A 57,671-nucleotide genomic window follows, 5' to 3' on the forward strand; every position below is an offset into this window, starting at 1 on the left:
GCGACCCGCTCGATCCGGCGACCAAGCTTGGCGCCCTTGTCGAAAGCAGTCATCGCGACCGTGTTGAAAGCTACATCGAAAAGGGCAAGGCGGAAGGCGCGCGGCTGGTGCTCGGCGGTGACCGTCCGACCGACACGCCGGACGGCTATTACGTCAATCCGACGATCTTTGCGGATGTTCGCAATGACATGACAATCGCGCGGGAAGAGATTTTCGGCCCCGTATTGTCGACCATTACGGTTGAGGATGACGAGGAGGCCGTCCGCGTCGCCAATGACAGTCCCTATGGGCTGGCTGCAGCCGTCTGGACGCGCGATCTTTCCCGCGCTCATCGCATGGCCCGCAAACTTCGGGCAGGCACGGTCTGGGTCAATTGCTATGATCACGGTGATACGACGGTGCCGTTTGGCGGGTTCAAGCAATCCGGCAATGGCCGCGACAAGTCGCTGCACGCAATCGACAAATATACTGAGCTGAAAACGACGTGGATAGAGCTTTGAAAGATCAGGGGGCGGCTTCGGCCGCCCCCTTCGCTTCCAGCCATTCGACCATTACGACGCCAACGCCGATATCGGCCTGGATCGCCTTTCGGCATCCTTCGGGGTCGCGGAGGGTAAGGGCACGCAGCACATCATAGTGGCCGTGGTCGCCACTCGCCAGGATACGGGTTGGTGTGTTGAGATGGTAAAGGTGGATGAGCGGTCCCATCTGCGCCCACATGCCCTCGATCGTTGCATAAAGCATTGGCATTTGTGCTGCTTCAGCAAGCTTGAAATGGAACTCGCGGTTGACGCGGGAGGCTTCCAGCGGATCGCTGGCTGCCGCCCTGGTAAAATCTCCCTGCAGAGCTTCGAGAGCCGCCAGTTCTTTTTTCGAAATCTTGACGGCCGCCTGGGCGGCCGCCTCGCCTTCGAGATGATGGCGTATGAGTTGTATCTCACGCAATTCCGAGGGCGTCAGGCTTCTCACCTGGATCGAGGTTGCCGCCCTCATCTCCAGCGCGCGCTCGGTCACGAGCCGGAAGATCGCCTCGCGGACCGGCGTTATCGATACACCGAGCTGCTCGGCCAGGCTTGCGATTGTCAGCCGTTCACCCGGCTCGTAACGCCCATCCATGAGCGAGGAACGGATCGTGCCGTAAACCTGCTCGGAAAGGTTGCCTTTGTTGATTTTTTGCAGCTGGTTCATCTAAGGGCCCGTGGCGTTTCTTTGATCATGAGATTCGACAAGTCAACGCATAATGCGCATCACGCGTTTGAGGGTGCAAGTGGCGTGAGGCCGCGTATCATATCTGACGCTTTCTCGCCGATCATTATAGCCGTTGCGTTGGTATTGCCCGAAATGAGTGTCGGCATGACGGAGTTGTCCACAATGCGCAGATTGCGAAGGCCGTGAACGCGTAGTTGCGGATCGACCACCGCCATCTCGTCATTGCCCATGCGGCAGGTGCCGACGGGATGGTAGACCGTCTTGCCTTTCGAGCGGATATAGGTTTCGAGCGCCGCTTCGTCCGCGACCGTATGTCCGGGATAGGCCTCTGTTTTCTCGACATAACCTGCGAAGGAAGGCTGCGCCAGGATTTCCCGGGCGAGCTTCAGTGACTTTACGGAGAGACGCATATCCTCCGGGGCTGTCAGGTAACGCGGGTCGACGATGGGATGGTCTGCCGGGTTGGTGGATTTCAGGCGGATTTCACCACGGCTTTCAGGACGCAGCACGCAGGGGTTCACCGTTGCGCCGGCGCGCTTGATCGGTTGCTGGTCGCTGTCCATGAAGACAATCGGTACGAAATGCATCTGGACGTTCGGCTCGGCCTCCATGTCGTCCACATTAACGAAGGCGCAGGCCTCCGTAACGTTCGACATGACCGGGCCGGACTTGAAGAGCAAATATTGCAAACCGTTGCGGATGGAGCGCAGGAAACTATCCTCTCCGTAGTAGCCATAGCGGCCGGTACAAAAGCGGATGGCGGGGAATTCGAGATGATCCTGGAGGTTCTGGCCGACCCCTTCCAGCCGGCGCCGGACGGTGATGCCATGCTGGCGAAGCTCCGCCTCGGGGCCGATCCCTGACAACATCAGAAGCTTTGGCGTCTGCACCGCGCCGCCCGACAGGATGACTTCCTTGTCGGCCCGGACAGTTTCCAATTTACCGTTGCGAACATATTCGACGCCTGTTGCGCGGTCCCCTTCAAAGAGAATGCGCGTCACAAGGCAACCGGTGCGGATCTCCAGATTGCCGGATTTCATGGCGGGACGAAGATAACCGACAGCCGCGCTGCAGCGTCGCCCGTTGCGCGTTGTGGTCTGGTTGAAGCCGACGCCACGCTGTCGCAGGCCGTTGAAATCCGGGGTGAAGGGGATGCCCGCCTCTTGCGCGCTGCGCACGAAGGCACGCGTTAGGTCATTCACCTGCCTGAGGTCGGAGACGCCAAGCGGGCCGCCGGTTCCGTGATAGGCGTCGGAGAGCCTGTCATTGTCTTCGGCGCGGCGGAAATAGGGGAGCACGTCACCATAGCTCCATCCGTCAGCGCCAAGACGCGCCCAGTCGTCATAGTCGCGGCGTTGGCCGCGGACATAGATGGCGGCGTTGACCGACCCGCCGCCGCCGAGGACAGCACCCTGCGGCATGACCGGCGCACGGCCGTTCAAGGCTGCCTGCTGCACCGTCTTGTAGTGATAGAGCAGATCGCTATCCAGCAGCTTCACAAAGCCGGCGGGGATGTGAATGAGCGGATTGCTGTCGCGCGGACCGGCCTCGATTACAAGCACCTTTCCGGCATCGGCCATTGCCAGCCGGCCTGCCAGAGCACTCCCTGCGGACCCACCTCCCACAACAATATAATTGACCATTCGCTTCTTCCTCCAATAAAAATATATCATATATCTTATTTTGGACGTAAGCCTGCGTCAATCGGGAGAATGGGCGAGCGGATCAGGAAAATTATTGGATGGCTGGTCTCCACGGCGACGGGCGCGGATCACGTGTTGGGGGATGAGCCCAACTCCTCATGCGGAGACTAAGCGCCTTGCGCCCTTGTCCTCAGTGTCTTCGGGCGCAACAGAAGCAGGAAAACCGGTGCGCCGATGACTGCGGTGACGATGCCCGCCGGTAGTTCAAGAGGAGCGATGATGCTGCGTCCTGCAAGATCTGCGAAAACCAGCAGCAGCGCACCGAGCGCCATCGCTACTGGCAGGCTGCGTGCATGTCGCGACCCGACCAGGAGCCTTGCGGCGTGAGGGGAGAGAAGGCCGACGAAGCTGACAGCGCCGATGGAGGAAACGGCAATCGCCACAACGCAGGCGGAATAGAGAATGGCCAATGTTCTCGCCCTGCCGGTCACCATGCCGAGCGAGCGCGATTTTTCATCCCCCAGCGAGAGCGTATCCAGATGGCGGCTGCACAGGATGCCGATCGCCATCAAAATAATCACCCACGGAAAAAGGATAAGAACGTCAGCATAACCGCGCCCATGGGTCGAGCCTGTCAGCCAGGACAGGGCCTGTGCCGTCTGCAGCCGGGCTTCGACAACGACGATGGTGCCGGCTGCACCGAAACTCGCGGCGATGGCAACGCCTGCCAGAATGAGTCTTTCCGGCGCATTTTTGGGTCCGAAAAATCGCAGAAGGAGAACGGCGGCTAGAGCGCCTATAAAGGTCACCGCCTGGAAAATCAGCGTTCCGGGTATGAGGCCGGATAAAAGCCCGACAAGGCTGAACAAGGCGGCCCCCTGCGTGAGGCCGAGTGTTTCGGGGCTGCAAAGCGGATTGCGCGTGACGGCCTGTAAGACCGTACCGGCTGCTGCCAGCAGGGCGCCGCAACCAAGCGCCACAAGTAAACGCGGTGCGCGAATATCGAGGTTCGCGGCAATGTCCGTCATTGAGAGGGATACGCCATCGCCAATCGCCAGCGCAGCGCCGATACCTGCCAGCGAAATTACCGTCAAAACCGTGACCAGCAGGGGAATGGAAGGCAGCCGTAGCGCCGAAGGCGAGCCGATACGGCGCTCCGCCCCCAATCTCGAAGTCCGCAGCAGAAGCAGCATGACCGGCGCGCCCAGGCAGGCGACGACAATGCCTGTCGGAACAATGGTGCCGTTGGTGCCGAAAAGCTGCGCAATGACATCGGCAAGGAGCAGGGTATTGGCCCCCCAGATCAGCGATAGAGGCAGATGAAAGCGGTGCCTGATGATGCCAAGCGCGCGAAGAATGTTCGGGATCGCGAGCCCTATGAAACCAATCGGGCCTGCGAGTGTAACCGCAGCGCCGGACAACAGGATGCCGGCAAAAATGCCAGACATTGTCACGCTTCGCGTCAGGCCGAGACTGGCTGATGCCTGATCGCCGAGGCCGAGCAGGTCGAGCGGCCGCGCGATCAGCATCAGCGCCAGAAACGATAATAGAATGGCCGGACCGGCGACCAAGACTTTCGACCATCCGGTCTGGTCGAGAATACCGGAAGACCAGAGCACCAGACCGGAAGCCCTGTCGTCGGCGAGAAGGACGATTGCGGAAGAGACTGCGGCAAAGCAGAGGGAAATCGCAACGCCCGCCAGAGCCAGCCGCCCCGGCGGAGCGCGGAACCCGCCGGCGAGCGCGATGCAGGCCGCGGCTCCTGCCAGACCGCCCAATGTCGTTGCCATGATCGGCGGCATGGCTATCGGCAACAACAATGTGGATATGACCAAAACGAGCTGGGCGCCGCTGGTGACGGACAGAATATCCGGCGCCGCCAGAGGATTTCTGAGCACGCTTTGCAAAACCGAGCCTGCCACAGCCAGAGCGGCTCCCGTCAGGATCGCCGCTATCACTCTTGGGGCGCGGCTCGTTTCCAGAATGGCCTGGGCGAGCGTGGTAGGGCGTGTCGGGAAGGCAAATATGTCGTGCCAGCCAATCAGCTTGCTTCCCAGCCGCATATCAAGTGCTGCCAGTACGAACAGAAGCAGAAGGCCAAGGGGTAAAAGGAGCGCCGAGGTGAGACGGTTCGAGCCGATGGACGGCAGCGGCATTTTCATTCGGAGACCTGATAGTCGCGTGGCCTGCCGGCTGCGCCGATCCAGTCGATCAGGCAATAGGCACGGTCGGCGCCGCCGGGATGCGCCACCAGGTCGACCTTGCAGCTAAAGGCCGCTTCCAGCAGGTCGGCTGTCAGCACCTGCCTTGCGGGACCCGTCGCCAGCACTTCACCCTTGCGCATCAATATCACGTCATCTGCGATATCCATGACCTGATTGAGATCATGAAGCACGGCGATGATCGTCAGGCCCTCCGTCCGGTTGAGCTGTCTCAGCAATGTCAGCAGTTCGGCCTGATGGCGAATGTCGAGAAAACTGGTCGGTTCGTCGAGAAAAAGAACGCTCGGTTGCTGGGCCAGCGCCATGGCGACCCAGGCACGCTGCCTTTCGCCTCCAGACAATGTTGCGAGCTGACGTGCGCGCAGGTGCTGCAGGTCGACCCTCTGGATGGCGCTGTCGATGATGTCGCGGTCAGTGGCTGAAAGGCGCCCAAGCCAGGGGCGGTGTGGATACCGACCCTGCTCGACCAGTTCTTCGACCGTGAGACCGACCGGAATTTCGGGCGATTGCCCCATGACGGCGACCCGTCGGGCAATATCACGGCGGCGCAATTCCGATAGCTCCCGCCCCAGAAGCAGCACCTTGCCGTCCGTCGGCACTTCCAGCCCGGCGAGGCATTTGAGAAGCGTACTTTTTCCGGAACCGTTCGCCCCGCAAATGACGGTGACGCGCCCCGTCTGCGCCTGAATGTCGACGTTGCGTAGAGCATAGGCCTGATCGTAGGCGACACTCAAACCGCGCGCTTGCGCAGCGGGCATATCAGTTCGGGTCCTGTTCAAACCGCAACCTCGCGCATGGCCTTTCGCAGCGATGACAGGCTGCGATAACCGACATCCGCTGCCGCTTCCTCCAGCCGTGCGCCTTCCGCCTGCCTGCGCATCACATGCGCCATGCGCAGCCGGCGGCGCCACTCGGCAAAACTCATGCCGGTCTGAGTGCGGAATTTTCGGGTCATGGTCCTGCGGCTCATGCCGAGATTGTCTGCCCAGTGGTCGATATCGAGGTCGATCGCCGGCGTTTCGGACAGGTCCCGGCACAGGCGCTGCAGGCGTTTGTCGCTCGGCATGGGAAGTGCAAAAGGACCCTCCTGCGCATCGGCAATCTCTTCGAGGATCAGGGCGGCCAGATGCCCGCCGCGACCATTTTCATCATAAAGCGTCGGTTGTTCGAGAAAGGATCCAACCGCTGCGGACAGGAGAACGGATGTGGAGATGACGCGGGTCGGCTCCCAGCGCAATGTCAGGCCGGGTTCGGGCTCGATATAAAGCGACTGCATGGAGACGCGTCCGTGGGACCTCACCGCATGGGGAATGTCGGGGGTAATGAGCAGGCCATATCCACTCGGAATGATGAATGAGGTATCGGGGGTGCGAGCGGTCATGAAACCGTCGACAATTTGCAGCAGTTGGCCGCGCCGATGGCTGTGCCAGCCGAAATCGACGCTCTTTTCATATATGCGCGCCATTGCCGCGACGGGCCTCGGCACGTTTTGAAGGTCCACGGCCTTTTGCGGCTGTTTCATCGTATCTCCCAATGCAGCCGGACCAGAAACCTGGTGGGCATTGTCATGAACGGAGCAATAGCCGCACGCATCTGTTTTTTCAAAAGGAAAAGATGGCCCGGTTATGGGTTTATTTGCGTATTTCGCTCATTCGGGCCATTTAATGGCCCGTTTGCGATCAAGTTTGACCTGACAATGATGATAAAAAAAGTCTAGTTAAGCGGCCGAATGCGGCGGGATAGAGCTTTATGGCGGAAACTCCGAGGTCTTTACCCGCCCCGGCAGTCCTCACATCACAGGTTCCCCATAATGCAAAATTCCCGCCTCACAACGCGCAAGCCATCTGATTTCCTGCCCAGACGCGCGCGGTTTCTGATTTTGACGTCGGGCGTTGCATTGGGCGTGATCGCAGGCCAGAGAGTGGCGATTGCGCAGGAGGCCAACGGCTCCACGCAACTTGAAACCATCGTGCTACAGGGAAAAGCCGCTGCCAAGGGGGCACGTGTCGAGCAGCGCGGCTATGTCGCCCGGGATTCCGCTTCCGCCACGAAAACCTCCACGCCCGTCGCCGAAACGCCGCAGTCCGTCTCCGTCATTACGCGTGGTGCCATGACCGATCGTGCCGTGCAGACCGTGGCGGACAGCCTGCTCTACAGTTCTAACGTCAACGGTCAGCGTTACGGCAATGATCCGCGCTCTGACTATTTTACCATTCGCGGTTTTGCCGCCGATCTTTACCTCGATGGGCTGAGAGTGCCGCAGATCGCCAACCAGACCGGCGGTTATGCGGGCTTTCGTGTGGAGCCGTATTTTCTGAACCGTGTGGAGGTCCTGCGCGGACCGAGTTCGGCGCTATTCGGCCAGACAAATGTTGGCGGCGTCGTCAACATGATCAGCAAGGACCCGAAAGACGTTGCCGGCGGCGAACTCTACACGCGTTTCGGCAGCTATAATCAGAAAGAGATCGGTTTTGACGCGACCGGTCCTATCGGTACTGGTTCCGGGCTCAGCTACCGGTTGGAGGGTGTTCTGCGTGACAGCGACGCCATGAACGATTTCGGCAAGAACGACCGTGTCGCCATCAGCCCCACCGTAAAGTGGTCGCCGGATGAGGATACCAGCCTGACGGTATATGGCGCCTATATGAAGGATGATGCCGGCCAGGTGCCGTCGCTCATTCCGGCTGCAGGCAGTGTCTATCCGAACAGGCTTGGACTGACGATACCCCGCAATTTCTCCGATGGTGATCCTTCGCTTGCGATCTACGACAAGGAAACGGCCTATGTCGGCTATCGTTTCGAACATGCTTTCAGCGATGATCTCGTGCTGCGGCAGAATTTCCGTTATTCCTATCTCGACGTGAACTACCAGAACCTGTTCGGCAACGGTCTCGCCGCCAATCAGCGCACGCTTTCCCGCCTGGTTTACAATGCGCAACCGACACTCAATGCTGCCGCACTCGATACCAATCTCGAATATAAGTTCGATACCGGCGCGGTCAGCCACACCCTGCTTGGCGGTGTCGACCTGCAATGGCAGAACCTGGTCAACGACACCGGTTCCCGGGCGGGTCCGACACTTGATCTTTTCAACCCGACCTACAATATCGGCGTCACCCCGGCGACATTGACGACGCGCCTCGACCAGACACAGCGTCAGATCGGCATCTATCTTCAGGATCAGATCGAGATCGGCGGCTTCAGGCTGACAGCCGGCGGACGTCAGGATTACGTGGACAACGATTCCGACAGCACGGCGCTCTCCAGCGGCATCACCACACAGTACAGGCGAAATCACAGCGCCTTTACCGGCAGGGTAGGGGCTGCCTATGTCTTCGACAATGGCATCATTCCCTACGCCGTCTATTCCACCTCATTTGCCCCTGTTCTGACACTCGCAGCGGATCCGCTCAAGCCGACGACCGGAGAGTTGAAGGAAGTGGGCGTCAAATACGCGCCTGAGGGCGAAGACTTCAGCCTCACGCTTTCCGGTTTCGAGGCAACCCAGCAAAATGTGGTGAACCGCATTGCGGGCGTTTATTACCAGACCGACGAAGTACGTGTCCGCGGCATTGAGCTCGAGGCAAACGCGACGCTCTGGGATCGTATCAATCTGACGGCTGCGGCCAGCTGGCAGGACCCGGAAGTTACCCGGAGCGAGACTGCAACCCAGGTCGGCAAGATGCCATATACGGTTCCAAAGCAGCAGCAGTCGCTTTTCGTCAGCTATGATGTCCCTATGCCGGATGCCTGGGACGGGAAGCTGACCCTGGGCGTCGGTGCACGTCACGTCGGCAAGACGGCCGGGGATACGGCGAATTCATTCTTCGTGCCGGGCTACACATTGGTGGATGCGTTTGCCCGTTATGATCATGATCGCTATTCTTTCCAGCTCAATGGTTATAATCTTGGCGACAAGACCTATGTCGCCGGCTGCAACACGACCACGCAGTGCTATTACGGTCAGGGGTTGACCGTGGTCGGCACGGTGAGTGTGAAATGGTGACAGCAATTCGAAGACGATCTTTCGTAACCGGCGTGGTGGCTCTGGCCACCACGCCGAAATCGTTTGCGGCGCCTGCGCCCAAACGTGTCGTTACGCTTGAATGGACTTCGACCGAAATTGCGCTCTCCCTAGGAATTTCGCCGGTTGGATGTGCAGAACCTTCCGGTTATCGCACCTGGGTGGATGTCGATAACGACCGGCTTGGTGATGTTGTCGATGTCGGACGGCGGCAGCAGCCGAGCCTTGAAGCCATTCGCAAGCTGCAGCCCGATCTCATCCTGTCTTCCCGTTTCCGCCACGCATCACTCGCTTCAGCGCTTGGCGATATCGCGCCGACCCATCTGATCGACGATCAGGCTGCCGATGGCGACATGCTGGCGGGCGTCTATCGCAGCGTCACTCAGGCTGGCGCTGCACTTGCGCGGGAGAGTGAAGCTGCAGCACTGCTGGCGCGGCTGGACGAGAGCATGGAGATTTTGAAGGCCCGGTTCCACGGAAAGGTTTCGGGGCGCAAGCTGATCGTGGCTCAGCCCCTGCCGGGCGTGCCGCGGCTGCGGATATTCGCGCCCAACTCGGCCATCGCGGGATTGCTGCACAGGATAGGGTTTGCCCCCGCCATGGACCTGCCGCCGCAACCATTCGGCTTCACGACGATCGACCTTGAAGGGCTCGCCGCCCTTGACGGTCAGGGCACCCTGTTCCTCCTATCGGAGTCGGTACCGGATGACCTTCGCAATGCCGCGCTCTGGCCGGTTCTCCCGATCGTTGCGCAAGGCAATGTCATGGTGACAGGTGCCACGACCTGGCCATTCGGCTCAACGGCATCATTGCAGAAGCTGGTCGGTGAGATTACCAGCCAGTTCGATTGACATTGCTGGACGGCTGATGCTGCGAACAGAAATACTGAGCTGCCTTTTTGAACAATCGACACCCGTCGGTTCCCGTTCATTTTTTCAACGAAAACGGCGCGGCGATCTTCTCCTTGCCGAGCTTCTGGAGCCGCGCCGCATCGAGAGGGTACTGAGGAATTATGGTCGTAGACATGGGCGCGAGCCGCTCCGTGAAGCAGTCGCAAGTGAATGGTCCAAACGGTACTTCGCTTCGATTGTGAAGCCAGCGGTCGCTGCAGCGATCCTGGTCGACTGGCGGCCGCCGCTCACGCCGGAGAAGATCGGCCTTGATGTGAATGATGATGGTGACATCGTTTCGGTGCGCCTCTCGTCTTTTGGCCGGCCTGTTGCTGCAGCGTCGGCGGAAGAGCGCTTCGATTTTCTGATCAGGGACAATCTGGCCGTGGTCGTGAATGCGATCGCCAATGCAAGCGGCCTTTCACGGAACGTCCTGTGGAGCAATGCCGGCAACATGTTCGAGGGAACCACACGCAGTTGCGAAGCGCTTTTGCAGTTGAGAACAAGCGGCCTCGATCACGCCTTCGAAATTCTCAAGACAGAGCTTTTGTCTGACGGCGCGCGTAACCCGCTCTTTCGGCCTATTATCTATCCCGTGGAAGGCGGCCAGCCCAAACGCAGGCGCCGGGTATGCTGTGTGCGCTATCTTCTGGATGCGCTGGATTATTGCGCTACATGCCCCGTTCCAGAGAGATGTAAATCCAGTCAGAACTGACGCTTGAAGCCCGTGCGACCGCTTGCTTGCCGAGGGATGGCGGCAGGATATGCGGCGCTCATTTTTTAACCGATGGGCGCTCAATCCGATCTACCACTTTTTTACTGAAATACGGTATCTTGTCATCCGGCCTCGGTTGGCGTACTCGAAACCGATAAAAGACCCTGTGCCTATTAACAATACGGTGCGGTGGCGCTGCGTTTCGGCGCCATACACCTCATGACGTTGGGATTGCGATGAACCTTTACTTGGATTACCTGGCTGAGATCAAAAGCAGAGAAAATCAAGGGCTAGCTCCCAAACCGATCGATGACGGCGGACTGACCGGCGAAATCATTGAACTGATCAAGGATGCCGGTAACGAGCATCGGGCGGATGCCCTCAAATTCTTCATTTACAACACCTTGCCCGGCACCACGAGCGCCGCGGGTGTCAAGGCTGCCTTCCTGAAACAGATTATTCTGGGTGAAGTTGTGGTCCCCGAGATCACGCCGACTTTCGCCCTCGAATTGCTGTCGCATATGAAGGGCGGCCCGTCCGTCGAAGTGCTGCTGGACGTTGCCCTTGGCAATGACGCTGCGCTCGCCACGCAGGCGGGTGACGTGCTGAAGACGCAGGTCTTCCTTTATGACGCCGACATGTTCCGGCTGCGTGATGCCTTCAAGGCCGGCAATGCCGTCGCGAAGGGCGTTCTGGAAAGCTATGCGAAGGCCGAGTTCTTCACCAAGCTTCCGGATGTCGAAGACGAGATCAAGGTCGTGACCTTCATCGCCGCCGAAGGCGATATCTCGACCGACCTTCTCTCCCCCGGCAACCAGGCGCATTCCCGTTCGGACCGCGAATTGCACGGCCAGTGTATGATCACGCCTGAAGCGCAGGCGGAAATCGTTGCGCTGCAAAAGCAGCACCCGGACAAGCGGGTGATGATGATCGCCGAAAAGGGCACGATGGGCGTCGGCTCGTCGCGCATGTCCGGCGTGAACAACGTGGCGCTGTGGACCGGCAAGCAGGCCAGCCCCTATGTGCCTTTCGTCAACTTCGCCCCCGTCGTCGCCGGCACCAACGGCATCTCGCCGATCTTCGCAACCACCGTCGACGTGACGGGCGGCATCGGCATCAACCTGAAGAACTGGGTGAAGAAGACCGGTGAAGACGGCAAGCCGATCCTCAACAATGATGGTAACCCGATCCTCGAGCAGAAATATTCGGTCGAGACCGGCACCGTCCTCAAGATCGACGCGAAGAACAAGAAGCTGTGCGACGAGAACGGCAAGGAACTGGTCGATGTCGCCGCCGCCTTCACGCCCCAGAAGATGGAGTTCATGAAGGCCGGCAGCTCCTACGCCATCGTCTTCGGCAAGAAGCTCCAGACATTTGCCGCCCAGACCCTCGGTGTCGAGCCGACCCCAGTCTTTGCTCCGAACAAGGAAATTTCGATCGAAGGTCAGGGCCTGACCGCGGTCGAGAAGATCTTCAACCGCAATGCCGTCGGCGTGACCCCCGGCAAGGTGCTGCATGCGGGCTCGGACGTTCGCGTGACGGTCAACATCGTCGGTTCGCAGGACACCACCGGCCTGATGACCGCCCAGGAACTTGAGGCGATGGCGGCCACCGTCATCTCGCCGCTCGTGGATGGCGCCTACCAGTCGGGCTGCCACACCGCATCCGTCTGGGACAAGAAGGCCCAGGTGAACATTCCGAAACTCATGTCCTTCATGAACAATTTCGGCGTTATCACCGCCCGCGACCCGAAGGGCGTCTATCATTCGATGACGGACGTGATCCACAAGGTGCTGAACGACATCACCGTGGATGACTGGGCGATCATCATCGGCGGCGACAGCCATACCCGCATGTCCAAGGGTGTGGCCTTCGGTGCCGACTCCGGCACCGTGGCGCTGGCGCTCGCCACCGGCGAGGCAACGATGCCGATCCCGCAATCGGTCAAGGTTACCTTCAAGGGCACGATGCGCCCGCACATGGACTTCCGCGACGTGGTCCACGCTACTCAGGCGCAGATGCTCAAGCAATGTGGCGACAACGTCTTCCAGGGACGTATCATCGAAGTCCACATCGGCACCCTGCTCGCCGACCAGGCCTTCACCTTTACCGACTGGACGGCTGAGATGAAGGCCAAGGCTTCGATCTGCATTTCGCAGGACGACACGCTGATCGAGTCTCTGGAAATCGCCAAGGCGCGCATCCAGATCATGATCGACAAGGGCATGGACAATGCCGTCGGGACGCTGAAGGGCCTGATCGCCAAGGCGGATGCGCGCATCGCCGAAATCCGCTCGGGCGAAAAACCCGCTTTGACGCCCGATGCCAACGCGAAATATTTCGCCGAGGTTGTGGTGGATCTGGACGTGATCGACGAACCGATGATCGCCGACCCCGACGTGAACAATGCCGATGTATCGCGGCGCTATACCCATGACACGATCCGCCCGGTTTCGTATTATGGTGGCACCAAGAAAGTCGACCTCGGCTTCGTTGGCTCGTGCATGGTGCATAAGGGCGACATGAAGATCGTCGCGCAAATGCTCAAGAACATCGAGAAGAGCGAAGGCAAGGTCGAGTTCAAGGCGCCGCTGGTCGTCGCTGCCCCGACCTATAACATCATCGATGAGCTGAAGGCCGAAGGTGATTGGGAAATCCTGCAGAAATATTCGGGCTTCGAGTTCGATGATCTGAAGCCCAAGACCACCAATCGTACCGAGTATGAGAATATCCTCTATCTCGAGCGCCCGGGCTGCAACCTTTGCATGGGTAACCAGGAAAAGGCGGAGAAGGGCGACACGGTTCTCGCCACCTCCACCCGCCTGTTCCAGGGTCGCGTTGTTGAAGACACCGCCGAGAAGAAGGGTGAATCGCTGCTGGCCTCCACACCGGTGGTCGTGCTTTCGGCGATCCTTGGCCGCACCCCCAGCATGGACGAGTACTTGAACGCCGTCGACGGAATAGACCTGACAAAGTTCGCGCCGCCGAAAACTACTCCGATCGATTCCCTGTCCGTCCATTACTAAAGGTCTGACCTTTGAATATTGTGCACCGCGAAGGCCTCGCCTTCGCGGTGCACTGTAAAGTCATCTCAATCCTTCCCATTCATTGCCTTGAAGGGTTCTGATTACTGTCAAATATTTGCAAAACGCCCTGATCAACGAGAAATTGCACCGACACATAACTTCTGATTAATACGCCTGCGGCAGAATAGCAGTGATATTACTATTCTCGATTAAACGCCTGTCCGGCAAGAAGCGTCGATCATGCCTCAGATACGTTCATTTATTGCGGACGATCTTGTGTCCGTGGCCGACATGTTTCACCGTGTTTTACGGAAGAAGGATGGCGCCGCGACGGGTGATCTGACCTCATATCTGCGCGCGCTTTTCCTCGACGGTTCAAACACAAATCCGGATATCTGCTCCAAGGTCCATGTGCTCGATGACGGGCGCGTGTCCGGATTTCTGGGCGTATTGCCCATGATGATGGAACTCGGCGACCGGAACATTCAGGCTGTCGTCTGCTCCTCCTTTGTCGCCGAGGATCGCGAGACTGATCCTTTTGCCGGCGCGCGTTTGCTGCGCGAGGTTCTGGCGGGCCCGCAGGAGCTGACCTTCGGTGAGACGATCAATGACGTTTCCACCGAAATGTGGAAGACGATGCGTGGCCACCTGCTTTCCACCTACAGTCTTGACTGGTTGCGGATATTGCGGCCGGCTTCATTCGCAACAGAACTTTCTGCGACGCGTATTTCAGGCGCTTTCCGCGCGCTGGCGCCCATCAGCACGATGATCGACCGGACCATTTCGGCGCGTGGCCACGGGCGCGCCTTGTCCTATTATGCATCACATCCGGACAAGGTGGACAGTTTTACCGATGAAGAGGCAAGCGATGCCGAATTCGCCCATCTGGCTCTCGAACTCATCCGGCACTTCTCGCTCCGTCCGGTATGGAGCGAGGAAGGCCTGCTGACCATGCTCCAGCATGCCAGACGCAAACGTCTGCATGGTGAGCCGGTGCAGCGGATCGTGCGGGCCCGAGGCGGCAGGGCGGTGGGTCTTTTCCTCTACCACGGCAATCCGAAGGGAATTGGCCGGACCTTGCAGATCATGGCCCTGCCGGGGCAGGAGCAGATCGTTATCGACCGGCTGATCCGCAACGCCTATGAGCGTGGCCTCGTCGCGATCAGGGGACGCACCCAGCCGGCAATTCTGCAGGCGATGATCGGCAGGAAATGTTCGTTTCTCCACGCGGCGTCGACCATCGTGCATTCCCGCGATGCGGAACTCATCAAAGCCGCGACGGATGGAAAAGCGTTCTTCAACGGTTTTTCCGGTGAAAGCTGGACACGTCTTATCGGCGACAGTTTCGGACAGGCGGGCGAGTAATGTGCGGAATTGCCGGGTTTTATAAACATAACATGCCGGCCGATCGCGCAAACGAGCGCCTTGCGCTGATGGCGTCTTGCCTCAGGCATCGCGGTCCAGATGCGCATGGAACCCTGCTGCGCGGGGATGTCGGACTTGCCCATGCCCGGCTGGCCATTGTCGGCATCGCCGATGGCGCGCAACCCATGCGTACGGTGGAAGATGATCTCGCCGTCTCCTTTAACGGTGAAATCTTCAACCATGTCGAATTGCGCGAAACGCTGTCCGCGCGCGGCCATGCCTTCCGCACACATTCCGACACCGAAGTCATCCTGCATCTTTATCGCGAGAAGGGCCTGGATTGCCTTACCGAATTCAACGGTGATTTCGCCTTCGCCCTTCATGATGCCCGCAGCGACACGCTGGTGCTTGCCCGCGACCGGATGGGTGTGCGGCCGCTTTATTATACATGGCACCAGGGCACGTTCTATTTCGCATCCGAGATCGGGGCGCTTCTGGCTCTGCCGGGAATGACGGCCGAAATCGATCCGGTGGCGCTGGATCAGATTTTCACCTTCTGGTTTCCGGTGCCGCCGCGCACCGCCTTTCGCGGTATCCACGAGTTGCCGCCCGGCCATATGATGGTTCTCCGCGACGGCGTGTCCACCGAGCGGCGCTGGTGGCAGCTTTCCTATCCTGACGCCAAGGATACGGCGCCGGCCGCAGAGTTTGAAACCCAGGTGGAGGAATTGACGGCGCTGCTGGCCGACGCGACGCGGATCCGGCTACGCGCCGACGTGCCGGTCGGCTCCTATCTGTCGGGCGGGCTGGACTCTTCCCTTGTTTCGGCCCTCGCCGCAAAAAATGTCCGCCAGGGCTTGCGCACCTTTTCTCTTGCGTTCGAAAGCGCGGAGCACGACGAACGTGTCTGGCAGAAAGCGATGAGCCAGCATCTCGGCGTCGCATCCGAGACGACGGAATGCTCGACTGAGGACATAGCGCAATACATGCCGCAGGTCATGGACCATGTGCAGACGCCTGTTCTTCGCACCGCGCCGGTGCCGCTTTACCTGCTTTCCCGGCTTGTGCGCGAACGCGGCATGAAGGTGGTGCTGACGGGCGAGGGCGCCGACGAGCTGTTCGCCGGCTACGACATTTTCCGCGAGGCGCGGGTAAGGCGGTTTTGCAGCCGTCAGCCGCAATCCTCCCGCCGCCCGAAACTGTTTCAGCGGCTATATCCCTATCTGCCGGGGCTGAAACAGCAGACGCCGGATTATCTGGCCCGCTTCTTCTCCTTCGGCGCTGAAGCCTCCGACGAACCGCTGTTTTCCCACAGGCCCCGCCTGCGCTCGACAGCGGCGGCGAAAATCTTCTTTTCCGCCGAATTGAGGGATGCGTTGGGTGATTATGATGCGGCGGCTGACCTTGCCGGGCAATTGCCGGAAGATTTCCGCCGCTGGCATCCGCTGCACCAGGCGCAATATCTCGAAACCGCATTTCTTTTGCCCGGCTATATTCTTTCCAGCCAGGGTGACCGGGTGATGATGGCCAACGGGGTGGAGGGCCGGTTTCCGTTCCTTGATCCCCGTGTGGTGGACTTTGCCGCCGCGCTCCCGCCCGAAGCGAAACTGCGCGGTCTCAAGGAAAAATACATCCTCAAACGGGCAGCAGCCGAATTGGTGCCCGATGCGATCCTCAATCGGCCCAAGCAGCCCTATCGCGCGCCGGACGCGGAGGCCTTTGCGGATGCCGGCTATCTCGACACCGTGCTTTCTGCCGATAAACTCAAAGCAGCCGGCCTGTTCAACGCCCAGGCCGTCGAAAAACTTAAAGGCAAGGTACGTCAAAAACAGGCGACCGGCTTTCGCGACAACGCCGCCTTCGTCGGAATATTATCAACACAGCTCATACATGCCGCCACGGCTTCGAATTCATCAACACCATCGCAAAATATTGAAGGAAGCTCCAAATGACCACTGAAAGCACCGGCACGAAAGCCGAAATTCGCGGTTTCATTATCGAAAACTTTCTGTTCGGTGACGATAGCCGGCCGTTTGGCGACGATCTTTCGCTGATCGACAATGACATGGTCGATTCCACCGGGATTCTGGAATTGGTGAGCTTCATCGAGGAACGTTATGGCATCCGTGTTGCCGATGCGGATCTCGTGCCGGCCAATCTCGACACGATCGATAACATCGCCGCCTTCATCGGTCGCAAGCAGACCGTCTGAGAATTTCGGGAAGCGCCCATTGCGTATTGACCACTACCTGCATCGAAGTGCGGAGCGACACCCCGGCAAGACGGCGGTGGTGGCTGGTGAAACGCGCCTGAGTTACGGCGAACTCAAGACGATGAGCGAGGCTTTTGCCGCTGCCCTGATCTTTCGTGGTGTGACCCCGGGAGACCGTGTCGTCCTTGTGCTGGACAATGGCTGGCGCATGGCGGTGGCGATTTTCGGCTGCTGGATGGCGGGCGCTGTCGTCTGCCCGGTCAATCCATCGACGAAGGAAGCCCGCCTTTCGCAAATTCTGGACAGTTCCACGCCCTTTGCCGTGGTTGCGGAGGCGCGGCTGGAGAAAGTGGTTTCAGATGCCGCCGGTTCTTCCGCGCTGTTGCGTATCGTTTCCGGCGCTTCGAACGCATCCGGCGATAGTGTCGATTTCGACGCGCTGCTCGAGGAACGGCCCGACGTGCTGCCGCAGAACCTGCCCGACATGGATCTGGCGGTGATCATCTATACGTCGGGTTCCACCGGCGAGCCGAAGGGTGTGATGCTGGCGCATGATAATCTCGATGCGGCCGTCCGTTCGATTACATCCTATCTCGGCAACACCGCCGACGATATCCTTCTTGGCGTATTGCCGCTTTCATTCGGGTATGGCCTCAACCAGTTGCTTTCCAGCGTCTTTGTCGCCGGCACGCTGGTGATCGAGAAATCCTTCGCCTATCCGCATCTGATTTTCGAGCGTATTCGCGAAGAGCGGATTACCGGCTTCGCGCTGGTGCCGACCATGCTTTCCATCATGATGCAGACGCGCGATCTGTCGCCAACGCTGTTCGAAAGCCTGCGTTACGCCACCGCCGCCGCCGCACCTTTGCCGACCGTCCACGCCGACTGGCTGCGCAGCTTTCTGCCGCATCTCCGGCTGTTTTGCATGTATGGTCAGACGGAATGCACCCGCATCAGCTTTCTGCCGCCGGAAGACCTCGACAGGAAGCGCGGCTCGGTCGGGATCGCCATTCCCGGCACGTCCATCGAGGTGGTCAACGAGGCGGGTGGCAGCGTATCGCCCGGTGTTGCGGGCGAACTCGTCGTCAGCGGGCCGCATGTGATGCGCGGCTATTGGAGAAACGAGGCGGCAACGGCCCGTGCATTGCGCATTGACGCCGCAACCGGCAGGATGCGTCTCCACACCGGCGATCTCTTTACCTGCGATGCAGAAGGTTATCTGACCTTCGTCGCCCGCAAGGACGATATCATCAAGTCACGCGGTGAAAAGGTTGCGCCGCAGGCGGTCGAGGCCGTGCTGCAAGCCATGCCAGGCGTATCGGACGCTCTGGTTGTCGGCGTCGCACATGAGGTTTTCGGTCAGGCGATCAAGGCGATCGTCATCGCTCCCGATGCGGCGATTACCGAAAAAGACGTCATGCGCCACTGTGCCCGGTATCTGGAAGTCCATATGGTGCCGACACTGGTTGAATTTCGCGATTTCCTGCCGACGACGGATACCGGCAAGGTCAGCCGTCGTCTCGCTGCTCAAGATACGGAGAACAATCGATGACGAATAACGCACACAGCATGCCTTTCTCGCCGCTTGAACTCGATGCGGCGGCGGAGGTTGAACGTATCGCCGAAAAAATCCGCCAGTCCCTTCGGTTCGACCTGCGCAAGCGCGGCCTGGTGCTTGGCCTTTCCGGCGGCATCGATTCCAGCGTCAGCGCCGCACTCGCCGTTCATGCGCTCGGGGCTGCGAATGTCTTTGGCCTGTTCATGCCGGAAAACGATTCCGACCCGGAAAGCCTGCGGCTTGGAAAGGCGGTAGCGACAATGCTCGGCATGGATTGTGTGCTGGAGGATATCGGGCCCTCGCTTGCCGCCATGGGTTGTTATGAAAGGCGCGACGGTTTTATCCGCGAGGTCGTTCCGGAATATGGTCCGGGCTGGACCTCCAAGATCGTTTTCGACAATGCCATGAGCACCGGCGCTTATAATATCTCTTCGCTGGTCGTGCGTTCGCCATCAGGTGAAACACGCAAGATTCGTCTCACGGCAAAAGCCTATCTCGGCATCGTCGCGGCAACGAACATGAAGCAGCGCACCCGCAAGCAGTTCGAATATTATCACGCCGACCGTCTGAATTTCGCGGTGCTGGGAACCCCGAACCGGCTGGAATATGACCAGGGCTTCTTCGTCAAGAATGGCGACGGCGCAGCCGACATCAAGCCGATCGCCCATCTTTACAAGTCGCAGGTCTACCAGATCGCGGCCCATCTCGGCATTCCGCAGGAAATCCGCGCCCGCCCACCGACCACCGATACCTATTCCATGCCGCAGACGCAGGAAGAATTCTATTTCGCCCTGCCTTACGACAAGATGGATATCTGCCTCTATGGTCTCGAAAACAACAGGCCTACGGCCGAGATTGCAACGGCGGCCGGGTTGAGCGAGGACAATGTCCGCTTCGTCTGGACCGATATCGCCGCCAAGCGCAAGGTGGCGCATTACCTGCACCATGCGCCTATCCATCTTCATGAGGGGGTTCAGGGCAAGTCCTGAGACGTTTCATCCGGCTGAGCGCTGTATCGCGCGGCGCACAGCTTCAATAACTCACCGTCACAACGACAGTGTCGGAGTAATTCCCCGGTGCCGGCGTATTCTGCGCCGGCACGCGTCCATAGACGGTCAGCGTCTGCAGGCTGCCTGTTCCGGTGCCGGTGGCCATCTGCCCGGCGGCATTTCCCCAGACATTCGTGCGGCTGATGTCACGGTAAAGACCGTAGGTGATCGACGCGCCGCCAAGCACCATTCGCCGCGAAGCCGGCGGGCTGTTGCTCAGGCCGCCATTGAGAGCAACGCTATAGGCGAGGTTCGCCGTGCAGGTCAGCGCAATCGAGCCGGTCGCATCGACGGCGGCGCTGAGAACGCCGTGATTGCCGAAATTGATGGGTTGGGCTGTGACAAGACAGGTGGGCTCCACCGCGGCCGTGACGTTGAAGGGTACTTGAGTGGGGTTTTGGGTTACAGTCGAGCAACTCGGCGCAAGTAGAAGATACGAGGCATAGGTGAAGTTGGTCTCGGCGCCAGCAAAGCTGGAGAGGTATGGTCCCCGCGCCGCAGAGGCCTGATTAGCGGCAATCCTGCCGTAAACGACACGGCTTGTACTGTTCAACAAGAGCGGTAGCGCCAGATCGATCGGTGGAGGTGATCCGAGCGCAGGTTGAGCGAGGGATCCCCAGGACGTCGTCCGCCCGGAATTTTGATATAGTTGATAATTGAGCACGTTGCTGCCCTGCAGCATCCTGCGAATCCCGCCCGACTGGCCTCCACTGCCCGCATTGATGTTCGGGCAGATGCGAATAGAAAGGCCCAGCGTCAACAATGGGTTGGAACAGGTTATGTTCAGTGTCGCGGTACTGTCCACCGCACTGCCGCTTGTGAGATTGACGAAACCGAAATTCATATCCGACATGCTGAAACTGCAGCTTTGCGCCAGCACGGGAGAGGCAAAAAGAAAAGCGGAGAGGGCAAGGCCCGCACGGGTCAGCATCATCATTGAACGCTCCTGCAGATGGCTTCAACAGTTGTGCGTGTTTCGGAAGCGGCGCCAAGAACGATCTGCGCTTCACAGTCTCCTCTCATCGGCTGCGTGATGAGGAGCCGGTGCTTCTCGGAAACATTGTCGAGATAGGCCTGCCCATCATAACCAACCACGAAATCGCCGCTGCCATCGATGGTGCCGGTCGATCCCGCCTCGATGAAGTCGCCACTTTCGTTCTTCAAGGTTACCAGCGCCACACGTCCGCCGGTCTCCACCTTGAAATCGACAACCGCCCCGCCACCTTCCGCCGGAATGACGGTCTGCTTCGTCCTGTCGATACGTGCATCGACAGGAAGATTGCTCGGGTCGAGGGTAATCGTGTTGACGTCGTAGGAATGCAGGTTTGGAAGCAATATCTTGCCACGGCGGTTGGTCTGGCCGATGGGGCGGTTTTCAAGTGAAATCTCAACGCCCGGCGCACCCGCGTCGACAACGGCAAAGGCATCATCGATACGGTTGCCAAGGAAAACATCCCCGCCGGCAATCGCGATCGATCCATCCACCTGCGCATAGGCCTGGGTGGTTCCATTGAACTGATCAACACCCGCCGCCACACGCGCCACGCTGCCGCGATAACTGCCCGAAGCGGAGACGATATTGCTGTTGCCCATGGAGCCACGCAAACGCCAGCCATAACTGCCTTCGGTCTGCTGTTCGGATTTTGCTATGTCGGCTGTCGCTGAATATCCGTCGGCATTGGAAGACAAACCGACAGAACTGGAAATGCCGCCCCCGAATGTCCAGGAAAGACCGGCATAGACGCCATAGGAACCATCGTCTTCAAGGTCCTTGTAGGCGGTGATGAAGATATTGCCGTTTTCGCCAAACCGGCGCGTTGCGGAAAGACCCAGCAGCCGGGATTTCCTCTCATCGAAGGTCTCAAGCTGCGTGTAGGAGAAGTTCAGGCTCGTCTCATCGAAAGCCAGCTGGGTGGAGGCGGATATCTGATCGAGGGAACGCGGCGCACGGGCGCTGAGCAGGCCTGAGATTTTTCTGTTTTCCGAGGTGTTTGCGGAAACGGATGCGATATCGTGATAGTCACCAAACGTGCGTTGCGAGCGGGCAACGAACTGAACGCCGAGCAATTCCGCCTCGACGCTTGCGGAAAGCTGATAGCCGCTTTCCTCCCGGAAATGGCTGGTTGCGCCGGAAACCGTGCCCAATCCGAAATCGCCGAGCGTAAAGACACCGCCAACCCCGACATTATAAAAATCCTCGCCGCCTTCCGCATGGCCTTCCAGTGTCAGCTTATCTGAAAATCCGTAGCGCACCGTTGCTGACCCCAACAGCCTTTCATCGTAGTCGAAAGACGAGGTGCCGTAGTCGCGCCGGGCAAAGCCGAGTTCGGCGGAAAAATCGATCAGTCCTTTCGCCAACAAGTCCGCCGAGGCGAAAAACGGCGTTTCCGACACCGTCTCGCGACCGAGGGCATCGCGCACCACCAGCCGCGCATTGCCCGCACCGCTGACGACGGGAAGATTGGTGATGGAAAAGGGCCCTTCCGGAACGTCCTGTGATATGCGGCGAATATTGTCGACATAGACATCGACGGTGGATGGCACCGCCGCGGAGCCGGCAAATGCCGGCATCGGCATCGTGACCATGTCTGGCCGAAGATCGAAATTTCTTCGTATCTGTAGACCACCCAGCCGCGTCGGGCGCGTCCAGGCAAGCCCGCCTGTAATCAGATCGCCTGCCCGATAGGTCGTCAGCGTGTCTTCATCGGAATAGCTCCAGGTGGTGTCGAGCCGTCTCGTATCAAACTGGTCGAGTTGCGATGTGCTGAGAACCTGAGACGAAGACAATACCCCGAGCGGGCCGAAAACGCGACCTTCCAGCAAGGCGGAAACGCCGTTGAAGTCGGCAATATCCGACCATCTTTCGCCACCGGATGATCCGTAAATCGTGTAATTCACCAGACCTCCCCAATTGCTTAGCGCCCTGTCCTGCACCTCTTCGTCCTCGTTCCGGTCATTTTTGCCGGATGCGTCGATAACCTTGCTGGCCCGCGCCCCGGTCGGGAGCGTGAAATAGACGGACTGACTGCTCTCGTCGTAACGTGCCGTTACATCGGGCAGTCTGGAAATGTCGACCCAGCCATCACCGCCAACGGCACTGTCAACGGGTGTAATTCCGACATTTCTCAGCTGGACCGGCTCTATGAAAAGCGTACCGGTGTCGTCTTGACGAAATGTGGCGATCAGTTCTGTCGAAACATCGTTGATGTAGACTTCGAGCTGCAATTGTCTCGGCTCTTCTGCGGCAAAAGAGGCCTGTGATGCCGCAGGGGGTAAATCCTGCGCCATGGAAAAACTGCTCGATGAAATGATCGTCAAACCTGCAATCGTCAAAACGGCGAGGCTATCCGCCGGTGACGCGCGCCGTCGCATTGACAGGGCCGCCTTCGCTGTCCGCTGAAATCTTCACCGTGCCGCCGGCTCTCTTGCCATTCGGTGCCGGAACGACCCAGCTCGTGCCCGACTGGCCGAGCACATAACCCACCAGCCCCTGTTGCTGGGCGACTGGCTGCCCGTTACCACCGAGCAGTTTGAGATTGGCGATCCGCAGCCGCTTCAGGCCCCTGTTGGAAACCGTTACCCGATAACCATTGGCCTGCGGTGTCACTGACCACGTTGCCTCGGCATCACCTGCGGCCGCATTCGAGAAGAAAACGGGTATGGAGTGACGCACGACAAGATTGATGGTGCCGGATGGGGATTTGGTCCTTGACGGCAGTTCATCGACGATGACGCGGTAGCTCTCTTCCGCCTTGATCGGCGTTTTCGAGAGTCGGACGATGCGGACAAGGTTTTCCGCCCCCGGCTTCAATTGGGTCATGGGCGGGCTGGCAACCACATCCTGTGCGGCGGTCAGGACATCCTCTCCGTTTTGCTGGGTCCAGCGGAAAATTCTGACCTGAACGTTGATGGGCGTTTTGGCATCATTCCATATTCGAAGACTGGATGCCGCGGTTGGCGCCCTGAGATCCAGGATAACGGGTGAGACCCGCAACGATGTAGCGTATGAAGGTGAAACAGACAGACCGGCAATAAACGCAGCCGCTAAGGTAAAAAGACGCATGCGCGATCCTCCCTCTGGCGATCAATAGGTAAGCGTGGCCCTCACGGTGTCCGTATAGACGCCCGGCACGGGTGTCGTCTGGGCCGGCACCCGCCCATAAACGGTAAATGTCTGTGCCGCGCCCGTTCCCGTTCCCGTCTGCCTGTCCGTGCCGATGGTATTTCCCCACAGCTGCGTGTGCCCGGAATCCCGGTAAAGCGAATAGGAAACGGTTGCGCCGCTCGGGCCGGTCATCAAACGGCTTGCAACCGTCGCGCCGGTTCCCGCGCCGGCGCTCAGCCCCAGCGAGTATGGTGTGCTTGACGTGCATTGAACGACAATCTGGCTGGTGGCATCCACGTTACCCGTGATGAAGCCACTATTGCCGAAATTGAGCAAACCGGCGGAGTTGATCTGGCATGCCGCCTGAATGGTTATCTGTACGGTAAAGTCTGCCGTCGTGGATGTCTGCGCGAGGCTTGACGCTGGCGCGGAGATCAGTGCTGCAAGCAATGCGATATGGCGTGATTTCACGAACCTCATGCTCTCTCCCCATGCTGTCGCACCGTTGAATTCGCTGGCGGTACGCAACAAATTATCACCCGAATAGCGAGTAATAAGAATATGCTAATGTTCGCTTCGATTGAGTTAATAAATCCTTAACGCAGCGGCCTGAAAAACTACCGGGCGAAATGCAATAGGAAGCACAACCTGATGTGGTTTGGCTGAAAGTCCGGGTATTTATAAAAATTATTATAAATCAAAATCTTGATTGCAGTTTGCAGGCGCAGGCCTTTTGCAAGGGGAAAGCGGGCTCTTTGGGGAGCGGGCCAAACGCTTGGCTACTCCGTGTTGTTTGGAGCAAGTGATTCGGTATCCTGTGCGCGGATGCGCCTGACCACATCGATTGCGATCAGAAGGATGTGGGAGGCCATGTTAATCCACCCGCTATCGTGTAAATCAACAATGGCGAGAGAATTGGGCGAAACCAGATATGTCGCCCAGGCATCGGGGGGATGGCGAAGGTGGGCAAGGCGAACTACAGGGACATTGCACGTCTTGCCGGGGTGGGGACCGCAACTGTGGAGCGGGTTCTGAACGGAAGGGGTGGCGTTCGGCCCGAACTGGTCGAGAAAGTCGTCATCGCTGCACGCAACCTTGATTACCCACGCACGCTGCCGGATGCGCATCGCGGGCTGCTGCGCATAGACGTCTTGATGGTTCGCCCCGAAACGACATTTTATCGGCGGCTTTCCAAAGCCTTTGAGAGGATTGCCCAGACGCTTGATCCTCTCCTTATCGTTCAGCGCAGCTTTGTTGAGGAAATGAAGCCCGAGGAGATTGCGAAGCGTATCCTGTCGACGGATGTAGCGCGCGCCGGCCTGATCCTGGCGGTTCCCAGCAGCCCTTTGGTTGGCGCAGCGGTGGAGGCGGTTATGAAGCGGGGTCTTCCGGTCGTCCATGTGGTCACCCGTGCCTCCGAGGATCGGGGAGATTTCGTCGGTATCGACAACTATGCCGCCGGGCGGACGGCGGCACATTTCATCGCCCGGATGAGCCGCAGGCAAGGCCCGATCGTTGCGCTGTGCCATCCCATCTACCAGGTGCACCGCGAACGCATTCGCGGTTTCTCCGATTATTTTCTCGAACACCCTGGCCCTGTCGCCTTTAAATGGCTTGGTTTTACGCGTGACGACGAACTCTACAGCGCAGAATATCTAAGTTCGGCGCTCGAAATCTATCCGGATCTTGTCGGCCTTTATAATGCAGGCGGCGCGAATTCCGCCCTGATCGACGTCCTGCGCCGTCAGCGTCCCGCGCGAGACCTGATGTTCGTCGGGCATGAGTTGACGGACTATACGCGGGCGGCCCTGCGTGATGGCTTCATGGACGTGGTGCTGGATCAGGCGCCCGAGGCGCAGGCCCAGCGGGCGCTCGATCTTGTCCTGCGTCGTCTTGGACTGACCACCATCGAACCGGATTCAGCTCCCATACGCTTCATCACCATTACCCCTGAAGGGCTTTGATCTGATTTGATCAAACCATGCTTCGCCGCCCGTCTCACCTCCTGATAGATTTTTGTCATGGAGGAGGCGGAGTTCCGGGGAAACCCGATCTGATCACCGTGCCGAATGCGCGCTCCTCCCATCGTGACATCACGCGGCCGCAGACAGATGCGATCCGCCGGGAGGAGAGCTATGGACGATCTAAAATATGGAACGCGAAACAAGCGCGGCGACTGGGCTCCCAACGAGCCGATTGAAACGGCGCCGCTTTTTGCCTTTCCGCCAAAGCTGGTTGCGCTGCTGAAATGGCTGCCCCATTATTTTTTCCCATGGAACGCGATCTTTGCGGCGTCTGCCGTCGCCTATTGGGCCTGGGTCATTCCGCCGATGGAGACCATGCAGGTTTTCGGGATCGGCTGGATTGCCTGGCTTTACGCCGTCAACGCGATCTGCGTCCTGCTTTTCTACGGCGCTTTCGAGCTTCACCTCTATGTTCTGAAGCGGCAGGAAAACCGCTTCAAATATAACGGCAAGTTCCCGGCCGATAACAAGAGCAATGCCTTCTGGTTCGAAAGCCAGAACCTCGACAATATTTTGCGCACCTTCCTGTCGGGTGTCACCATCTGGACCGCCATAGAGGTTGTCATGCTGTGGGCCTATGCCAATGGTTATGCGCCGTGGCTGAGCTTTACGGAGAACCCCTGGACACTCGCCGTTGTCGCACTCGTGGTCCCGATCATTCACGAGTTCCATTTCTTCTGCATTCACCGGCTCATTCACACGCCGCTTCTTTATAAATGGGTGCATTCCGTTCACCACAATTCGGTGAATCCGTCGCCGTGGTCGTCGCTGTCGATGCACCCCATCGAGCACCTTCTCTATTTCGGGACCGCCTTCTATCACCTGATCGTGCCGTCAAACCCCATCCTGATGCTGTATCAGCTCCATTATGCGGGTTTCGGCGCCATTCCCGGCCATGTCGGCTTCGACAAGGTGGAAGTCGGGGAGAACGGGCTGGTCGATAGCCATGCCTATGCACATTACCTGCACCACAAATATTTCGAGGTGAATTACGGCGATGCGCTGATCCCGCTCGATCGCTGGTTCGGCACCTGGCACGACGGCTCTCCCGAGGGCGAGGCGCGGATGCAGGAGCGTTATCGCAAACGGAAGGAAAAAAACGCAGCCCGCAAGGCGCGCAACACAATCGGGGAGGCAGCCGAATGAGCAATCTGTTGACCTGGGTTTCGGCCTGCAAACTTGACGATATCGAACAGGAAGGAGCCATCCGCTTCGATCACGGCGGTCGCACCTACGCGATCTACCGCGGCCCGGACGATAGCGTTTATTGCACCGCCGGCCTTTGCACCCACGAGGCGATCCATCTTGCAGACGGGCTCGTCATGGATTTCGAGGTGGAATGTCCCAAGCATTCCGGCGCCTTCGACTATCGCACCGGCGAGGCCCTCAGGCTTCCCGCCTGCGAAAACCTGAAAACCTATCCGACGGAAGTGGTCGATGGGGAAGTCCGCATAACCATCGGATAGGCGATATCAAGCGGGCGTCTCGTGCCCCCGGAATGCGATCGGGCGGCCCGGCGCCTATTGGGAGGATGACATATGAGATCAATCTGTACGGTCGCCGTTCTGGCGGCTCTCATGGCAGGTGGGGCATCGGCCGAAACGATCGGTGTTTCGATGCAAAGCTTCGACAACAACTTTCAGACGCTTCTGCGGGAGGGGCTTAGCGCAAGAGCGTCCAAAATGGATGGCGTCAAACTGCAGGTCGAGGATGCGCAGACGGATGTCTCCAAACAGCGCAGCCAGGTGGACAATTTCATCGCTTCCAAGGTGGACGCGATCATCGTGACCTTGACGGATACGTCCGCCGCACCCGGTATAAGCGAAGCAGCGCAGAAGGCCGGCATCCCGCTCGTCTATCTTAATATCGCACCCGAAAATATCGGTCGGCTACCGGAAAAGCAGGCCTATGTCGGCTCGAAGGAGACCGATGCGGGAAGGCTCGGCGCCGAGGCGGCCTGTGATCTCTTGAAAAAGAAGAACAAGGCAGGTGATGCGCAGGCCTTTATTTTGATGGGTGATCTGGCGCATCAGGCCTCGCGCGATCGCACCTCGTCGGTCAAGGAAACGCTGGCGGCGGGTGATTGCAAGGGAGCAACCATCGCCGACGAGCAGTCCGCGGCCTGGACGCGAACGAATGCCATGGACCTGACGACAAACTGGATTACCGCCGGACGGCCGATCGATGTGGTTTTCGCCAATAATGATGAAATGGCAATCGGTGCAATCCAGGCCTTCAAGGCGGCGGGCGTGCCGATGGATGATGTGATCGTCGTCGGCATCGATGCCACGCAGGATGCTCTTGCCGCAATGGCGGCGGGTGATCTGGACGTGACCGTATTCCAGAACGCCGGCGGACAGTCGGCGAGCGCAGTCGACGCCGCCATTGGGCTGGCCCGTGCAAAGAGCGTCGACAAGGAGGTCTGGGTGCCGTTTGAACTGGTGACGCCAGGCAACATGGGCGAGTACAGCCGAAAGAACTGATCCTCCCGGCCGGCGCCTCGATCCCGAGGTGCCGGTCCATCTCAACACGGAGAGAATTATGGACCGTATCGTCATTGTCGGTGCCGGCGAATGCGGCACCCGGGCGGCATTTGCGTTGCGCGAGGCGGGTTACTCCGGTTCCGTCACGCTGGTCGGGGCCGAACCGCATCTGCCCTATGAGCGCCCGCCGCTTTCCAAACCGCTCAACGGTGCGGTGCACATGCAACAGATCTGCGCGCCCGAGGCGTTCGAGGCCGCTCGAATTTGCTATCTGCAGGGCGTCACGGCGCAGCGTATCGACGCAAATATGCGAACCGTAGCGCTAGGCGATGGCCGGGTGCTGGACTATGACAGGCTGCTTCTGGCAACGGGAGCGAGCCCCAGAAAGCTGACATGTCCGGGTGCGGAGCAGGCTCTGGACTTCCGGACCTATGCGGATGCGGCAGCGATATTCTCCCGCGCCGAAGCTGATAGTCGCGTCGCCATTATCGGCGGCGGTCTGATCGGCATGGAGCTTGCGGCAGTGCTGCGCAGCAAGGGTGTCGCCGTCAGCATTGTCGAGGCCGCGCCAAAGCCGCTCGGACGCGCCGTTCCGTCGCATTTTGCGGCAAAGATACATGCACGGCATATTGACGAAGGGGTGCAGTTTTACCTGGGGCAGGGCGTTGCCGAGATCGCGCCTGACGCCATTGTGCTCATGGACGGCGGCCGGGTGCCCGCAAATCTCGTCGTTTCGGCAATCGGCGTCCTGCCTGAAACAGGATTGGCCGAAACGGCCGGTCTGGCGGTGGGTAACGGCATTCTGACCGATCGCCACCTGCGGACCAGCGATCCGCATATATTCGCGGCGGGCGATTGCGCGGCTGTATCCCAGCCCGGTGGGGGCCATATCCGTTTCGAAAGCTGGCGCAATGCCCGCAACCAGGCGGAAACGGCCGCCCGCAACGCTCTCGGCGCCGCCGAGGTTTTTGCCGCTATTCCATGGTTCTGGTCGGATCAATATGATCTCGGCCTGCAGGTTGCCGGGTTGCCGCAGCCGGATCACTACAGCGTCATTCGCCCGCTCGCAGGCGGGGAGCTGGCGTTTTTTCTGGATGACGGAAGGCTCGTGGCCGCCGCCGGTCTTGGAACAGGAAACGCGGTTGCGAAAGACATCAAGCTCGCCGAAATGCTGATCGCTGCGGGCATCAGCCCCGATCCATCGGTGCTGGCCGACCCGATGGTAAACCTCAAGGCACTTCTGAAAAGCGCGCGGGCAGCCTGATGCAGAAGCTCCTTGTTTTTCAGTCGCTCTGGGCCATGGAACGTCGTCACACGGATGGTCTGGAACGCAGTCTAGATGAAAATATCGAGATGATCGTGGCGGCCGGTTTCGATGGCGTCAGCGCGCATTACACCAATCGGGAGGATGTTGTTCGCCTGAACGAGGCGATCCGCGGCACTGGCCTCAAGATCGAGGGTGTGTGCTTTCCGCGCACTGTTGAGGATTTGCGTCTGTCGCTGGACTTGGCGATGGAATTTCCGGTCAGCCACATTGATCTGCAGGCGGATGTCCGCCCGCGCCGGGTCGAGGATTGCCTGCCGCTTCTAGACGGGTGGATGCGGCTGGCCGAAGACGCTGGCGTTGCCGTATTCGTCGAGACGCATCGCCACCGCATCACCAGCGACCTGCTGCTGACGCTGGATTTTCTCGACCAGCGCCCCGCATTGCCCCTGTTGGCGGACCTGTCGCATTATCTGGTTGCCCGCGAATTCGCTTTCCCGGTCGAGGACGAGAGCCAGGCGCAGATCCGCCGTATCCTTCAAAATGCGCAGGCTTTTCATGGCCGTATCGGTTCGTGTGAACAGGTTCAGATCGAGATTTCCTTCCCGCACCATCGCCCCTGGGTCGATCTCTTTCTTGAGTGGTGGGACTATGGTTTCCGGCACTGGCGCTCCCGCGCCGCGCCGGACGCTGAACTGGTCTTCACCTGCGAACTGGGTCCGCAACCCTATGCGATTAGGGGGCGGGACGGCAACGATTCGACCGACAGGTGGACGGAGTCCCTGCTTCTTCAAGCGATGGCGCGCGAGCTCTGGGCCGGGATCGCATCTGATCCGGACGCAGAAAAAAGGTAACTCCCGGTACTCTCGTTTTATGGCGGCAGATGCGCCATCACGATTGGCGCAAGGTTGCCGCGCATCCGGGAAGCCGGCGGCACTGCCGTTTGTCAGCCTGCGAGCATCTCCGTCAGGCAGAGTGTAACCAGCTTGTGGTCTTCCACGTCAGGCAGTCCGCTGACGCCCACCGACCCGATCAGCGTGCCTCCACGGATGGTGAGCGGAAACGCGCCGCCGCTCGCGACGTAATCGCTCGTCGGCAGGCCAAATCGGGTGTTGAAGTCATACCCCTTCAATTCGGATTCGAGCCGGACCTGAAGCGAGCTGCGATGAAAGCGATGAACGACGGCACATTTGCGCCGTGTCCACCCAAAGTTGTCGATGGTCGCGCCGGGCAGGAGAGTGGCAAAGACCACGTCTGTGCCGTGCCTTATCTCGATTGCGACGGGAAGCTCCTGTGATGCCGCGCGCTGTCTTATCAGGCTGCCCAGTTTCCATGCGAAATCGTAATTGAATGTGGTGAGCTGGAGCGCTGCGAGTTCTGCCCGCAAGGCGTCAAGTGAAGGCGTTTCTATTGTCATTCATTGCTCCGGAATGAGGGTAGATCGCTCATCAGGCTGAGCGCTTGACGGTAAACTACTGTCCATAGTGACTGAAGGGCAAGCATTGTCGCTTGGGCTCGGTCTTGCATTGCTGAACGTCGCGTTCGCCCGGCATTGCAGGCCTGATAAACATTGCTCCTGTTGGGAAGAAACATTAGCGTATTTTGGAACGTTCCATTTTTCAAGCGCATGCCGTCGCAAATTTCGAAGAGTTCACGGAAATTACAAGAATCAAAAATTTCCTATAATGCATTGAAATAAATAAATTATTTGATGATTTTTATTCTCTGTCCCGTTGTTTTCATTTTTGGTTCGGCAATGTCGCTTGACAAAATTGGAACGTTCCAATTAATTAGCCTCAATTTCGAGGAGAGGCATGGGAGGGCTTCAATGACTGGCGGACGGGTAACCGTTATAGATATCGCGCAGGCTGCGGGCGTGTCGAAATCGACCGTCTCGCTGGTCCTGCGGGGGTCTCCGCTCGTCAATGAGGGAACGCGGGCCAAGGTCAATGCGGCAATGCGCGAACTTGGTTATGTCTATAATCGCGGCGCTGCGAACCTGCGCCAGACCAGCGCGAAATCGAAAATCATCGGGGTCGTCGTCAATGATCTGACGAACAGCTTTTTTGCGGAACTTGCCGTCGGCGTTGACACGGTCGTGCAATCGGCCGGCTATGTGCAATTTCTCGCCAATACCAGTGAAAGCATCGACCGGCAGCGCGAGGTGATTGCCTCGATGCGCGAGCATGGCATTTCCGGGCTGATCGTGTCGCCCGCCCGTGCGACCGATCCGCTCGATTTCAAGCCGCTGACAGCCGCCGGCATTCCCGTCGTGGTTGTTGTTCGCAGCCTGCCCGGAGCGAAAGTCTCGTCAGTGGCATCGGATAATCAGTCTGGTATGGCGCAGGCGGTGGCCCATCTCGCCTCGCTCGGCCACACCCGCATCGCCTTCATGGGTGGCTTTCCCGATACGGCGGTTTTTCACGAACGGGTCAGCGGCTTTCGGGATGCCCTGGCTGTCGCCGGTCTGACTTTTCAGGAAACGGCGGTTGTTCCCTGCGCGCCCTCGCGTGCCGGCGGTGTAGAGGCGATCGGACGCGTGCTCGAAGCAAGCGATCCGGTCACGGCCGCCGTCTGCTTCAACGACGCCGTGGCTTTTGGTGTTTGCGACGGGCTGCGCGCCCGGCAGATGGAGGCGGGGCGGGATTTCGCGGTTGTCGGCTTTGACGATGTCATTGAAGCCAAGACGACGGTGCCGGCCCTGACCACGATTGCCGTCGACCCCCAGGGGATTGGCAGGCGGGCAGCACAGCTGCTTCTCAAGCAGATCAATTCGGAGAAGGCCGATGCGGAGGCGGTGACAACGGCGGTTCGGCTCGTTGTGCGGGAGAGCTGCGGGGCAGGGCGGAATGAAGTCGGGAGGACGTTGGCATGACGGTGCGTTGGGGATTGATCGGTGCAAGCACGATCGCCCGTGAGTGGGTGATCGGCGCAATTAGAAAAAGCGGCGGTGAGGTTGTTTCCGTTCTGAGTTCCAACCCTGCTCGCGGGGCGGAATATGCGGCGGAAAACGGCATTCCGAATGTTGCCTCGGATCTGGCGTCGCTTCTTACCGATCCGGCCATCGATGCGGTTTATATTTCGACGACGAATGATCTGCATTACGAGCAGGCGCTTGCCGCCGCCCGTGCGGGGAAACATATCCTTTGTGAAAAGCCTCTGGCCATGTCGCTTGAAGAGGCGCACGCAATGGCGGAGGCGGCGCGCAAGGCAAATGTCGTTCTGGCGACAAATCATCATCTGCGTAATGCGCCAACCCACCGTGTGATGCGCGATGCGATAGCGGCCGGCAGAATCGGAAAACCGCTGAGCGCGCGCGTTTTTCATGCGGTTTACCTGCCCCCGCATCTGCAGGGCTGGCGGCTGGACAAGCCGTCTGCGGGCGGTGGTGTCATCCTCGACATCACCGTGCACGACGTCGACACGCTTCGCTTCGTGCTGGGTGCCGATCCGGTCGAAGTCATCGCATTTTCTCAAGCCGGCGGCATGAGCCGGGAGGGACTTGAAGACGCCGTCATGGGTGTCATTCGTTTCGAAAACGGTCTTATCGCGCAGTTCCATGATGGCTTCACGACCAGATATGCCGAGACCGGTTTCGAGGTTCATGGCACCGAAGGCTCCCTGATCGCCAGAAATGTGATGACCCAGAAGTCGGTCGGCACCGTGGTGCTGCGCACCGAGGCTGGCGAGGAGGAAATCCAGGCGGGTTCCGACAATCTCTATGAGGTCGCGCTCAAAGCTTTCCACACGGCCATCACCGGCGGCAAACCTTCAGCGACTGCTGAAGACGGCATCTGGTCGCTGGCGACCGGGCTTGCCGTCGTCGAAGCGTCAAAAAGCGGGGCCGCTGTTCGGGTCAAAACGGGAATCGAGAGCCGGTCATGAAAAAACACATTACTCCAGCACAGGCAGCGGATCTCATTCCAGATGGCGCAATCGTGTCCGTTTCGTCGTCAAGCGGTCTGGGTTGCCCCGATCTGATGTTGAAGGCGATTGGTGACCGCTTCGATGCGACCGGACATCCGAAGAACATCACGACACTTCATCCGATTGCCGCCGGTGACATGAGCGGCATCAAGGGTGTCGATCACATCGCAAAAAAAGGCCTATTGAAGCGGATCATTGGTGGTTCATACCCGTCCGGTCCTTCCAGCGCCGAGCCGCCGCTGATCTGGCAGATGGTTACCGGAGATGAAATCCCGGCCTATAACATTCCATCCGGCATCATGTTCGACATGCATCGCGAGGCGGCTGCAAAGCGCCCGGGCGTCTTGACCAAAATCGGCCTCGATACCTTTGTCGATCCGGCCCGTCAGGGCTGTGCGATGAATGCATCGGCTGCGGCCGAGCCTGTCGTCAAACGGGTGACTTTCGAGGGCGAGGACTGGCTCTATTTCCCCTCGATCATTCCGCAGGTGACGATCATCCGCGCGACGACCGCCGATGAGCGCGGCAATCTCTCCTACGAACATGAGGGCGCGTATCTCGGGGGTCTCGATCAGGCGCTGGCCGCCCGCAACAATGGCGGCATCATCATTGCGCAGGTGAAGCGCATCACCAAGGAAGGCTCGCTCAAGCCGCACGATGTGCGGGTGCCCGGCATGCTGGTGGATTATGTGGTGGTCGATCCCGATCAGAAGCAGACGACCCAGACAGCCTATGATCCGGCGATTTCGGGAGAGGTTTTCCATCCGCTCGATTCATTCGAGGTGCCGGAATTCAACATCCAGAAAGTGATCGCCCGGCGTGTGGCGCAGGAACTTGAGGCTGGAAGCTGCGTCAATCTCGGTTTTGGCATTTCCGCCAATGTGCCGAGAATTCTGCTGGAAGAAGGGCTGCATGGCGCCGTGACCTGGGTGATCGAGCAGGGGGCGGTCGGCGGGGTTCCGCTGCTGGATTTCGCCTTTGGCTGCGCCTCGAATGCCGACGCCTATATGCCGTCGCCCTATCAGTTCACCTATTTCCAGGGGGCCGGCTTCGACGCCTCGCTTTTGTCCTTCCTCGAAATCGGCCGGGACGGTTCCGTCAATGTCTCGAAGCTTTCCTTTCGTCCGCATGTGACCGCCGGCGCGGGCGGCTTCGTCGACATCACGGCGCGGGCGAGAAAAATCGTCTTTTCCGGCATGTTCAATGCGGGGGCAAAGCTGTCGATCAATGATGGCAAGCTGATTGTCGAAAAAGAAGGAAAGCTGAAGAAGCTCGTCAATGAAGTCGAACACGTGACCTTCTCCGGCCGCAGGGCAATCGAACAGGGTCAGGACATCACCTATGTCACCGAACGCTGCGTGATGAAACTGACGCCGCAAGGCATCGTGCTGACGGAAATCGCGCCGGGCATCGATTTGCAGACCCAGATTCTCGACCAGTCCGAATTCGAGCTTATCGTCGCCGACGATCTCAAGGTGATGGACGGCTCGCTTTTTACCGAAGCCAATATCGGACTTGCGCTGCCCAAAAAAAGCGCCCGCGTGCTGGAGGGAACCTTCCATGGCTAACGGCACGGTCCGCGTCGAGGTCGACGGTCACATCGCGATCCTGACGGTATCGCGGCCGGAAAAACGCAATGCTCTCGATCTCAATATGCTCGAGGCGCTGATGGCCTCCGCCGATGAGGTCGAGGCAAACAGCGCGGTCCGTGTGGCGATCCTGACCGGCGAGGGGCAGGGTTTCTCCGCCGGTGGCGACATCAGGGCATGGGGCGGCATGCAGCCTCAGGAATTTGGCCACGCTTGGGTTCGCCATGGTCACCGGGTCTTCGAACGGCTTGCGACCTTGCGGGTGCCGTTGATCGCCGCGCTGAACGGCCATGCGCTTGGCGGCGGCCTCGAACTGGCGGGTATCGCGGACATTCGTATTGCCGAGGAGCAGATCAAGATCGGTCTGCCGGAAACCAGCCTCGGCATGGTGCCGGGCTGGTCGGGTACGCAGCGGCTGGTCAGGCGGTTCGGCGCGCAGCCCGTGCGCCGGATGGCGCTCGGCGGTGAGACATTCAGCGCGCAGGAAGCGCTCGCGCTTGGGATTGTCGATGCCGTCACCCCGACTGGCAATGCTCTGACCGCCGCGAAAGATTATGCGCAGCGTATTGCCGCGCGTGGCCCTGCTGCGTCCGAGATCGTCAAACTGATGATCGCTTCGGCAAGCGGTGAAGACAATGGCACGGCGGTCGAGGCATTGGGTTCCATCCTGGCTGCCAAGACCGGCGACCTGAAGGAAGGCGTGGCGGCATTTAGCGCAAAGCGTCCGGCAATATTTAACGGAGAATGGTGATGACGGTTCTGATCAATCCGAAAATGCTGAGCGACCGGTCCGCCAGGGATTTCAAGATGTTCATCGACGGCCAATGGGTCGAAGGCAATGTCGATCCGATCGAGCGGATAGCGCCTGGCCATGGCTCCGTCGTCAGCCGCTTTCAATACGGAACCAAGGCTGATGCGGAACGGGCGATAGCGGCGGCACGGACCGCTTTTGATACCGGGCCATGGCCGCGCATGACTGCCTCCGAACGCTCGGCAATTCTGTTGAAGGCTGCCGACCTCATTGCCGCACGATCTGAAGAGCTTGCCTATCTCGATGCCATCGAGGCTGGAAAGCCGATTACGCAGGTGCGTGGTGAAATAGCCGGTTCCGTCGATATCTGGCGTTATGCCGCCGCACTTGCCAGAGATCTGCATGGCGAAAGCTATAATACGCTCGGTGACGGCACGCTCGGTGTTGTTCTGCGTGAGGCGATCGGTGTCGTGTCGATCATCACGCCCTGGAATTTCCCTTTCCTGATTGTCGGTCAGAAGTTGCCTTTCGCGCTGGCGGCCGGCTGCACTACGGTTGTAAAGCCCTCGGAACTCAGTTCCGGCTCCACGCTCGTTCTCGGCGAAATCCTGCAGGAAGCCGGCGTGCCGAAGGGTGTCGTCAACATCGTGACCGGAACCGGCGCCGAGGTCGGTTCGATCATGACCTCGCATCCGTCAGTCGATATGGTCTCTTTCACGGGTTCCACGGGCGTCGGCAAGCTGACCATGGTCAATGCCGCGCAGAGCCTGAAAAAGGTCTCGCTCGAACTGGGCGGCAAGAACCCGCAGATCGTTTTCCCTGATGCCGATCTCGATGCATTTATCGATGCGGCGGTCTTCGGAGCTTATTTTAATGCCGGCGAGTGCTGCAATGCCGGGTCGCGCCTCATTCTTCACAAAAGCATCGCGGCGGATGTGGTCAAGCGCGTCGGCGAGCTTGCCAGGAATGTTAAGGTAGGCGATCCTCTGGATCCGACGACACAGGTCGGCGCGATCATTACGCCGCAGCATCTTGAAAAAATCTCCGGTTACGTTTCAGATGCGAAAAACAGCGGCGCACAGATTGCTCATGGGGGAGAAAAGCTGGACTTGGGAATGGGTCAGTTCATGGCGCCTACCATTCTATCGGATGTCACGCCGGCCATGGCCGTTGCGCGTGAGGAAGTTTTCGGACCGGTCCTTTCGGTTCTGACATTTGAGACAACCGCGGAAGCCATCGAGATCGCCAATTCCGTCGACTACGGTCTTTCGGCAGGGGTCTGGAGCCGCGATTTCGATACATGCCTGACGATCGGGCGCCGCGTGCGGGCCGGTACGGTGTGGATGAATACCTTCATGGATGGCGCGAGCGAGCTGCCGTTCGGAGGCTACAAGCAGTCCGGTCTCGGCCGGGAACTCGGTCGCCATGCGGTCGAGGACTATACGGAAACCAAGACCCTGAACATGCATATCGGCGGCCGAACCAGCTGGTGGATGCCGCAGACTGAAAAAACCGGCCTGACCGGTTAGACTGACTGCGTCTGAGGAGGACGGGTGACGGGGCGGGGATCTCCTCGCTTTAATTTGCGACAATGGGAGGAACATATGCGCAAATTTCTGACAACCACTGCATTGGCAGTGTCAATGATGGCCGGCGCTGCACAGGCGGCGGAAAATGTCGAAGTTCTGCATTGGTGGACATCCGGCGGCGAGGCTGCCGCACTCGACGTCCTGAAGAAGGACCTTGAGGCGAAGAACATTACCTGGACCGATATGCCTGTCGCCGGCGGCGGCGGCACCGAAGCCATGACGGTGCTGCGCGCCCGCGTTACCGCCGGCAATGCGCCGACCGCCGTCCAGATGCTCGGTTTCGACATTCAGGACTGGGCGAAAGAAGGCGCTCTCGGCAACCTCGATGAGCTGGCGGCCAAGGATGGCTGGGACAAGGTCATTCCGAAAGCCCTGCAGCGCTTCTCGAAATATGACGGCCACTGGATCGCCGCACCTGTGAATGTGCATTCCACCAACTGGATGTGGATCAACAAGGCGGCGCTCGACAAGGCTGGCGGCAAGGAGCCCAAGAACTGGGACGAGCTGGTCGCCATGCTCGACAACTTCAAGGCGCAGGGCATCACCCCGATCGCTGCCGGCGGACAGCCATGGCAGGACGCAACGATCTTCGACGCGGTCGTGCTGTCGCTCGGCACCGATTTCTACAAGCAGGCATTCATCGACCTCGACCCGGCAGCCCTTGGCGGCGAGAAGATGAAGACCGCTTTCGAGCGCATGACGAAACTTCGTACCTATGTGGATGACAATTTCTCCGGCCGCGACTGGAACCTTGCTTCCGCCATGGTCATCGAAGGCAAGGCCGGCGTTCAGTTCATGGGCGACTGGGCGAAGGGTGAATTCGTCAAGGCGAAGAAGGTGCCGGGCACGGACTTTGTCTGCGTCCGTTATCCTGAAACGCAGGGCGCGGTGACCTTCAACTCCGACCAGTTCGCCATGTTCAAGGTGGCCGCCGACAAGGTGCCGGCGCAGATGGAAATGGCGGCGGCAATCGAAAGCCCAACCTTCCAGTCGGCATTCAATGTCGTGAAGGGTTCGGCTCCGGCCCGGTCCGACGTGTCCAACGAGGCCTTCGACGCCTGCGGCAAGAAGGCGATTGCCGATCTTGCCGAAGCCGACAAGAGCGGCAAGCTCTTCGGCTCGATGGCCCACGGTCACGCCAACCCGGCTGCCGTCAAAAACGCGATCTACGACGTCGTTACCCGTGAGTTCAACGGTGAACTGACACCGGATGAAGCAATCGTCGAACTGCCTGCTGCCGTCGCAGCCGCAAAGTAAACGCGCAAAAATGCGGTGGGGGCATGCCCCCGCCGCACCAATGCTCGCATGAAATCGCAGTCGAACCGTCCGGGCGCCGTGCAGGCAGCCTGTCGCCTTCGGCTACCTAAACTCTTTGTTTTGTCGCATTTCCGAACGGAAAACCGGGGTCCACTTTTCCTGGAAATGCTCTCATTGACGGAAACGGCAAGCATCGGGCGCTGTTTCAAGGATCAAGGATATCTGCGCGATGACTGGTCGTAGTCGACTTCAGGAGCTGTTACCGAAGCTTGTTCTGGCTCCAAGCTTCGTCGTCATTATCATTTTCGTCTATGGCTTCATTGCCTATACGGGCTTCCTGTCGTTGACGGACAGTAAGATGCTGCCCTCCTATAATTTCGTCGGGCTGATGAACTACCAGCGGCTCTGGGCGCTGCCGCACTGGTGGCGGGCGATCAGCAACCTCGCGATCTTCGCGTCCCTTTACATCATCATCTGCTCGGTTCTCGGCCTGTTTCTGGCGATCCTTCTGGACCAGAAAATCCGTGGCGAAGGCTTCCTGCGACCGATCTATCTTTATCCCATGGCGCTTTCCTTCATCGTCACGGGCACGGCGTGGAAATGGTTTCTGGATCCCGGCATCGGCCTGCAGAACACCATGCATCTGTGGGGATGGGAAAGCTTCCAGTTTGCGTGGATCAAGGACCGCAACTACGCCATCTACTGCGTGGTGATCGCCGCCGTCTGGCAATCGTCGGGCTTTGTCATGGCGATGTTTCTGGCCGGCCTCCGCGGTGTCGACAATGAAATCATCAAGGCGGCGCAGATCGATGGCGCTTCGACCGTCATGACCTATCGCCGCATCATCATTCCGCTGATGCGGCCGGTCTTCCTGTCCGCATTCGTCGTTCTCGCGCACCTCGCCATCAAGGCCTACGACCTTGTGGTCGCGTTAACCGGCGGCGGGCCGGGGCAGGCGACCGAGCTGCCGGCGACATTCATGTATTCCTACACGTTCACGCGCAATTCCATGGGCATCGGTGCATCCTCGGCGATCATCATGCTCATCATGATCTTCTCGATCATCGTCCCCTATCTCTATTCGGAAATTCGCGGAGGGAAACGCTGATGAGCGGCGCTCCAAACCAGCAAAATGCAATCAGTCACGGTCATCTGACACGCGCGCTGATCTATCTCGCACTGATATTCTTTGCGCTCTATTACATGCTGCCGCTCTACGTGATGGTGGTCAATTCGCTGAAACCATTGGACGAAATCCGTCAGGGCGGCATGTTGAACCTGCCGCAGGTGTGGACCGTCGAGCCGTGGCTTTCCGCCTGGTCCACGGCGCAGATCGGTGTTCAGCCGACAGGTCTGAAGCCGTTCTTCATCAATTCGATCCTGATGGTCGTTCCGGCTGTCGCGATCTCCACCATCGTTGGTGCGCTGAACGGTTACGTTCTGACCAAATGGAGTTTTCGCGGTTCGAACGTCTTCTTCGGGCTGCTTTTGCTTTCGTGCTTCATCCCGTTCCAGATCGTGCTGATCCCCATGGCACGCATCCTCGGAACGCTGGGTCTCGCGGGTTCGATCTGGGGCCTGATCATGGTGCATGTGATCTATGGCCTCGGCTTCACGACGCTCTATTTCCGCAACTACTACGAAGCCTTCCCGACGGAACTCGTCCGGGCGGCCCAGATCGACGGGGCGAGTTTCTTCCAGATTTTCCGACGCATCCTGCTGCCGTCATCGGGACCGATCATCGTGGTCTCGGTCATCTGGCAGTTTACCAATATCTGGAATGACTTCCTGTTCGGGGCCTCGTTTTCGGGTGCGTCTTCGACCCCGATGACGGTGGCGCTTAACAATCTCGTCTCCTCGTCTACGGGGGTGAAGGAATACAATGTCCATTTTGCGGGCGCGATCCTCGCCGCCCTGCCAACCCTCATCGTTTACATCGTCTCCGGTCGCTATTTCGTCCGGGGTCTCATGTCCGGCGCTGTGAAAGGATAAACCATGTCGTTTCTCGAAATCTCGCATCTGCGCAAGTCTTACGGCGCGCTGGAAATTCTAAAGGACATCAACATCGAAATCGAGGAGGGCGGTTTTCTGGTGCTCGTCGGACCTTCCGGCTGCGGCAAATCCACCCTGCTCAACACGATTGCCGGTCTGGAGCCCATCACATCTGGCACGATCTCGATCAACGGTCGCAACGTCGCCGGTCTGCCGCCCTCCCAGCGCGATATCGCCATGGTGTTTCAGTCCTACGCGCTTTATCCCAACATGACCGTTGCCGGGAACATCGCCTTTGGAATGGAGATCCGCAAGGTTCCGAAGGAAGAGCGCGAAAAGGCGATCAAGCAGGTTGCCGATATTCTCCAGATCGGCCATCTCCTTGACCGTAAGCCGAGCCAATTGTCGGGCGGCCAACGGCAGCGCGTCGCCATGGGCCGCGCGCTGGTGCGCAATCCGCAGGTCTTTCTTTTCGATGAGCCACTGTCCAACCTCGACGCAAAGCTGCGCGTCGACATGCGCACCGAGATCAAGCGCCTGCACCAGCGGATGAAGACCACGATTGTCTATGTGACCCACGACCAGATCGAGGCGATGACGCTGGCGACGAAAATCGCGGTTCTGAAGGACGGCGTTCTGCAGCAATTCGGATCCCCTGCCGAGATCTACAACAATCCGGCCAACATGTTCGTCGCCGATTTCATGGGCTCGCCCGCCATGAATCTTTTGACCGGTACCATCGAACAGGACGCGGCCGGTCTTTCCGTTTCCCTTGCGAGACCCGACGGGGCGCCGATGCGCCTTCCTGTCGCCGCCGGCAAGGAGGCGCTGGCGTCCCATGCAGGCCGGCAGGTCATTTTCGGCATCCGTCCGGAGGCTCTGACCGACCCGGAAGGGGCGGACAGGAACGCCCGCACGCTTGCCGAAGGCGAGTGCCACATCGAGGTCGTGGAGCCGGCCGGATCGGATACTTTCGCCGTCACCAAGCTCGGCGGCAAGGAGGTCGTTGCCCGCCTGCGCGCCGATGCCCGCATTCACGCCGGCCAGAACGCCCGTCTTGCCTTCAATCTCGACAAGGCCGTGTTCTTCGATCCGACGAGTCAGGCGCGTATCGCCTGAAGTACCTGGTAACAGCATGATGAAGAGCCCAGACATTATCATTATCGGCTCCGGTATCGGTGGCGCGACGGTTGCCGCAGGTCTTGCGGCGACAGGCGCCGACATCCTGATCCTTGAGGCCGGTGATTATATCGCCGACAGCCCGGTCAATCGCGACCAGCGCGCCATCTTTCAGAAGGGCCATTTTCGCCCCAAGGAGAGCTGGTACGAGGCCAATGGCGCTGCGTTCAATCCCGGCAATTATTACAATGTCGGCGGAAATTCGAAATTCTACGGTGCCGTGCTGTCGCGCTATCGCAAGGAAGATTTCAGCGAAATCAGGCACAGGGAAGGTGTTTCGCCCGCATGGCCGTTCCCCTATGAGGAACTGGAACCCTGGTACGGCAAGGCGGAGGCGATGTATCAGGTGCGCGGCGAGCTGGGTGCGGACCCGACCGAACCCGAGCATTCTACTGCATATTCATTTTCCCCCGTTGCGGACGAGCCGCCGGTGGCGGATGTCCGGGCGCGCCTGAAGGCGAAAGGCCTGCATCCTTTCTCACTGCCTCTGGCCATCGATATTGAAAAATGGCTCTCGAAAGGCCGAACCCCATGGGATGCCCATCCCAATTCCCGGGATGGCAAGATGGATGCGGAAACTGCTGCGCTCCTCAAAGCCCTCGAATATCCAAACGTCAGAATCGAAACCTCCGCCAGGGTAACCAGACTTGAGGCGGGACAGAGCGGCAACATCGAGCGCGTCCATTACGAAAAGAAGGGCGAAAACCGCTCGGTCACGGCAAAACTGGTGATCCTGTCTGCAGGGGCCGTACAGTCAGCCGCGCTGTTGCTGCGCTCGGCGGATGAGCGACATCCGAGCGGTCTGGCGAATTCGTCCGATCAGGTCGGGCGAAACTTCATGAACCACAATTCCTCGGCTGTGATCGCCGTGTCGCCAAGCTTCCGCAACACGGCCGTCTATCAAAAGACATTCGGCTTCAATGACTTCTATCTGTCTGATGGCGAGGGCGGGCCGCCTCTTGGCAATGTTCAGCTGCTCGGCAAGATTTCTCCGGCGATCCTGAAGGGGGCAATGCCCCGCGTGCCGGAATGGCTGCTTCAGCGGCTGACCGCACATGCGATCGATTTCTACGCCATGAGCGAAGACATTCCTCATCCCGACAGCCGGATCATGATCGACGGAAACCGCATCGTCCTCCACTGGCGGCGAACCAACTGGGATGCTCATCTGGCGCTGGTTGCGAAGCTGAAAGCCATTCTCAAATCTGTCGGTTTTCCGATCGTCCTGTCGAAACCTTTCGACAAGCGTACGCCCTCGCATCAGTGCGGCACGATCCGCATGGGCAACGACCCGGCGGCTGCGCCGCTCGATCCCTTCTGCCGCTCTTTTGACCACCGCAACCTTTTCGTTGTCGACGCCAGCTTTCTGCCGACCTCCGCCGCCGTCAATCCGGCGCTCACCATTGCGAGCCAGGCGCTGAGAGTTGCCCACCATATATCGACGGAGGATCTCGCTCCATGAGGCTGAAGCCCCCGACACCCTCGCATGTCATGACCGCGATGTCGCTTTATGCCGGCGGCGGCCATCAGATCCCTCTAGTGTAACAGGATAGTTCGATGCGTTTCGACTATATCATCACCGGTGCCGGCCCCGCTGGATGTGTGCTCGCCAACCGTTTGAGCGAAGACCCCGATGTCAACGTCCTGCTGCTCGAAGCCGGCGGGGGGGACTGGAACCCGCTTTTCCACATGCCGGCCGGTTTTGCCAAGATGACAAAAGGCGTGGCGAGCTGGGGCTGGGAGACGGTGCCGCAAAAGCATATGAAGGGCAGGGTGTTACGGTACACCCAGGCCAAGGTGCTCGGCGGCGGCTCATCGATCAATGCCCAGCTCTATACGCGCGGCAATGCGGCCGATTACGACACATGGGTTTCCGCGGATGGCTGCGATGGCTGGAGCTATCGCGATATCCTGCCTTATTACAAACGGGCGGAAGACAATCAGCGTTTTGCCGATGACTATCATTCCTATGGTGGGCCGCTTGGGGTCTCCATGCCGGTTTCGGCGCTACCTATCTGCGATGCCTATATCAGGGCCGGGCAGGAACTGGGCATTCCCTATAATCACGATTTCAACGGACGGCAGCAGGCCGGCGTCGGCTTCTATCAGCTCACGCAGCGCAATCGCCGCCGGTCGTCGGCATCACTCGCCTATCTCAACCCGATCCGAAATCGCAAGAACCTTACGGTCAAACTTGGCGCCCGCGTTTCCCGCATCGTGCTGGAAGGAAACCGCGCCACAGGCGTTGAGGTGGTGGGAAAGTCCGGCTTGGAGATCATCCACGCCGAAAGGGAAGTCCTCGTCTCTTCCGGCGCCATCGGTTCGCCGAAGCTTCTGCAGCAATCGGGTATCGGTCCGGCGGATCATCTGACATCCGTAGGCGTAAAGGTGCTGCATGACCTGCCCGGCGTCGGTTCGAATCTTCAGGATCATCTCGATCTTTTCGTGATTGCCGAGTGCACCGGCGACCATACCTATGATGGCGTCGCCAAGCTTCACCGAACGATATGGGCGGGGCTTGAATATGTTCTGTTCCGCACCGGCCCGGTCGCCTCCTCGCTGTTTGAAACGGGCGGTTTCTGGTATGCGGACCCGGATGCGCGCTCGCCGGACATCCAGTTCCATCTGGGATTGGGGTCGGGTATCGAGGCGGGTGTGGAGCGGCTGAAAAATGCCGGTGTTACGCTGAACTCCGCCTATCTTCACCCCAGATCGCGCGGAACCGTGCGGCTGTCATCCGCCGACCCGGCCGCCGCGCCGTTGATCGACCCCAATTACTGGTCCGATCCCCATGACCGGAAGATGTCGCTGGAAGGCCTCAAGATCGCCCGCGAGATATTCCAGCAGGCGGCATTGAAGCCCTATATTCTGGCGGAACGTCTTCCGGGTCCCAAGGTCATGACGGATGACGAGCTTTTCGACTACGGCTGCGCGAATGCCAAGACCGATCACCATCCCGTCGGCACCTGCAAAATGGGCAACGGGCCGGAATCCGTCGTTGGCCTCGATCTCAAGGTGCATGGTCTCGAAGGGCTGCGGGTCTGCGATTCCTCCGTCATGCCGCGCGTTCCCTCATGCAACACCAATGCGCCGACGATCATGGTCGGGGAGAAGGGTGCTGACCTGATAAGAGGACTTGGCCCCCTTGCGCCTGCGATTTTCTCGCATGAACGCAATGAAACGCGTCCAAGGGCGCGCGCGCAGGTTCGGTAGTCATTCCGCGATCGGACGGTCCCGATGCGAAGCTGAGACAAAGCCTGAAAGCGAATTTACGAGGAGTACAACGCTCATGGACGCGACCGTCCCGCAGCATATTCTTGACGCGCTCACGGATGTGAACATGCCGCGTTTGCCGAATGCGCCCGGCCCCAGGGAGATGATCGCGCTCGGCGGCATCGATGTCCCGGTTCATCGGGCAGGTTGCGTCGTGGTCGGTTCCGGTGCCGCCGGGCTGCGGGCCGCGGTGGAAATGAAGCGGCGCGGCGATGATGTCGTCATCCTCAGCCAGAGCGCCTGGGGCGGAACGTCGGCCTGTTCCGGATCGGACAAACAGACCCTCCACACCGCAAACACGGCCGATCAGGGCGACAACTTCAAGGCGATGGCGCGCGCCATCCGCAGCGGCGGCGCCATGGACGAGGACACCGCCTATGTCGAGGCGGTCGGCTCCGCGCGCATGATGGCCTCGCTGCAATTCCTCGGACTGCCCTTGCCGCAGGACCCGCTGGGCGGGACGCTGCGATATCAGACCGACCACGACGAAGTCGGCCGCGCAACCAGCTGCGGTCCGAGGACATCGCGGTTGATGGTCAAGGTGCTTGCGGATGAAGCGATCCGTCTCGATATCCCGTTTCACAATCACACCACCGTCGTCAAAATATTGACGGAAGGTTCTGGCGATGGAAGACGGGTCGTCGGCGTCCTCGCCATGCAGCCCCATGAGCGCAGCGACACCAACCCGTTCGGGATCGCCCTGTTCGTATGTCCCGTGATTGTCCTTGCGGCCGGAGGGCCGGGCGAGCTTTATCGCGACAGCGTCTATCCCAATGGCTGCTTCGGCTCGCTCGGGCTGGCGCTGGAGGCAGGGATAGACCTCGTCAACCTCACGGAAAGCCAGTTCGGCATCGGCACGCGGCGGGAGGGATTTCCCTGGAACCTCTCGGGAACCTATGTTCAGGCCATCCCCCACATCTATTCGCTGGATGCCGAGGGCAGGGAGCATCATTTCCTGGCGGACTACTATCGCACGACGCAGGAAATGGCCTCCAACATCTTCCGGAAAGGCTACCAATGGCCTTTTCATTCGACCCGCATGCTCGATTTCGGCTCGAGCCTGGTCGACCTTGCGATCTTCCGTGAGTCCGCGGCCGGGCGGCGGGTCTTCATGGATTTCAATCGCAATCCGCTGGCGGTTCCCGGTGACCTTCCGTTCAGCCTCGATCGCCTCGACCCCGATGTCAGCGGCTACATCGAAAATGCCGGTGCGATGAAGGAACAGCCGATCGACCGGCTGCGGCATATGAACCCGCTCGCGATCGAACTCTACCGGCGCTACAAGATCGACATCGCCGGCGAGCCGCTGGAATTTGCGGTGAACAACCAGCACATGAACGGCGGTATCATGGTCGATACCTGGGGGCGGACCAATCTGGCGGGGTGCTATTCCGTGGGCGAGGCGGCCGGTACGCATGGTGTCACGCGGCCGGGCGGGGCGGCTCTGAATGCCGGGCAGGTGTTTGGCACACGCGCAGCCGAGCATATTGGCGCAAGTGGTCGGGCAAGGTCCCCGTCATCGGCAAATATTGAAGCGGTGGCTCTCGCAGGGATCAACAATATTCTCGCAATTCTGAAAGAGAACAGTCATCTGCCGGCCAGGGACATCCGCACCGAAATCCAGTCCCGCATGAGCGACAAAGCGGGGATGATATGCGACGCCGGCAGTGTTTCGCAGGCGCTTGCCGAGGCGCGTTTACTCAATGCGACAATCCGTTCGAACGGGATCGCTTTCGGGCGGGCTGCCGAGGCGGTGCGTGCGGTTCAGTGGCAACAGATGGCAATCGCGTCCGAGGCCGTCCTGACAGCCTTGGATCACTTCATTCGCAGCGGCGGCGGCAGCCGAGGCGCTCGCGCGATCTGCGATGCTGACGGTGAACTGGTTCCGAATGTTACCGAAGGGCCGTTGCAGGAATTCCGCTTTCGCAGGGAGAAAGACGACCATCGGAGCGAGCAGATCGTCGTCCGGCTTGAAGGTGAGGATATGGTGATTTCGACGCGGCCCAACCGCGTCTTTGATGAAAGCCGGAAATCCTTCTTTGAACGGGACTGGCCCGCCTGGCTGACTGGGTGCATCTATGATCTCGGCGAAAGAGAAGGATGCGTCGGGGACTGATTTCGTTTTGAATTATGTCCGGGCAAGGCCCATTCATGCCTTTGACACGGCCGATCAGCACTCTATCCTCGCGCTCGCAAAGTGAAGAGTCTTTCGGGAGAGAAAAATGAAGAAGCTGATCAACGATCCGTCCACCGTCGTTCGCCACATGCTGGAGGGCGTGGTGGCTCTCAGCCCGGCCAGTATTCTTCTCGCCGACGAAAACGTGGTGATACGATCTGGTCTTCCGGAAGCGGATCAGCGCAAAGTCGCGGTGCTCTCGGGCGGCGGCAGCGGTCATGAACCGGCGCATGCCGGTTATGTCGGGGCAGGTATGCTGACGGCTGCCGTGGCCGGAGACGTCTTTACGTCGCCGAGTACCGATGCCGTGCTGGCGGGGATCAGGGCGGCTGCAGGTCCGGCGGGTGCGCTGGTCATCGTCAAGAACTATACGGGCGACCGGCTTAATTTCGGCCTCGCGGCAGAGCTTGCCCGGGCGGAAGGAATCCCCGTGGAGATCGTTGTCGTCGCCGACGATGTTGCCTTGAAAGACACCGTGCCCGTCGATCGCCGCCGCGGTATCGCCGGAACGGTCCTGGTGCACAAGTTGGCCGGTGCTGCTGCCGAACGCGGGTTGCCGCTCGATGAAGTCGCGCGGGTGGCGCGCGCGGCGGCGGCCGGGCTTTCGTCGATGGGAATTTCGCTCGGTTCCTGCACGCTGCCGGCTGTCGGCAAGCCCGGCTTCACGCTCGGCGAGCGGGAAATCGAGGTCGGTCTCGGCATTCACGGCGAACAGGGTGTTCGCAGAATGGAGATCGCTTCGGCGGATGATCTGACGTCGCTTGTGCTCGGCACGATCGAAGCTGATGGAAAGCTCAAGGGCGGTGATCGCGTCGTGCTGCTTGTCAACGGCCTGGGTTCGACGCCTCCCATGGAGCTGTCGATTGTCGCCCGTTCAGCGCTTAACATTCTCGAGGCGAAAGGGGTGACCGTCGAACGCGCATGGGCAGGCACCTTCCTGTCGGCGCTGGACATGCCGGGCTTTTCGCTTTCCATCATGCATGTCGATGAGCAGACGCTGGAACTCATCGACGCGGCAACCGATGCGACTGCCTGGCCACGGGGCGGGGCGGTGAACCGGCATCGCATGCTTGCCGCTTCAAAGCTGCCGGAGGGCGTTCCTTCAAATCGGGAAATGACCGCCGCAGGTGCACGTCTTCGGCAGGTGGCTGAAGATGTCGCAAAGGCCCTGATTGCCGCTGAACAACAGCTGACGGATCTCGACAGTATTACAGGTGACGGCGACCTTGGGGCCAGCATGAAGCGCGGCGCCGAAGCGATCCTCGCGCTTCCGGCTCAGGCGTTTGCGGATGTTTCGAGCGGGCTGTCGGCCATGGGCGATGCGATGCGCAAAGCGATTGGCGGTAGCTCGGGGCCGTTCTACGCTACCGGCCTCATGCGAGCGGCCCGGCAACTCGCCGGTTCCGATGCGCCGACGGCAAGGGAGCTTGCCGATGTTTTCGTCGCCGCGGTCGAAGCGGTGTCCGAGTTAGGCGGTGCGAAGCCCGGCGACAGAACGATGGTCGATGCCCTTTATCCTGCTGCCGCCACATTCCGGGACAGGCTCGCCGATGGGCAGTCTGCCGAGGCTGCATGGAGTGAGGCCGTCGCAGCCGGTCAGGCGGGTGCCGAAGCGACGAGGACCATGACGCCGCGCCTCGGGCGTGCGAGCTATCTTGGCGATCGTGCGAAGGGACATGCGGATGGCGGTGCCGTGGCTGTCATGATCTGGATGAGTCAGATAGCCGCCAAATGAACACCGGGAGGGCGGGCGTGAGACGGACTGCCGCGAGGATCGCGGCAGTCAACGGTTGAGGATTGTTATTCAGCGGGTTGCGCCACGGATTCTGCGCCAAAGTGCCGCCCCTCCGCGGCGAGGCTGCGCTGGCCGAGGCCGATGATGGTGACTGTCGAGAGGCTGGCGACAACCGACACCCAGAAGCCGTTGCCTGCGCCGAAATTGTCGATCACCCAGCCGGAGATGAAAGCGCCGAGCGCCATGCCGATACCGATGCCGGTCATCACCCAGGTCACGCCTTCCGTCAGCATCGATTCCGGCACACGGCGCTCGATCAGGCCGAATGCGGTGATGAAGATGGGGGAGATTCCAACCCCGCTGAGGAACACGGCGAAGGCGAGCAGGCCGACTGCCGTGGTAGCGAAGAGGAGCGGCAGGGCCGTCAGTGCGAGAACGCTCACGGCAATCAGCAACTGACGATGCAGCGGTATTTTGGGGTTGATCGCGCCAAGCAGCAGGCCAACGACGAATGAACCGATGGCATAGACACCGATGACGAGGCTGGCGGCCTCCGGCTGGCCGAGTTGCTTGGTGATGGCAACGGCACTGACCTCGGCTGTGGCAAAGGTTGAGCCGACGAAAATCAGGGCAAGTGTGATGATCTGGACGGGGCGAAGGAAGATCGCGGAACGCTGCCGCTGTCCGCCCTGCACCGGGCGCACCTTGGGTTCTGTCGACCGTTGCAGAAGGAAAGCAAAGGTGCCAAGCGCGAGGAAGGTGGTGCTGATCATCATCCCGGCTTCCGGAAAGAGCGAGACCGCAAGACCGACGGAAAGCGATGCGCCGGAAATGTAAACCAGCTCGTCGGCGGCGGATTCAAAGGCGAAGGCCGTGTTAAGCTCAGGCCTGTCACGGAAAATCTCCGTCCAGCGGGCGCGCATCATGGCCGGAATGCTTGGCATGGCGGCGGCGAGGAAAGCCGAAAGGAACAGTGTCCAGACCGGCCATTTCTGGTTCGTGGCGATGATCAAAATCGCAAAGGCGATAACCGATAGGGTGGTTGCCGGGATGAGGACGCTGCTCTGGCCCTTGCGATCCACCAGACGGGAAATCTGCGGCGCAACGGCGGCATTGGTCAGCGCGAAGGTTGCCGAGACGGCGCCGGCAAGCCAGTATTCGCCGTGGGTCTGGGAAAGCATGGCGACGATGCCGATCGGGGCCATCGCAATCGGAAGGCGGGCGAAGAAACCGGCGGCGGAAAAGCCTTTGGCGCCGGGAGCCCGGAAAATTTCTCTATACGGATTAGACATCGGATGCACCTTGTTTAGGGAGTATCCACCACACACATACGTGGCGTATGCAAATTAGATAATTGCATACGCGGCGTATGTCAACTAATATACGTCGCGTATGTCGAGCAAGGAGAAAAAATGCGCAAACCCCGTAGTGAAATGATTACCGAGACGCGGGCGAAGCTTCTGGCTGCCGGCCGCAAGGCGTTTGGCAGCATTGGATATGCCGAGGCGTCGATGGACGACTTCACTGCCGAGGCGGGGCTGACCCGCGGTGCGCTCTATCACCATTTCGGCGACAAGAAAGGCCTGCTGCAGGCGGTTGTGGGTGAGATCGATGCGGAGATGACGAAGAGGCTCTGCGAGATATCATCAAGGGCCGAGACGCGGTGGGAGGGTTTCATTGAGGAGAATGTCGGTTATGTCCGCATGGCTCTCGAGCCGGAAATCCAGCGCATCATGTTTCGCGACGGACCGGCCGTGCTGGGCGACCCCTCCCGCTGGCCAAATGCCAATGGCTGTATCTCGGCCGTTGCACGCAGCCTGGATGCACTCAGGCAAGAGGGTATTATTGGCGATATTGACCCGGAGGCATGCGCCCGTTTCATCAATGCGGCGAGCAGCAGTGCGGCCCAGTGGATCGCGAATTCCGACGACCCGGAAACGACCTCAAGACGCGCCGTGGCGAGCTTCCGGGCCTTTCTGGAAGGATTGCGGATCAGGAACGCCTGATACCGACCGGCAACAATTCATTGCGGAAGCCGAAAGTGATCGTCGATGTGGCGGCGGTTGCGCGTGTCCTTGTGCCAGCCTATGGCCTTTCTATAGCTGCCGAAAAGGTTACTCTCCCGCACGCTGTCCAAGGTCAGGCCATGCACGGCCTCGGCATCCGGATCGACGTAAAGAGCATCCACCGGGCAATAGGCCTCGCACATGAAACAGGTCTGGCACGAATCCTGCCGTAAAATGACGGGCGGGCCTCCCGGCATCGCCTCGAAGACATTGGTTGGGCAGACCTGAACGCACAGATTGCAATCCGTGCAGGCGTCAGTATCCAGAACCTCGATCATTATTCCGCTGCCTCCTTATAGATGCCGGGATCAACAGGCTCCCGCCGGATGGCGATTGCATCGAGGCCGCTGAGAATGAGCCGGTGATGCTGGGCGGGATCCTGCTTCGGGAAATCGTCGCGCCGGTGCATGCCGCGTGTTTCCGTGCGCGCAAGGGCGGCGCGATACATGAAGCGCGCAGTGGCGATCATCGCCTGCGCCTGACGCAACGGCAATATCTGGCTCTCATCGGCAACCGTTGCCGAGACCGCCTTCGTCCACAGAGCATCCAGCCGCGCCAATGCTGCTGAAAGGCCGGATTCCGTGCGGAAATAATTGATGTCGAGGGGAAAGACCTCGTCCTGTACCGCCTTGATGATGCTTGCCGGGTCGGTGAACTCCGTGTGTGATGCGGTCTGCGTGTTGTGCTGCGGAAGGTCACTTCGCGGCATCCCCGCCGTCTCGCGGGCAAAGGCTGCGGCCGAGGCGCCGGCGAAGGCGCCCGTGGAAATCGCCCAGGCTGCGTTGTGGCTGCCACCGCCGGTGAAGCCGCCACAGATCGGTTCGCGCGTGGCGTTGTCGCCGGCGGCATAAAGGCCGGCAACCGTCGTTGCACAGTCGAGCCCGGTCAGCCGCAGCCCACCGGTACCGCGCACCGTGCCTTCCAGCCGAAGCTTTACTTCGAAGAATTCGGTGAAGGGATCGATGCCGCGACGGTCGAACGGCACGAAGAAATTCGGCTGGGCGCGCCGCAGGATCGCCTTCACCTCATCGGTTCCGGCAAGGTCAAGCCGAGCGTAAACGGGTTGCGAAAGCAGGGTGCGGGCGATGATCGAGCGACCACGGGCCGAGCCTGCGCCTTCTATCAGGCTATGGTCCTTGCGATAGAATTGCGCGAAACGGTAAAGGGCCGTCTTGGTGATGGAGGCGAAGGCCGGTGAAATTGCGTAGGCCGACGAAAATTCCATGCCGGACAGTTCAGCACCGGCCTCGGCGCCCATCAAATAGCCGTCGCCGGTCAGGACATCGCAGCCGAGCGCCTTGCTCATGAAGGCGCAGCCGCCCGTCGCCAGTACCACCGCTCCGGAGGCGACACGCCAGTGCCCGCCCTGTTGCCGCCGCAGACCGATTGCGCCAGCAACGCGTGCGCCTTCTGTCAACAGCCGGATTGCGGGGTGATGATCGAGAATGGTGACACCGGCATTTTTTACCCGGCGACGCAAGAGCCGCATATATTCCGGCCCCTGAACGGAGATGCGCTGCTGCTCGCCATTGTCGTCGCTGGGGAAAGGATATCCCCATTCTGCCAGCCGGTTGACGCTTTCGAAAGTCTTGTCGAGCACGGGCGCCATCCATGACCGCTCGGAAAGATAGCCGCCCATTGCCTCACGGCTTGCCATGGCGGCATCCCGTGCGGCTTCATCCGGCGGCACATACCAGATCTGCGTGCCAGCGGAGGCCGTTGCGCCCGAACTGCCGCAATAACCCTTGTCAACCAGAACAACGCGTGCTCCGGCACCCACGGCCTCCAACGCCGCCCAGCAGCCGGCCGGACCGCCGCCGATGACAAGCACGTCGCAGGTGATATCGGTGATGGCCGAAGGCGAAGAGTGGGTGTCTTGCAGGGGCAGGTTCATTGCAGGCTTCCTTTCGACGAAGAAATCGCATTGCACTTTAAATCTATGTATTGCATAGGTTTTCCAGTTGCCGTTCTGGAGTTTCCCCAATGTCGCTTGCCAGCCTTGCCATGTATGTCAGCCCTTCGCCGGTCAAGGAGGCGACGGCCCTGTTCTGGACCGCGCTCGGCAAGCGTCTTCGTGCTGCTGGCGTTGATGCGCCGCAGACGCTGGATGCGGAAATCCGCTACAATGAGGCTTGGCTCAGGCCCGATCTGCTGTTCGGCCAGACCTGCGGATATCCTTATGTGCAGCACCTGCGTGGCAAGGTGCAGCTGGTGGCGACCCCGGTTTACAATCTGCCCGGCTGCGACGGTCCGCTCAAATGCAGCTTCATCATTGTCAACGCGGCGTCGCAGGCGCAGTCGATCACGCAATTGCGGGGCGCGCGGGCTGCCATCAATGAACCCGGCAGCAATTCCGGTTATAATCTGTTCCGCGCTTTCGTGGCGCCACATGCCGATGAGGGCCGGTTCTTTTCGTCCGTGCAGGAGACAGGCGGTCATCTGGCGAGTATCGATGCGGTGTCGAGAGGCGAGGCGGATGTCGCTTCCATCGACTGCATTACCTTCGGCAACACCCTGCGCTTCGATCCGCAACGGGTTGCGGGTGTGCGCATCCTTGCCGAAACGGCAAAGGGACCGGGTCTGCCCTTCATCACGGCCGCTGCGACACCGGCAAGGGAGCTGGTGATATTGCGACGGGCTCTGGCGGAAACCATCGCCGACCCCGAACTTGCCGACGTCTGCGATACGCTGTCTTTGCGCGGCATCAGCCTGCTTGGCGATGCCGATTATGAAGTCCTGGCCGAGTTTGATCGGGATGCCGCGCGTCATGGTTACCCCGCTATCGCCTGAGGCAGGGTTTCCGCTTCCACAGTGAGTGGGAAGTGGCAGGCGACGCTGCGGCCGGATGAGCCGGCGGAAAAAAGCCGCGGCACCTCGCTTGCGCAGCGTGGGCGCGCCAGGGGACAGCGTTTGTGGAAACGACAGCCGGAGGGCGGGTTGCCCGGGCTTGGCAATTCTCCGGCAAGTACGATGCGCTCACGCCGGCGGCCGGGATCGAGTGTAAGATTGGCCGAGAGCAGTGCCTGTGTGTAGGGATGCGCAGGACTGTGAAACAAGTCGGCCGTCGGCCCGCTCTCGACGATCTGGCCAAGATACATCACGGCGACACGATCGGTGACGCGGCCGACGACATTGAGATTGTGGGAGATAAGCAGATAGCTGAGCTTCAGGCGATCCCGAAGCACGCGCAGGAGATTGAGCAATTCGCCCTGAATGGAGATATCGAGGCCAGCCGTTGGTTCATCGGCGACGATGATCGAAGGTTCGGCGGCAAGCGCCCGCACCAGCGCAACGCGCCGCGCCTGCCCGCCGCTTAGCTGATGCGGATAGCGTGAAAGAAGCTGCTCGCCGAGGCCGATGCTTTCCGCAAGGGCAGAGATGCGCGCCCAGCTCTCGGCCGAATGTACCCTGCGTATTTTTAGCGGTTCAGCCAGAAGCGCGCGCACTTTCATGCGCGGAGAAAGTGAGGCGGCGGGGTCCTGGAACAGGAGCTGGATGCGGCGCTGCAGATCGTTGCGGCGCGCCTTTGTCACATCAGTAAGCGTCTCTCCTCCGACCGAGAGCGTACCGGCGGCAAGCGGCTGAAGCCCGACAATGGCCCGGGCAAGCGAGGATTTTCCGCATCCGCTTTCCCCGACAAGGCCAAGGGTTTCGCCGGGGAACAGATCCAGCGATACGCCATCGACGGCGGTTAGCCGGTCATAACGGATCACCGCATTTTTCAATGAGAGGGCAGGGGTGCTCATCATGCCGCCTCCAGCCAGCAGAAGAAGGTCTGGCCGCTCCCGGCCTGTCGGCGGGGTGGCCTTTCTACACAGCGATCATGGCGGGAGGGACAGCGCTCGGCGAAGATGCAGCCCTGTGGCCGGTGGGATGGATCGGGAACAGTCCCGGGAATCGTGGCAAGATCCTGCAGGCGGTCGAAGGCGGCGTAAGGGTCGATCTCGCAGTTGAGCAAGGCTCGGGTATAGGGATGGTGCGGGCGATGCAGAACATCCGCCACCCGGCCGCTTTCCACCACCGTTCCCGCATACATCACGATGACACTGTCGCAGAGCTCGGCGATAAGCCCCATGCTGTGACTGACGACCAGCATCGAAGCGACGGTCCGTTGCCGCAGCCGATGCAGCATCTCCACCACCTGGGCTTCAACCGTCGCGTCAAGCGCGGTCGTCGGCTCGTCGGCAATCAATAGCTTTGGTTCGACCAGCAGCGCCATGGCGATGACAACACGCTGTCGCATGCCGCCTGAGAATTCGTGTGGATAGCGGTGCATCCGCAGGGCCGCATCCTGCAACCCCACATCCGAGAGCACCGCTTCCGCCCGCGCCCACAGCGCCCGCCGGCTTTCCTTTGGAAATCGCCGGCGCTGGATGTCGACGAGCTGTGTGCCGATCGTGAACATGGGGTTAAGCGCGGTCATGGGGTCCTGAAAGACCATGGCTATATCGGTGCCGCGCAGGCTTGCCGTTTCCCCTGATGCCAGATTTGTCTCACGTCCGTTGAAGGTCGCGCGATTTGCCGAAATTTCCGCATTGTCGGCAAGCAGGCCGAGCAGGGTGAAGGCAACCGTTGACTTGCCGCTGCCGCTTTCACCGACGAGGCCGACGGACTGGCCACGGCCGATGGTGATGTCGACGCCGTCGAGAATATGCGCACTATGCCCGGCGCTCTTGTAAGACACGTTGAGGTTTTCGATGAGGACGAGGGCGTCTGTCACAGGCTTTTCCTCAGCTTCGGGTCGAGTGTGTCGCGCAGGGCTTCACCGAGAAGCGCAAAACCGAGTGTCGCGAGGATCAGCGCCAGACCGGAAAAAGTGGCGAGCCATACCGACTGGTCGAGATAGGTATAGCCGTCGTTCAGCAGGTTGCCCCAGCTGGCAAGCGGCGGGCGCACGCCAAGACCGAGAAAGCTCAACCCCGCCTCGATAGTGATGACGACGGGGATATCCATGCACGCCAATACGAAAATCGGGCCGATGATATTGGGCGTGACGTGATGCAGGACGACCCGCCAGGTCTCGGCGCCCAGAACCCTTTCCGCCTCGATGAAGGGACTGTTGCGGATCGCGATCGTCTGGGCGCGGGCGACACGGCCGAAATGGGGAATGAAGACGATGCTGACAAGCAGTACGACATTGCCGAGGCCGGGGCCGAAGACGGCGACGAGCGCCAGAGCGAGGATGATGCTTGGAAACGAGGTCACGACATCGAAGATGCCGACGATGAAGAGGTCGACGACACGGGAGGAGAGGGCTGCCGCCACGCCGAGGGCGACGCCGGTCGTCAGCGAGATCGCGATGACGGAGAGCGAGATGCCGAGCGCTATGCGCGTACCGAAGATAAGGCGGCTTAATATGTCACGCCCGAGATGATCGGTTCCCAGAAGATGTTGCAATGATGGGTCCATGAAGCGGCTGGCCGGTGCAATCGCGTTCGGACCATAGGGCGCGATCAGCGGAGCAGCGATTGCCACCAGACAGAGCAATGTAACCGCAAAGATTGCGAATGTGCCGCCGGGGCGGCGGGAGAGGTCGCGGAGGACGGTCATTGCTGTTGCTTTCCAGATACGAGCCGTGCGCGCTCGCGCGGATCGAGCAGGCTCTGGGAGAGGTCTGCAATGAGATTGGTGAGCACGTAGAGCAGCACGATGACAAAGACGCCGCCCTGAACCACCGGATAGTTGCGGGTGCGAATGGCGTCATAGATCAACGAACCGAGCCCGGGACGGTTGAAAATGACTTCCGCGAAGACCGCTCCGCCTAAAAGCTCGCCAAAGCCCATGCCAAGCACCGCGACGGTAGGCAATATTGCCGGTTTGAGGGCATATTTTATGAGGATTTTCGTTTCGCTGACACCATATGCCCGCAGCGTGCGGATCTGGTTTTCACCGAGCACCTCCAAAAGGGAGGCGCGCAGCAGACGGGCGATATAACCGATCCAGCCGGCGGCGAGCGCCGCTGTCGGCAAGGCGAGATGCCAAAGCTGGTCGCCGATATCGCCGCTCTCTCCGGCCCCCAACACCGGAAACCACCGCAGCTTCACCGAAAACATCATCAGGAGGAACACCGAGACGACAAAGCTTGGCGTCGAGATAAAACCGACGCTGAAGAAAGCGATAAGCCGGTCCACCCTGCCGCCGGGCCAGCGGGCAGAGATGAGGGCAAGCGGAACCCCGAGCGCGATGGCGCAAAACATGGCGGAAACGGCTAGAGCCACCGTGTTCGGTAATGCCGCCGCAACAAGGGTGAGGACCGGGCGGCCGTTAAAGACATCCTCTCCGAGATCGCCGGAAAGGAGACGGCCGAAAAAGGCAAAAACCTGTTCGATCAGCGGTTTGTCGAGGCCA

48 protein-coding genes (2 of these 48 cut by a window edge) are annotated in these 57,671 nt (G+C 59.8%); 31 read left to right on the forward strand and 17 right to left on the reverse strand.

Going from position 1 to position 57,671, the window contains the following annotated elements; translation table 11 throughout:
• A protein-coding gene (locus FY152_21825; GenBank protein ID UXS34738.1) for an aldehyde dehydrogenase crosses the window boundary here: on the forward strand, positions 1-500 show its final stretch. Its footprint begins 1,009 nt before the window's first position; the window shows 500 of its 1,509 coding nt (coding positions 1,010-1,509); the start codon falls outside the window, past its left edge; its stop codon occupies positions 498-500.
• Between the two features lie 4 nt (positions 501-504).
• On the opposite strand, the gene FY152_21830 is transcribed toward FY152_21825, so the two are convergent.
• From FY152_21830 to FY152_21850, 5 genes are all read right to left on the reverse strand, one after another.
• Complete coding sequence (locus tag FY152_21830; GenBank protein UXS34739.1) at positions 505-1,188, reverse strand: GntR family transcriptional regulator; 684 nt, start codon at positions 1,186-1,188, stop codon at positions 505-507.
• Positions 1,189-1,247: 59 nt separating this feature from the next.
• Positions 1,248-2,852 (reverse strand): sorbosone dehydrogenase, encoded by a 1,605-nt coding sequence (locus FY152_21835; GenBank protein UXS34740.1) that lies wholly within the window; start codon positions 2,850-2,852, stop codon positions 1,248-1,250.
• Positions 2,853-3,019: 167 nt separating this feature from the next.
• Complete coding sequence (locus FY152_21840) at positions 3,020-5,014, reverse strand: iron ABC transporter permease (GenBank protein UXS34741.1); 1,995 nt, start codon at positions 5,012-5,014, stop codon at positions 3,020-3,022.
• Entirely contained in the window at positions 5,011-5,832 is an 822-nt protein-coding gene (locus FY152_21845; protein UXS34742.1) for an ABC transporter ATP-binding protein, read from the reverse strand. Before FY152_21845 ends, FY152_21840 begins: the two co-directional genes overlap by 4 nt.
• A gap of 17 nt (positions 5,833-5,849) precedes the next feature.
• Complete coding sequence (locus FY152_21850) at positions 5,850-6,596, reverse strand: AraC family transcriptional regulator (GenBank protein ID UXS34743.1); 747 nt, start codon at positions 6,594-6,596, stop codon at positions 5,850-5,852.
• A 288-nt stretch (positions 6,597-6,884) separates the two neighbouring features.
• Here FY152_21850 and FY152_21855 point away from each other — a divergent pair, with 288 nt between their 5' ends.
• From FY152_21855 to nadE, 9 genes are all read left to right on the forward strand, one after another.
• Positions 6,885-9,080: a TonB-dependent siderophore receptor gene (locus tag FY152_21855; GenBank protein UXS34744.1), complete on the forward strand. Its 2,196-nt coding sequence runs from the start codon at positions 6,885-6,887 to the stop codon at positions 9,078-9,080.
• Between the two features lie 32 nt (positions 9,081-9,112).
• Entirely contained in the window at positions 9,113-9,949 is an 837-nt protein-coding gene (locus FY152_21860; protein UXS35153.1) for an iron-siderophore ABC transporter substrate-binding protein, read from the forward strand.
• Positions 9,950-9,965: 16 nt separating this feature from the next.
• Positions 9,966-10,703, forward strand: coding sequence for a siderophore-iron reductase FhuF (gene fhuF, locus FY152_21865; protein UXS34745.1), 738 nt, complete (start codon positions 9,966-9,968; stop codon positions 10,701-10,703).
• Between the two features lie 236 nt (positions 10,704-10,939).
• Positions 10,940-13,729, forward strand: a complete 2,790-nt coding sequence (locus FY152_21870) for a bifunctional aconitate hydratase 2/2-methylisocitrate dehydratase (protein UXS34746.1) — start codon at positions 10,940-10,942, stop codon at positions 13,727-13,729.
• A gap of 240 nt (positions 13,730-13,969) precedes the next feature.
• Positions 13,970-15,094 (forward strand): hypothetical protein, encoded by a 1,125-nt coding sequence (locus FY152_21875; GenBank protein ID UXS34747.1) that lies wholly within the window; start codon positions 13,970-13,972, stop codon positions 15,092-15,094.
• Positions 15,094-17,046 (forward strand): asparagine synthase (glutamine-hydrolyzing), encoded by a 1,953-nt coding sequence (gene asnB / locus FY152_21880; GenBank protein UXS34748.1) that lies wholly within the window; start codon positions 15,094-15,096, stop codon positions 17,044-17,046. Before FY152_21875 ends, asnB begins: the two co-directional genes overlap by 1 nt.
• Positions 17,043-17,306, forward strand: coding sequence for an acyl carrier protein (locus FY152_21885; GenBank protein ID UXS34749.1), 264 nt, complete (start codon positions 17,043-17,045; stop codon positions 17,304-17,306). Before asnB ends, FY152_21885 begins: the two co-directional genes overlap by 4 nt.
• 19 nt (positions 17,307-17,325) lie before the next feature.
• The gene (locus tag FY152_21890; GenBank protein UXS34750.1) at positions 17,326-18,858 is read left to right on the forward strand and encodes an acyl--CoA ligase; all 1,533 of its coding nucleotides are present in this window, start codon (positions 17,326-17,328) and stop codon (positions 18,856-18,858) included.
• On the forward strand, positions 18,855-19,853 hold the full coding sequence (nadE, locus tag FY152_21895) for an NAD(+) synthase (GenBank protein UXS34751.1): 999 nt from the start codon (positions 18,855-18,857) through the stop codon (positions 19,851-19,853). Before FY152_21890 ends, nadE begins: the two co-directional genes overlap by 4 nt.
• A 43-nt stretch (positions 19,854-19,896) precedes the next feature.
• Here the strand turns inward: nadE and FY152_21900 are convergent, their stop codons facing one another.
• Genes FY152_21900 through FY152_21915 form a run of 4 tightly spaced genes read right to left on the reverse strand, consistent with a single transcriptional unit; the run spans position 19,897 to position 24,498 of the window.
• Positions 19,897-20,850, reverse strand: coding sequence for a spore coat U domain-containing protein (locus FY152_21900; GenBank protein ID UXS34752.1), 954 nt, complete (start codon positions 20,848-20,850; stop codon positions 19,897-19,899).
• Positions 20,847-23,285, reverse strand: coding sequence for a fimbrial biogenesis outer membrane usher protein (locus tag FY152_21905; protein UXS34753.1), 2,439 nt, complete (start codon positions 23,283-23,285; stop codon positions 20,847-20,849). The genes FY152_21900 and FY152_21905 overlap by 4 nt, the downstream gene beginning before the upstream one ends.
• Positions 23,257-23,976, reverse strand: coding sequence for a molecular chaperone (locus tag FY152_21910; protein UXS34754.1), 720 nt, complete (start codon positions 23,974-23,976; stop codon positions 23,257-23,259). Before FY152_21910 ends, FY152_21905 begins: the two co-directional genes overlap by 29 nt.
• Before the next feature lie 21 nt (positions 23,977-23,997).
• A complete protein-coding gene (locus tag FY152_21915) occupies positions 23,998-24,498 on the reverse strand; it encodes a spore coat U domain-containing protein (GenBank protein ID UXS34755.1) in 501 nt (166 codons plus the stop codon).
• A gap of 482 nt (positions 24,499-24,980) precedes the next feature.
• Between FY152_21915 and FY152_21920 the strand changes: the two genes are divergently transcribed.
• From FY152_21920 to FY152_21945, 6 genes are all read left to right on the forward strand, one after another.
• Positions 24,981-25,982 (forward strand): LacI family DNA-binding transcriptional regulator, encoded by a 1,002-nt coding sequence (locus FY152_21920; protein ID UXS35154.1) that lies wholly within the window; start codon positions 24,981-24,983, stop codon positions 25,980-25,982.
• Positions 25,983-26,153: 171 nt separating this feature from the next.
• Positions 26,154-27,188, forward strand: a complete 1,035-nt coding sequence (locus tag FY152_21925; GenBank protein ID UXS34756.1) for a sterol desaturase family protein — start codon at positions 26,154-26,156, stop codon at positions 27,186-27,188.
• Positions 27,189-27,196: 8 nt separating this feature from the next.
• Positions 27,197-27,508: a Rieske 2Fe-2S domain-containing protein gene (locus tag FY152_21930; protein ID UXS35155.1), complete on the forward strand. Its 312-nt coding sequence runs from the start codon at positions 27,197-27,199 to the stop codon at positions 27,506-27,508.
• A 72-nt stretch (positions 27,509-27,580) separates the two neighbouring features.
• Complete coding sequence (locus FY152_21935; GenBank protein UXS34757.1) at positions 27,581-28,525, forward strand: sugar ABC transporter substrate-binding protein; 945 nt, start codon at positions 27,581-27,583, stop codon at positions 28,523-28,525.
• Positions 28,526-28,583: 58 nt separating this feature from the next.
• Positions 28,584-29,789 carry an FAD-dependent oxidoreductase gene (locus FY152_21940; protein UXS34758.1) on the forward strand — a complete coding sequence of 402 codons (1,206 nt, stop codon included), beginning with the start codon at positions 28,584-28,586 and terminating at the stop codon, positions 29,787-29,789.
• Positions 29,786-30,643 (forward strand): sugar phosphate isomerase/epimerase, encoded by an 858-nt coding sequence (locus FY152_21945; protein UXS35156.1) that lies wholly within the window; start codon positions 29,786-29,788, stop codon positions 30,641-30,643. Before FY152_21940 ends, FY152_21945 begins: the two co-directional genes overlap by 4 nt.
• Before the next feature lie 92 nt (positions 30,644-30,735).
• On the opposite strand, the gene FY152_21950 is transcribed toward FY152_21945, so the two are convergent.
• Entirely contained in the window at positions 30,736-31,206 is a 471-nt protein-coding gene (locus FY152_21950) for a heme-degrading domain-containing protein (GenBank protein UXS34759.1), read from the reverse strand.
• Positions 31,207-31,617: 411 nt separating this feature from the next.
• On the opposite strand from FY152_21950, the gene FY152_21955 reads away from it, so the two are divergent.
• The 13 genes from FY152_21955 (at position 31,618) to dhaK (ending at position 49,257) form a co-directional block, all read left to right on the forward strand.
• Positions 31,618-32,664 carry a substrate-binding domain-containing protein gene (locus FY152_21955; GenBank protein ID UXS34760.1) on the forward strand — a complete coding sequence of 349 codons (1,047 nt, stop codon included), beginning with the start codon at positions 31,618-31,620 and terminating at the stop codon, positions 32,662-32,664.
• Complete coding sequence (locus FY152_21960) at positions 32,661-33,674, forward strand: Gfo/Idh/MocA family oxidoreductase (GenBank protein ID UXS34761.1); 1,014 nt, start codon at positions 32,661-32,663, stop codon at positions 33,672-33,674. The genes FY152_21955 and FY152_21960 overlap by 4 nt, the downstream gene beginning before the upstream one ends.
• Positions 33,671-35,284, forward strand: coding sequence for an acyl CoA:acetate/3-ketoacid CoA transferase (locus FY152_21965; protein ID UXS34762.1), 1,614 nt, complete (start codon positions 33,671-33,673; stop codon positions 35,282-35,284). Before FY152_21960 ends, FY152_21965 begins: the two co-directional genes overlap by 4 nt.
• Entirely contained in the window at positions 35,277-36,056 is a 780-nt protein-coding gene (locus FY152_21970; GenBank protein UXS34763.1) for an enoyl-CoA hydratase/isomerase family protein, read from the forward strand. The genes FY152_21965 and FY152_21970 overlap by 8 nt, the downstream gene beginning before the upstream one ends.
• Positions 36,050-37,585, forward strand: coding sequence for an aldehyde dehydrogenase family protein (locus FY152_21975; protein ID UXS34764.1), 1,536 nt, complete (start codon positions 36,050-36,052; stop codon positions 37,583-37,585). The genes FY152_21970 and FY152_21975 overlap by 7 nt, the downstream gene beginning before the upstream one ends.
• Positions 37,586-37,660: 75 nt before the next feature.
• Positions 37,661-38,902, forward strand: a complete 1,242-nt coding sequence (locus tag FY152_21980) for a carbohydrate ABC transporter substrate-binding protein (protein ID UXS34765.1) — start codon at positions 37,661-37,663, stop codon at positions 38,900-38,902.
• Positions 38,903-39,131: 229 nt separating this feature from the next.
• The gene (locus FY152_21985) at positions 39,132-40,010 is read left to right on the forward strand and encodes a sugar ABC transporter permease (protein UXS34766.1); all 879 of its coding nucleotides are present in this window, start codon (positions 39,132-39,134) and stop codon (positions 40,008-40,010) included.
• Positions 40,010-40,894, forward strand: coding sequence for a carbohydrate ABC transporter permease (locus FY152_21990; protein UXS34767.1), 885 nt, complete (start codon positions 40,010-40,012; stop codon positions 40,892-40,894). The genes FY152_21985 and FY152_21990 overlap by 1 nt, the downstream gene beginning before the upstream one ends.
• 3 nt (positions 40,895-40,897) lie before the next feature.
• Positions 40,898-42,013 carry an ABC transporter ATP-binding protein gene (locus FY152_21995; protein ID UXS34768.1) on the forward strand — a complete coding sequence of 372 codons (1,116 nt, stop codon included), beginning with the start codon at positions 40,898-40,900 and terminating at the stop codon, positions 42,011-42,013.
• A gap of 16 nt (positions 42,014-42,029) precedes the next feature.
• Positions 42,030-43,535 (forward strand): GMC family oxidoreductase, encoded by a 1,506-nt coding sequence (locus FY152_22000; protein UXS34769.1) that lies wholly within the window; start codon positions 42,030-42,032, stop codon positions 43,533-43,535.
• A 95-nt stretch (positions 43,536-43,630) separates the two neighbouring features.
• A complete protein-coding gene (locus FY152_22005) occupies positions 43,631-45,286 on the forward strand; it encodes an alanine-phosphoribitol ligase (GenBank protein UXS34770.1) in 1,656 nt (551 codons plus the stop codon).
• 76 nt (positions 45,287-45,362) lie between these two features.
• Positions 45,363-47,462 carry an FAD-binding protein gene (locus FY152_22010; GenBank protein UXS34771.1) on the forward strand — a complete coding sequence of 700 codons (2,100 nt, stop codon included), beginning with the start codon at positions 45,363-45,365 and terminating at the stop codon, positions 47,460-47,462.
• A 106-nt stretch (positions 47,463-47,568) separates the two neighbouring features.
• Positions 47,569-49,257, forward strand: a complete 1,689-nt coding sequence (dhaK, locus tag FY152_22015; GenBank protein UXS34772.1) for a dihydroxyacetone kinase subunit DhaK — start codon at positions 47,569-47,571, stop codon at positions 49,255-49,257.
• A gap of 65 nt (positions 49,258-49,322) precedes the next feature.
• On the opposite strand, the gene FY152_22020 is transcribed toward dhaK, so the two are convergent.
• Positions 49,323-50,549 carry an MFS transporter gene (locus FY152_22020; GenBank protein UXS34773.1) on the reverse strand — a complete coding sequence of 409 codons (1,227 nt, stop codon included), beginning with the start codon at positions 50,547-50,549 and terminating at the stop codon, positions 49,323-49,325.
• 120 nt (positions 50,550-50,669) lie between these two features.
• Here FY152_22020 and FY152_22025 point away from each other — a divergent pair, with 120 nt between their 5' ends.
• Positions 50,670-51,263, forward strand: a complete 594-nt coding sequence (locus FY152_22025; protein UXS34774.1) for a TetR/AcrR family transcriptional regulator — start codon at positions 50,670-50,672, stop codon at positions 51,261-51,263.
• 17 nt (positions 51,264-51,280) lie between these two features.
• On the opposite strand, the gene FY152_22030 is transcribed toward FY152_22025, so the two are convergent.
• Entirely contained in the window at positions 51,281-51,601 is a 321-nt protein-coding gene (locus FY152_22030; GenBank protein UXS34775.1) for a ferredoxin family protein, read from the reverse strand.
• Entirely contained in the window at positions 51,601-53,217 is a 1,617-nt protein-coding gene (locus tag FY152_22035) for an FAD-binding protein (protein ID UXS34776.1), read from the reverse strand. The genes FY152_22030 and FY152_22035 overlap by 1 nt, the downstream gene beginning before the upstream one ends.
• An 89-nt stretch (positions 53,218-53,306) precedes the next feature.
• Here FY152_22035 and FY152_22040 point away from each other — a divergent pair, with 89 nt between their 5' ends.
• Positions 53,307-54,113, forward strand: a complete 807-nt coding sequence (locus FY152_22040) for a PhnD/SsuA/transferrin family substrate-binding protein (protein UXS34777.1) — start codon at positions 53,307-53,309, stop codon at positions 54,111-54,113.
• Here FY152_22040 and FY152_22045 read toward each other — a convergent pair.
• The 4 genes in view from FY152_22045 to FY152_22060 are tightly spaced (each overlapping or abutting the next) and all read right to left on the reverse strand, a layout consistent with a single transcriptional unit that may run on beyond the window.
• A complete protein-coding gene (locus FY152_22045; protein ID UXS34778.1) occupies positions 54,095-55,069 on the reverse strand; it encodes an ATP-binding cassette domain-containing protein in 975 nt (324 codons plus the stop codon). The two genes, FY152_22040 and FY152_22045, sit on opposite strands and share 19 nt — an antisense overlap.
• Positions 55,069-56,043, reverse strand: a complete 975-nt coding sequence (locus FY152_22050; GenBank protein UXS34779.1) for an ABC transporter ATP-binding protein — start codon at positions 56,041-56,043, stop codon at positions 55,069-55,071. Before FY152_22050 ends, FY152_22045 begins: the two co-directional genes overlap by 1 nt.
• On the reverse strand, positions 56,040-56,873 hold the full coding sequence (locus tag FY152_22055) for an ABC transporter permease (protein UXS34780.1): 834 nt from the start codon (positions 56,871-56,873) through the stop codon (positions 56,040-56,042). The genes FY152_22050 and FY152_22055 overlap by 4 nt, the downstream gene beginning before the upstream one ends.
• A protein-coding gene (locus FY152_22060; protein ID UXS34781.1) for an ABC transporter permease crosses the window boundary here: on the reverse strand, positions 56,870-57,671 show its 3' portion. It continues 179 nt past the right edge of the window; only the last 802 of its 981 coding nucleotides appear in the window; the start codon falls outside the window, past its right edge — the gene reads right to left on this strand; its stop codon occupies positions 56,870-56,872. Before FY152_22060 ends, FY152_22055 begins: the two co-directional genes overlap by 4 nt.

Source organism: Agrobacterium tumefaciens (genome assembly GCA_025560025.1).
In the GTDB taxonomy this organism is placed as follows: domain Bacteria; phylum Pseudomonadota; class Alphaproteobacteria; order Rhizobiales; family Rhizobiaceae; genus Agrobacterium.

Coding starts and splice junctions, on each gene's coding strand:
- FY152_21830 (UXS34739.1), bottom strand. CDS start 1,188: ATGAACCAGCTGCAAAAAATCAACAAAGGCAACCTTTCCGAGCAGGTT.
- FY152_21835 (UXS34740.1), bottom strand. CDS start 2,852: ATGGTCAATTATATTGTTGTGGGAGGTGGGTCCGCAGGGAGTGCTCTG.
- FY152_21840 (UXS34741.1), bottom strand. CDS start 5,014: ATGAAAATGCCGCTGCCGTCCATCGGCTCGAACCGTCTCACCTCGGCG.
- FY152_21845 (UXS34742.1), bottom strand. CDS start 5,832: ATGCCCGCTGCGCAAGCGCGCGGTTTGAGTGTCGCCTACGATCAGGCC.
- FY152_21850 (UXS34743.1), bottom strand. CDS start 6,596: ATGAAACAGCCGCAAAAGGCCGTGGACCTTCAAAACGTGCCGAGGCCC.
- FY152_21855 (UXS34744.1), top strand. CDS start 6,885: ATGCAAAATTCCCGCCTCACAACGCGCAAGCCATCTGATTTCCTGCCC.
- fhuF (UXS34745.1), top strand. CDS start 9,966: ATGCTGCGAACAGAAATACTGAGCTGCCTTTTTGAACAATCGACACCC.
- FY152_21870 (UXS34746.1), top strand. CDS start 10,940: ATGAACCTTTACTTGGATTACCTGGCTGAGATCAAAAGCAGAGAAAAT.
- FY152_21875 (UXS34747.1), top strand. CDS start 13,970: ATGCCTCAGATACGTTCATTTATTGCGGACGATCTTGTGTCCGTGGCC.
- asnB (UXS34748.1), top strand. CDS start 15,094: ATGTGCGGAATTGCCGGGTTTTATAAACATAACATGCCGGCCGATCGC.
- FY152_21885 (UXS34749.1), top strand. CDS start 17,043: ATGACCACTGAAAGCACCGGCACGAAAGCCGAAATTCGCGGTTTCATT.
- nadE (UXS34751.1), top strand. CDS start 18,855: ATGACGAATAACGCACACAGCATGCCTTTCTCGCCGCTTGAACTCGAT.
- FY152_21900 (UXS34752.1), bottom strand. CDS start 20,850: ATGATGATGCTGACCCGTGCGGGCCTTGCCCTCTCCGCTTTTCTTTTT.
- FY152_21905 (UXS34753.1), bottom strand. CDS start 23,285: ATGCGACGGCGCGCGTCACCGGCGGATAGCCTCGCCGTTTTGACGATT.
- FY152_21910 (UXS34754.1), bottom strand. CDS start 23,976: ATGCGTCTTTTTACCTTAGCGGCTGCGTTTATTGCCGGTCTGTCTGTT.
- FY152_21915 (UXS34755.1), bottom strand. CDS start 24,498: ATGAGGTTCGTGAAATCACGCCATATCGCATTGCTTGCAGCACTGATC.
- FY152_21925 (UXS34756.1), top strand. CDS start 26,154: ATGGACGATCTAAAATATGGAACGCGAAACAAGCGCGGCGACTGGGCT.
- FY152_21935 (UXS34757.1), top strand. CDS start 27,581: ATGAGATCAATCTGTACGGTCGCCGTTCTGGCGGCTCTCATGGCAGGT.
- FY152_21940 (UXS34758.1), top strand. CDS start 28,584: ATGGACCGTATCGTCATTGTCGGTGCCGGCGAATGCGGCACCCGGGCG.
- FY152_21950 (UXS34759.1), bottom strand. CDS start 31,206: ATGACAATAGAAACGCCTTCACTTGACGCCTTGCGGGCAGAACTCGCA.
- FY152_21955 (UXS34760.1), top strand. CDS start 31,618: ATGACTGGCGGACGGGTAACCGTTATAGATATCGCGCAGGCTGCGGGC.
- FY152_21960 (UXS34761.1), top strand. CDS start 32,661: ATGACGGTGCGTTGGGGATTGATCGGTGCAAGCACGATCGCCCGTGAG.
- FY152_21965 (UXS34762.1), top strand. CDS start 33,671: ATGAAAAAACACATTACTCCAGCACAGGCAGCGGATCTCATTCCAGAT.
- FY152_21970 (UXS34763.1), top strand. CDS start 35,277: ATGGCTAACGGCACGGTCCGCGTCGAGGTCGACGGTCACATCGCGATC.
- FY152_21975 (UXS34764.1), top strand. CDS start 36,050: ATGGTGATGACGGTTCTGATCAATCCGAAAATGCTGAGCGACCGGTCC.
- FY152_21980 (UXS34765.1), top strand. CDS start 37,661: ATGCGCAAATTTCTGACAACCACTGCATTGGCAGTGTCAATGATGGCC.
- FY152_21985 (UXS34766.1), top strand. CDS start 39,132: ATGACTGGTCGTAGTCGACTTCAGGAGCTGTTACCGAAGCTTGTTCTG.
- FY152_21990 (UXS34767.1), top strand. CDS start 40,010: ATGAGCGGCGCTCCAAACCAGCAAAATGCAATCAGTCACGGTCATCTG.
- FY152_21995 (UXS34768.1), top strand. CDS start 40,898: ATGTCGTTTCTCGAAATCTCGCATCTGCGCAAGTCTTACGGCGCGCTG.
- FY152_22000 (UXS34769.1), top strand. CDS start 42,030: ATGATGAAGAGCCCAGACATTATCATTATCGGCTCCGGTATCGGTGGC.
- FY152_22005 (UXS34770.1), top strand. CDS start 43,631: ATGCGTTTCGACTATATCATCACCGGTGCCGGCCCCGCTGGATGTGTG.
- FY152_22010 (UXS34771.1), top strand. CDS start 45,363: ATGGACGCGACCGTCCCGCAGCATATTCTTGACGCGCTCACGGATGTG.
- dhaK (UXS34772.1), top strand. CDS start 47,569: ATGAAGAAGCTGATCAACGATCCGTCCACCGTCGTTCGCCACATGCTG.
- FY152_22020 (UXS34773.1), bottom strand. CDS start 50,549: ATGTCTAATCCGTATAGAGAAATTTTCCGGGCTCCCGGCGCCAAAGGC.
- FY152_22025 (UXS34774.1), top strand. CDS start 50,670: ATGCGCAAACCCCGTAGTGAAATGATTACCGAGACGCGGGCGAAGCTT.
- FY152_22030 (UXS34775.1), bottom strand. CDS start 51,601: ATGATCGAGGTTCTGGATACTGACGCCTGCACGGATTGCAATCTGTGC.
- FY152_22035 (UXS34776.1), bottom strand. CDS start 53,217: ATGAACCTGCCCCTGCAAGACACCCACTCTTCGCCTTCGGCCATCACC.
- FY152_22040 (UXS34777.1), top strand. CDS start 53,307: ATGTCGCTTGCCAGCCTTGCCATGTATGTCAGCCCTTCGCCGGTCAAG.
- FY152_22045 (UXS34778.1), bottom strand. CDS start 55,069: ATGAGCACCCCTGCCCTCTCATTGAAAAATGCGGTGATCCGTTATGAC.
- FY152_22055 (UXS34780.1), bottom strand. CDS start 56,873: ATGACCGTCCTCCGCGACCTCTCCCGCCGCCCCGGCGGCACATTCGCA.